This is a genomic window from Brevibacillus sp. GCM10020057, from assembly GCF_042683565.1.
Classification (GTDB): Bacteria; Bacillota; Bacilli; order Brevibacillales; family Brevibacillaceae; genus Brevibacillus.
Genome location: NZ_JBHUJW010000044.1, coordinates 1 through 55,897 on the forward strand (window position 1 = coordinate 1; position 55,897 = coordinate 55,897).

56 protein-coding genes, 1 pseudogene, 3 riboswitches and 1 other annotated feature (1 of these 61 cut by a window edge) are annotated in these 55,897 nt (G+C 55.3%); of the genes and pseudogenes, 43 read left to right on the forward strand and 14 right to left on the reverse strand.

The features are described 5' to 3' along the window. Positions 1–326: 326 nt before the first annotated feature. The 5 genes from ACFSO0_RS19355 (at position 327) to ACFSO0_RS19375 (ending at position 3,238) form a co-directional block, all read left to right on the forward strand. Positions 327–503, forward strand: a complete 177-nt coding sequence (locus tag ACFSO0_RS19355) for a hypothetical protein (RefSeq protein WP_376883279.1) — start codon at positions 327–329, stop codon at positions 501–503. An 89-nt stretch (positions 504–592) separates the two neighbouring features. Then, complete coding sequence (locus tag ACFSO0_RS19360) at positions 593–853, forward strand: hypothetical protein (RefSeq protein WP_376883281.1); 261 nt, start codon at positions 593–595, stop codon at positions 851–853. A gap of 59 nt (positions 854–912) precedes the next feature. Further along, the gene (locus ACFSO0_RS19365; protein ID WP_376883283.1) at positions 913–1,689 is read left to right on the forward strand and encodes an amino acid ABC transporter substrate-binding protein; all 777 of its coding nucleotides are present in this window, start codon (positions 913–915) and stop codon (positions 1,687–1,689) included. 127 nt (positions 1,690–1,816) lie between these two features. Beyond that, positions 1,817–2,476, forward strand: a complete 660-nt coding sequence (locus ACFSO0_RS19370; RefSeq protein WP_376883285.1) for an amino acid ABC transporter permease — start codon at positions 1,817–1,819, stop codon at positions 2,474–2,476. A gap of 15 nt (positions 2,477–2,491) precedes the next feature. Then, positions 2,492–3,238, forward strand: coding sequence for an amino acid ABC transporter ATP-binding protein (locus ACFSO0_RS19375; protein WP_376883287.1), 747 nt, complete (start codon positions 2,492–2,494; stop codon positions 3,236–3,238). Positions 3,239–3,368: 130 nt separating this feature from the next. On the opposite strand, the gene ACFSO0_RS19380 is transcribed toward ACFSO0_RS19375, so the two are convergent. After that, on the reverse strand, positions 3,369–4,253 hold the full coding sequence (locus ACFSO0_RS19380; RefSeq protein ID WP_376883289.1) for a TetR/AcrR family transcriptional regulator: 885 nt from the start codon (positions 4,251–4,253) through the stop codon (positions 3,369–3,371). Between the two features lie 126 nt (positions 4,254–4,379). On the opposite strand from ACFSO0_RS19380, the gene ACFSO0_RS19385 reads away from it, so the two are divergent. From ACFSO0_RS19385 to ACFSO0_RS19410, 6 genes are all read left to right on the forward strand, one after another. Beyond that, positions 4,380–5,123 carry an MBL fold metallo-hydrolase gene (locus tag ACFSO0_RS19385; RefSeq protein ID WP_376883291.1) on the forward strand — a complete coding sequence of 248 codons (744 nt, stop codon included), beginning with the start codon at positions 4,380–4,382 and terminating at the stop codon, positions 5,121–5,123. A gap of 1 nt (position 5,124) precedes the next feature. Next, complete coding sequence (locus tag ACFSO0_RS19390) at positions 5,125–6,222, forward strand: AbrB family transcriptional regulator (RefSeq protein ID WP_376883293.1); 1,098 nt, start codon at positions 5,125–5,127, stop codon at positions 6,220–6,222. 141 nt (positions 6,223–6,363) lie between these two features. Then, positions 6,364–6,465, forward strand: a riboswitch (purine riboswitch). Positions 6,466–6,691: 226 nt separating this feature from the next. Then, positions 6,692–7,783 (forward strand): MDR family MFS transporter, encoded by a 1,092-nt coding sequence (locus tag ACFSO0_RS19395; RefSeq protein ID WP_376883295.1) that lies wholly within the window; start codon positions 6,692–6,694, stop codon positions 7,781–7,783. Positions 7,784–7,977: 194 nt separating this feature from the next. Beyond that, positions 7,978–10,095, forward strand: coding sequence for a bifunctional diguanylate cyclase/phosphodiesterase (locus tag ACFSO0_RS19400; protein ID WP_376883297.1), 2,118 nt, complete (start codon positions 7,978–7,980; stop codon positions 10,093–10,095). Between the two features lie 164 nt (positions 10,096–10,259). After that, a complete protein-coding gene (locus tag ACFSO0_RS19405) occupies positions 10,260–10,685 on the forward strand; it encodes a BlaI/MecI/CopY family transcriptional regulator (protein ID WP_376883299.1) in 426 nt (141 codons plus the stop codon). Positions 10,686–10,688: 3 nt separating this feature from the next. Further along, positions 10,689–11,540, forward strand: coding sequence for a M56 family metallopeptidase (locus tag ACFSO0_RS19410; RefSeq protein ID WP_376883301.1), 852 nt, complete (start codon positions 10,689–10,691; stop codon positions 11,538–11,540). A gap of 52 nt (positions 11,541–11,592) precedes the next feature. On the opposite strand, the gene ACFSO0_RS19415 is transcribed toward ACFSO0_RS19410, so the two are convergent. After that, complete coding sequence (locus tag ACFSO0_RS19415; protein WP_376883303.1) at positions 11,593–12,501, reverse strand: cysteine hydrolase family protein; 909 nt, start codon at positions 12,499–12,501, stop codon at positions 11,593–11,595. Positions 12,502–12,675: 174 nt separating this feature from the next. Then, positions 12,676–12,914, forward strand: a binding site (T-box leader). A gap of 89 nt (positions 12,915–13,003) precedes the next feature. Here ACFSO0_RS19415 and ACFSO0_RS19420 point away from each other — a divergent pair. From ACFSO0_RS19420 to ACFSO0_RS19430, 3 genes are all read left to right on the forward strand, one after another. Continuing rightward, positions 13,004–13,504 carry an Lrp/AsnC family transcriptional regulator gene (locus tag ACFSO0_RS19420; protein WP_376883305.1) on the forward strand — a complete coding sequence of 167 codons (501 nt, stop codon included), beginning with the start codon at positions 13,004–13,006 and terminating at the stop codon, positions 13,502–13,504. Beyond that, positions 13,501–14,679, forward strand: a complete 1,179-nt coding sequence (locus ACFSO0_RS19425) for an aminotransferase (protein ID WP_376883306.1) — start codon at positions 13,501–13,503, stop codon at positions 14,677–14,679. The genes ACFSO0_RS19420 and ACFSO0_RS19425 overlap by 4 nt, the downstream gene beginning before the upstream one ends. Positions 14,680–14,816: 137 nt before the next feature. Further along, a riboswitch (cyclic di-AMP (ydaO/yuaA leader) is annotated at positions 14,817–14,967 on the forward strand. A gap of 186 nt (positions 14,968–15,153) precedes the next feature. Then, entirely contained in the window at positions 15,154–16,971 is a 1,818-nt protein-coding gene (locus ACFSO0_RS19430) for an APC family permease (protein WP_376883307.1), read from the forward strand. A 95-nt stretch (positions 16,972–17,066) separates the two neighbouring features. Here ACFSO0_RS19430 and ACFSO0_RS19435 read toward each other — a convergent pair whose 3' ends face one another. Then, positions 17,067–18,515 (reverse strand): amino acid permease, encoded by a 1,449-nt coding sequence (locus ACFSO0_RS19435; RefSeq protein WP_376883308.1) that lies wholly within the window; start codon positions 18,513–18,515, stop codon positions 17,067–17,069. 119 nt (positions 18,516–18,634) lie between these two features. Beyond that, positions 18,635–18,821, reverse strand: a riboswitch (Lysine riboswitch). Between the two features lie 183 nt (positions 18,822–19,004). Beyond that, positions 19,005–19,487: a DinB family protein gene (locus ACFSO0_RS19440; RefSeq protein WP_376883310.1), complete on the reverse strand. Its 483-nt coding sequence runs from the start codon at positions 19,485–19,487 to the stop codon at positions 19,005–19,007. A gap of 173 nt (positions 19,488–19,660) precedes the next feature. Here ACFSO0_RS19440 and ACFSO0_RS19445 point away from each other — a divergent pair, with 173 nt between their 5' ends. Both ACFSO0_RS19445 and ACFSO0_RS19450 read left to right on the forward strand, forming a co-directional pair. Continuing rightward, complete coding sequence (locus ACFSO0_RS19445) at positions 19,661–20,233, forward strand: CGNR zinc finger domain-containing protein (protein ID WP_376883311.1); 573 nt, start codon at positions 19,661–19,663, stop codon at positions 20,231–20,233. A 95-nt stretch (positions 20,234–20,328) separates the two neighbouring features. Then, positions 20,329–21,093: an alpha/beta fold hydrolase gene (locus tag ACFSO0_RS19450; protein WP_376883313.1), complete on the forward strand. Its 765-nt coding sequence runs from the start codon at positions 20,329–20,331 to the stop codon at positions 21,091–21,093. Between the two features lie 211 nt (positions 21,094–21,304). Here the strand turns inward: ACFSO0_RS19450 and ACFSO0_RS19455 are convergent, their stop codons facing one another. Then, positions 21,305–21,700: a helix-turn-helix domain-containing protein gene (locus tag ACFSO0_RS19455; RefSeq protein WP_376883315.1), complete on the reverse strand. Its 396-nt coding sequence runs from the start codon at positions 21,698–21,700 to the stop codon at positions 21,305–21,307. A gap of 191 nt (positions 21,701–21,891) precedes the next feature. On the opposite strand from ACFSO0_RS19455, the gene ACFSO0_RS19460 reads away from it, so the two are divergent. From ACFSO0_RS19460 to mobA, 3 genes are all read left to right on the forward strand, one after another. Beyond that, entirely contained in the window at positions 21,892–22,353 is a 462-nt protein-coding gene (locus ACFSO0_RS19460; protein ID WP_376883317.1) for a hypothetical protein, read from the forward strand. A 201-nt stretch (positions 22,354–22,554) separates the two neighbouring features. Next, positions 22,555–22,995, forward strand: a complete 441-nt coding sequence (locus ACFSO0_RS19465; RefSeq protein WP_376883319.1) for a hypothetical protein — start codon at positions 22,555–22,557, stop codon at positions 22,993–22,995. A 297-nt stretch (positions 22,996–23,292) separates the two neighbouring features. Further along, a complete protein-coding gene (mobA, locus tag ACFSO0_RS19470) occupies positions 23,293–23,916 on the forward strand; it encodes a molybdenum cofactor guanylyltransferase (protein ID WP_376883321.1) in 624 nt (207 codons plus the stop codon). Positions 23,917–24,127: 211 nt separating this feature from the next. Here mobA and ACFSO0_RS19475 read toward each other — a convergent pair. Next, positions 24,128–24,313: pseudogene (locus ACFSO0_RS19475) on the reverse strand (IS256 family transposase); the annotation flags it as partial. 323 nt (positions 24,314–24,636) lie between these two features. On the opposite strand from ACFSO0_RS19475, the gene ACFSO0_RS19480 reads away from it, so the two are divergent. Continuing rightward, a complete protein-coding gene (locus ACFSO0_RS19480; protein ID WP_376883323.1) occupies positions 24,637–24,840 on the forward strand; it encodes a hypothetical protein in 204 nt (67 codons plus the stop codon). 163 nt (positions 24,841–25,003) lie between these two features. On the opposite strand, the gene fdhD is transcribed toward ACFSO0_RS19480, so the two are convergent. After that, entirely contained in the window at positions 25,004–25,801 is a 798-nt protein-coding gene (gene fdhD, locus ACFSO0_RS19485; protein ID WP_376883325.1) for a formate dehydrogenase accessory sulfurtransferase FdhD, read from the reverse strand. A 528-nt stretch (positions 25,802–26,329) separates the two neighbouring features. On the opposite strand from fdhD, the gene ACFSO0_RS19490 reads away from it, so the two are divergent. From ACFSO0_RS19490 to mobB, 3 genes are read left to right on the forward strand one after another with little or no spacing between them, the layout of a single operon-like run. Further along, positions 26,330–28,678 (forward strand): FdhF/YdeP family oxidoreductase, encoded by a 2,349-nt coding sequence (locus ACFSO0_RS19490; RefSeq protein ID WP_376883327.1) that lies wholly within the window; start codon positions 26,330–26,332, stop codon positions 28,676–28,678. A 49-nt stretch (positions 28,679–28,727) separates the two neighbouring features. Next, on the forward strand, positions 28,728–29,981 hold the full coding sequence (locus ACFSO0_RS19495) for a molybdopterin molybdotransferase MoeA (protein WP_376883329.1): 1,254 nt from the start codon (positions 28,728–28,730) through the stop codon (positions 29,979–29,981). A gap of 4 nt (positions 29,982–29,985) precedes the next feature. Further along, positions 29,986–30,495: a molybdopterin-guanine dinucleotide biosynthesis protein B gene (mobB, locus tag ACFSO0_RS19500; RefSeq protein ID WP_376883331.1), complete on the forward strand. Its 510-nt coding sequence runs from the start codon at positions 29,986–29,988 to the stop codon at positions 30,493–30,495. A gap of 28 nt (positions 30,496–30,523) precedes the next feature. Here mobB and ACFSO0_RS19505 read toward each other — a convergent pair whose 3' ends face one another. After that, positions 30,524–30,706, reverse strand: a complete 183-nt coding sequence (locus tag ACFSO0_RS19505) for a hypothetical protein (RefSeq protein ID WP_376883333.1) — start codon at positions 30,704–30,706, stop codon at positions 30,524–30,526. 90 nt (positions 30,707–30,796) lie between these two features. Further along, positions 30,797–31,237 (reverse strand): LysE family translocator, encoded by a 441-nt coding sequence (locus tag ACFSO0_RS19510; protein WP_376883335.1) that lies wholly within the window; start codon positions 31,235–31,237, stop codon positions 30,797–30,799. Positions 31,238–31,511: 274 nt separating this feature from the next. Between ACFSO0_RS19510 and hmpA the strand changes: the two genes are divergently transcribed. Continuing rightward, positions 31,512–32,720: an NO-inducible flavohemoprotein gene (hmpA, locus tag ACFSO0_RS19515; protein WP_376883337.1), complete on the forward strand. Its 1,209-nt coding sequence runs from the start codon at positions 31,512–31,514 to the stop codon at positions 32,718–32,720. A gap of 36 nt (positions 32,721–32,756) precedes the next feature. Here the strand turns inward: hmpA and ACFSO0_RS19520 are convergent, their stop codons facing one another. Next, positions 32,757–33,269, reverse strand: a complete 513-nt coding sequence (locus ACFSO0_RS19520; RefSeq protein ID WP_376883339.1) for a Crp/Fnr family transcriptional regulator — start codon at positions 33,267–33,269, stop codon at positions 32,757–32,759. Between the two features lie 302 nt (positions 33,270–33,571). Between ACFSO0_RS19520 and ACFSO0_RS19525 the strand changes: the two genes are divergently transcribed. The 3 genes from ACFSO0_RS19525 to ACFSO0_RS19535 all read left to right on the forward strand — a co-directional run bounded on the left by ACFSO0_RS19525 (position 33,572) and on the right by ACFSO0_RS19535 (position 37,649). Then, the gene (locus tag ACFSO0_RS19525) at positions 33,572–34,513 is read left to right on the forward strand and encodes an MBL fold metallo-hydrolase (RefSeq protein WP_376883340.1); all 942 of its coding nucleotides are present in this window, start codon (positions 33,572–33,574) and stop codon (positions 34,511–34,513) included. A gap of 291 nt (positions 34,514–34,804) precedes the next feature. Further along, complete coding sequence (locus tag ACFSO0_RS19530; protein ID WP_376883342.1) at positions 34,805–36,595, forward strand: M3 family oligoendopeptidase; 1,791 nt, start codon at positions 34,805–34,807, stop codon at positions 36,593–36,595. 142 nt (positions 36,596–36,737) lie between these two features. After that, the gene (locus tag ACFSO0_RS19535; protein ID WP_376883344.1) at positions 36,738–37,649 is read left to right on the forward strand and encodes an ADP-ribosylglycohydrolase family protein; all 912 of its coding nucleotides are present in this window, start codon (positions 36,738–36,740) and stop codon (positions 37,647–37,649) included. 157 nt (positions 37,650–37,806) lie between these two features. Here ACFSO0_RS19535 and dapA read toward each other — a convergent pair whose 3' ends face one another. Continuing rightward, positions 37,807–38,697 (reverse strand): 4-hydroxy-tetrahydrodipicolinate synthase, encoded by an 891-nt coding sequence (gene dapA / locus ACFSO0_RS19540; RefSeq protein WP_376883346.1) that lies wholly within the window; start codon positions 38,695–38,697, stop codon positions 37,807–37,809. Between the two features lie 115 nt (positions 38,698–38,812). Between dapA and ACFSO0_RS19545 the strand changes: the two genes are divergently transcribed. The 4 genes from ACFSO0_RS19545 to ACFSO0_RS19560 all read left to right on the forward strand — a co-directional run bounded on the left by ACFSO0_RS19545 (position 38,813) and on the right by ACFSO0_RS19560 (position 43,847). Next, positions 38,813–39,682, forward strand: coding sequence for a LysR family transcriptional regulator (locus ACFSO0_RS19545; protein WP_376883348.1), 870 nt, complete (start codon positions 38,813–38,815; stop codon positions 39,680–39,682). Positions 39,683–39,896: 214 nt separating this feature from the next. Continuing rightward, on the forward strand, positions 39,897–40,811 hold the full coding sequence (locus tag ACFSO0_RS19550) for an ArsR/SmtB family transcription factor (RefSeq protein ID WP_376883350.1): 915 nt from the start codon (positions 39,897–39,899) through the stop codon (positions 40,809–40,811). Positions 40,812–40,947: 136 nt separating this feature from the next. Continuing rightward, the gene (locus ACFSO0_RS19555; protein WP_376883352.1) at positions 40,948–42,168 is read left to right on the forward strand and encodes an MDR family MFS transporter; all 1,221 of its coding nucleotides are present in this window, start codon (positions 40,948–40,950) and stop codon (positions 42,166–42,168) included. Positions 42,169–42,392: 224 nt separating this feature from the next. Continuing rightward, on the forward strand, positions 42,393–43,847 hold the full coding sequence (locus tag ACFSO0_RS19560; protein WP_376883354.1) for a hypothetical protein: 1,455 nt from the start codon (positions 42,393–42,395) through the stop codon (positions 43,845–43,847). Here the strand turns inward: ACFSO0_RS19560 and yyaC are convergent. Continuing rightward, positions 43,837–44,433 (reverse strand): spore protease YyaC, encoded by a 597-nt coding sequence (gene yyaC, locus ACFSO0_RS19565; RefSeq protein WP_376883416.1) that lies wholly within the window; start codon positions 44,431–44,433, stop codon positions 43,837–43,839. The genes ACFSO0_RS19560 and yyaC overlap by 11 nt on opposite strands. A 140-nt stretch (positions 44,434–44,573) precedes the next feature. Between yyaC and ACFSO0_RS19570 the strand changes: the two genes are divergently transcribed. The 10 genes from ACFSO0_RS19570 (at position 44,574) to ACFSO0_RS19615 (ending at position 52,263) form a co-directional block, all read left to right on the forward strand. Further along, the gene (locus ACFSO0_RS19570) at positions 44,574–45,326 is read left to right on the forward strand and encodes a creatininase family protein (RefSeq protein ID WP_376883356.1); all 753 of its coding nucleotides are present in this window, start codon (positions 44,574–44,576) and stop codon (positions 45,324–45,326) included. Beyond that, on the forward strand, positions 45,304–46,719 hold the full coding sequence (locus ACFSO0_RS19575) for a hypothetical protein (protein ID WP_376883358.1): 1,416 nt from the start codon (positions 45,304–45,306) through the stop codon (positions 46,717–46,719). Before ACFSO0_RS19570 ends, ACFSO0_RS19575 begins: the two co-directional genes overlap by 23 nt. 112 nt (positions 46,720–46,831) lie before the next feature. Further along, positions 46,832–47,542: an iron-containing redox enzyme family protein gene (locus ACFSO0_RS19580; RefSeq protein WP_376883360.1), complete on the forward strand. Its 711-nt coding sequence runs from the start codon at positions 46,832–46,834 to the stop codon at positions 47,540–47,542. A 130-nt stretch (positions 47,543–47,672) separates the two neighbouring features. Continuing rightward, positions 47,673–49,139, forward strand: a complete 1,467-nt coding sequence (locus tag ACFSO0_RS19585; RefSeq protein WP_376883362.1) for an aldehyde dehydrogenase family protein — start codon at positions 47,673–47,675, stop codon at positions 49,137–49,139. 33 nt (positions 49,140–49,172) lie between these two features. Beyond that, the gene (locus ACFSO0_RS19590; RefSeq protein WP_376883418.1) at positions 49,173–49,646 is read left to right on the forward strand and encodes a GlcG/HbpS family heme-binding protein; all 474 of its coding nucleotides are present in this window, start codon (positions 49,173–49,175) and stop codon (positions 49,644–49,646) included. Positions 49,647–49,700: 54 nt separating this feature from the next. Next, complete coding sequence (locus ACFSO0_RS19595; RefSeq protein WP_376883364.1) at positions 49,701–50,291, forward strand: chromate transporter; 591 nt, start codon at positions 49,701–49,703, stop codon at positions 50,289–50,291. After that, on the forward strand, positions 50,288–50,818 hold the full coding sequence (locus tag ACFSO0_RS19600; protein WP_376883366.1) for a chromate transporter: 531 nt from the start codon (positions 50,288–50,290) through the stop codon (positions 50,816–50,818). Before ACFSO0_RS19595 ends, ACFSO0_RS19600 begins: the two co-directional genes overlap by 4 nt. 88 nt (positions 50,819–50,906) lie before the next feature. Continuing rightward, the gene (locus ACFSO0_RS19605) at positions 50,907–51,584 is read left to right on the forward strand and encodes a GntR family transcriptional regulator (protein WP_376883368.1); all 678 of its coding nucleotides are present in this window, start codon (positions 50,907–50,909) and stop codon (positions 51,582–51,584) included. A 45-nt stretch (positions 51,585–51,629) separates the two neighbouring features. After that, on the forward strand, positions 51,630–51,914 hold the full coding sequence (locus tag ACFSO0_RS19610; protein WP_376883370.1) for a 2Fe-2S iron-sulfur cluster-binding protein: 285 nt from the start codon (positions 51,630–51,632) through the stop codon (positions 51,912–51,914). 49 nt (positions 51,915–51,963) lie between these two features. Next, on the forward strand, positions 51,964–52,263 hold the full coding sequence (locus tag ACFSO0_RS19615; RefSeq protein WP_376883372.1) for a hypothetical protein: 300 nt from the start codon (positions 51,964–51,966) through the stop codon (positions 52,261–52,263). A gap of 224 nt (positions 52,264–52,487) precedes the next feature. Here the strand turns inward: ACFSO0_RS19615 and ACFSO0_RS19620 are convergent, their stop codons facing one another. Further along, positions 52,488–52,823, reverse strand: coding sequence for a 2Fe-2S iron-sulfur cluster-binding protein (locus ACFSO0_RS19620; protein ID WP_376883374.1), 336 nt, complete (start codon positions 52,821–52,823; stop codon positions 52,488–52,490). A 135-nt stretch (positions 52,824–52,958) separates the two neighbouring features. Between ACFSO0_RS19620 and nadX the strand changes: the two genes are divergently transcribed. Then, a complete protein-coding gene (gene nadX / locus ACFSO0_RS19625) occupies positions 52,959–53,765 on the forward strand; it encodes an aspartate dehydrogenase (RefSeq protein WP_376883376.1) in 807 nt (268 codons plus the stop codon). A gap of 51 nt (positions 53,766–53,816) precedes the next feature. After that, positions 53,817–54,188, forward strand: coding sequence for a DoxX family protein (locus ACFSO0_RS19630; RefSeq protein WP_376883378.1), 372 nt, complete (start codon positions 53,817–53,819; stop codon positions 54,186–54,188). Between the two features lie 41 nt (positions 54,189–54,229). On the opposite strand, the gene helD is transcribed toward ACFSO0_RS19630, so the two are convergent. Further along, positions 54,230–55,897 carry the 3' portion of an RNA polymerase recycling motor HelD gene (gene helD / locus ACFSO0_RS19635; RefSeq protein WP_376883380.1) on the reverse strand. It continues 687 nt past the right edge of the window, so 1,668 of the gene's 2,355 nt are visible here — the last part of the coding sequence; its start codon lies off the right edge, out of view — the gene reads right to left on this strand; the stop codon is at positions 54,230–54,232.

Below are 55,897 nucleotides of genomic sequence, written 5' to 3' on the forward strand. Positions count from 1 at the left end.
GTGCTAAAATCAAGGCACAACGCAGATTTCCTCCTTTTCAGTGGTTGTCTCGACAACTCCCACGATAGAGGAACATCTGCGTTTTTTCAATGTCTAGCACGGGTTATGGTGATGAATCTATATTTTGTTAATTATGAAGGAACTGGATTTACATTTATCGAAAATAAGAAAAAATAAGAAAAGGTAAGCCAATATGTTGATAGTCTGTTAATTCCAAGCGGAGGTTTCACTTTTATGAAAGATGGTCAGCCCTCCCTGTTAGCTGCTTTCTACGCTTTGGAATGCTTGAATCAAATGTGTGCAAAAAACTATAAGGAGGAGTCTTCATGATTCGTTTCGATACTGGATTATCAAGTTACTTTTTTTTGTTAGCCCCTCTCATTTTCTATATTTTCGTTGTTTATGTAGGGGTTAAAGTTCTTGCATTTATTAAACATAAAGAGCGGATTGATCAGGAAATAAAAAATCAACTTCAAGAACTTAAATCTGCTCTCAAAAAATAGTTGAACACTGGGCTATCAACGTTAGCTTGCAAACGAAATCAACCGAACCAGGCAAAGGTTTCATTCTTTTTGAAGGATGGAACCTTTTTGTGAATATTCATCTAATTATTGACCACCTGACCACCTCTTTCCTGTATTTCGTAATGCGGGTGGACATGGGGCAGGCGGCGTGCAAGGTGCCGCGTGCTGCGGATTACATTCGCAAAGTGGCGGAACGCGGGCGGAATCGGCCAGAAGAGAAAAACATGCATTCGCTGATACACCAGACGAATGCTCCACGGTTGGAACAGATTGCAATGTTTAAATTTGCTAAACTTCCTCGACAATTCATCGATGATGTGCTATTATGAGACTTTGTTAACGTGTTACCACTTTACTAGAGTAAACAACAGGTCTTAGGGGGATCATCATGAAAAGTTTTGCAGCCATTTCTATCATGCTTGCCGCTGTGCTGTCGCTGGTCGTGGGCTGCTCCAGCGGCAAAACCGGTGGAAACGGCAACCAACTGATCATCGGGATCGATGACAAATTTGCGCCGATGGGCTTCCGCGATGACAAGAACGAACTTGTCGGCTTTGATATTGACTATGCCCGCGCTGCGGCGGAGAAAATGGGCAAAGAGGCCATCTTTCAAACGATCGACTGGAGCGCCAAAGAATCCGAGTTGAACAGCGGCCGGATCGACCTGATCTGGAATGGATATACCATTACCGACGAGCGCAAACAAAAAGTATTGTTCACCAAGCCGTATTTGAAAAACGCGCAGGTCATCGTGACCTTGGCGAAGTCCGAGATAGCCAAGCTGGACGATTTGGCCGGCAAAAACGTCGGGCTGCAGAAGCTGTCCTCGGCAGCAGACGCCTTCGACGCCAGCGAAGTGAAAAGCAAGGTCAAAGCCGTTACGGAGTACCCGGACAACGTGCTTGCCTTGAGCGACCTGAAAATCGGGCGCGTAGATGCCGTCGTCATCGACCAGATCGTAGCCGACTATTACATGGCAAAAGACAAAGGCACGTTCAAGGTGCTGGATGAGTCGCTCGCACCGGAAGAGTACGGGGTCGGCGTGAAAAAAGGCAACGAAGCCTTGCTGAATGAATTGCAAAAAGCGCTGGATGCCATGAATGAAGATGGAACGGCAGCGAAAATCTCGGAGAAATGGTTCGGAGAAAATCGGGTATTGAAGTAAGCAATCGGGCAGTCCAGGCCAGGCTTCGCCGCACTTCGGCGAAGCCGCGTTTTTGTCCGCAAACGGCGGGAGCCAAAGGGCCGTTTTCCAAGTTTCTTCCAAGTTTCTATAGTAGGAGCATGCCAGTATGAGCGTAGAATACATTCTCAACATTACCAAGCCGATGGTGGAAGGCGCACAGATGACGATTTTACTGTTTCTCATCGCGATTGTGCTCTCCATTCCGCTCGGCTTCGTCATCACCTTGATGGCGAAGAGCAGCTTCAAGGCAGTCGCGTGGCTTGCCCAGACGTACATTTACGTCATGCGCGGAACGCCGCTATTGCTGCAGCTGCTGTTTATCTGCTTCGGCCTGCCGCTTTTGCCCGGTGTCGGTGATTATTTGGTGTTCGATAGGTTCGTGGCGGCGTGCATCGGGTTCGTTTTGAACTATGCGGCGTATTTTGCGGAGATTTTCCGCGGCGGTCTTTTGGCGATCGACAAGGGTCAGTACGAGGCGGCGCAGGTGCTGGGCTTCAGCAAATGGCAGACGACGTCCAGAATCATCTTGCCGCAAATGTTTCGCGTGGCGCTGCCGGCGGTCTCGAACGAGTCGATCACGCTGGTGAAGGATACGGCGCTGCTCTATGCCGTCGCTGTGCCGGAGCTTTTGCACTATGCGGAGACAGCGGTGAATCGCGATTTTACGATCGTCCCGTTTTTTATTGCCGGCATCATCTATTTGCTGATGACGCTGCTGTTGACCGTGCTGTTCAAATGGCTGGAAAGACGCTTTAAATTTGAGTAAAAGGATTGGCGAGAAATGGCGATCATACAAGTCTCCCGGATGAGAAAGTCGTTTGGGGCGTTGGAAGTCTTGAAGGATGTCAGCTTTGAAGTGAACAAAAACGACGTGGTGGCCGTCATCGGGCCCTCCGGCTCCGGCAAGAGCACGATGCTGCGCAGCCTGGTCTACCTGGAGCAGGTGAACGGGGGAACGATCCGCGTGCAGGGGGAGGACCTCGTGCGCGACGGCGTCTATGCAAGTCCGCAGCAGATCAGGCGGATCACCTCCCGGATGGGCATGGTCTTCCAGCATTTCAATCTGTTCCCTCACCTGACCGTTCGGGACAATCTGGAGCTTGCCCCGCGCATCGTAAAAGGGGTGCCGGCAGATGCGGTTCGCAGAAAAAGCATCGAGCTGCTGGAGAAAGTAGGGCTGGCGGACAAAGCCGACCATTTCCCGGCCAAGCTCTCCGGTGGGCAGAAGCAGCGGGTTGCGATTGCCCGGGCCTTGATGATGGAGCCGGACATCCTGCTGTTCGATGAGCCGACGTCTGCCCTCGACCCGGAGCTGACGGGAGAAGTGCTGCAAGTCATCAAGCAGCTCGCCCGGGAGCATATGACGATGATAGTCGTGACGCATGAGATGGGGTTTGCGCGGGAAGTGGCAAGCAAGGTGATGTTCATGGACAACGGCGAGTTCATCGAGGCAGGGGAACCCCGGCAGTTGTTTGAGAATCCGCAGTCTGAGCGGACGAAATCTTTTTTGCATAAAGCATTGAAATAAACTCCAGCGGCATTGTTCGCTGGAGTTTTTTTATGCTGTCGCGCGCCTTTTTTTAGAAGAGGAAGCAGGGGGAGCCGGAGAGCCTGGCCAAAAAACGACGATACGGATTGTCGGCAGTACGCTGGAAGCCTCAAGAGAGCATCAAGCGCAGTTGGCGGACGAGCGGGCGCAGCTCGGCGACGGTTTCCAGATAGGTCGTGTACACCTGGACGAGCGTGCGGTTCGGCGAATCCTGATCGAGCTCCCGCTGCAAAAGACCGAGCACCTCCAGCAGTTCCTGACGAACAGATTCGTTACGCGAAAGCCCCCGGATCGCGGCCTCGACGGCGAGCAAAAATTCGCGGATGTTCTCCTGGCGGCTCGACTCGTCTATCGGATTCAGGTCGTTAAAGTGGATGTGGCTCTTCTTCAAGATCGGAGCCGAGTCGGTCTCGAGCATATCGCGAATGACCGCATCCATGCGTGCGACGACAAACGCAGCCAACTCGGACATGGGCAGCGCGATCACCTTTTGGACTGAGTGAAACAAATACTCGCGCAAAATCCCCCGGAAGATGGCGACGATGTCCCAGACGTGCCGTTCGATGCGCTCCCCGTACGCTTCCATAAAGCAGTTCTTGTGCCAGGTGAGCAAGGTGACGCGCTTTTTCTTCCAGGCCTGAATAAACCTCTCGTTTTCCGTGACGGGAAGCTCCTTGAATTCAAACATGAAAAAGTAGTTTTCCAGCATGTACTGCAGTTGGAACTGTATCTGCTGCTGCAAGCGTTCTTTGGGCTGCATGCTGCTCGCCTGGGCCGCCATGTCCAGTTCCCGCGCCTGGTCGAACATCGTTTGGTGGCAGGCGACGAACACTTCGGTGAACAAATCTTCTTTGGAAGGAAAATATTTGTAGATGCTGGCTTTTGCCATCCCGCACGCTTCCGCGATCTCCTGCATGGAAGCGGCTGTGTAGCCTTTTTCCTTGAAGACCTGCATGGCTGTGCGGAGAATCTGCTGTTTTTTTCCGTCATCCATTGCACTCACCCCTCCGTATTCTGACATGCGCGGTTCGCAAGGTCAATATATGGAATTGACAGAAAAAACTCATGGGTCATATAATGAACTCGTAAGTTTTGGGGCGGAAATCAGGAGGGGAAACCGATGAAAATTGCCGAAGGACTGGAAATGCTGGAGCTGACGTTTGACCTCGGGACGAGGAAGATGGTCATCTATCCGGTAGTTGTATACGATGCAAACGAAAGCGTGCTTGTGGATACGGCCATGCCTGGCTGCTACGCGACGATCATGGAGCAGATCGGGCAGGCAGGGATTCCTGCGGCTGGACTGCGCTCTGTTATTTTGACTCATCAGGATATCGACCATGTAGGGAGCCTGCCGCATTTTCTGGCAGAAGCGGACGGACCGCTCGCCGTGTACGCGCATGCGGACGACAAGCCGGCTATTGACGGCAAGGCCCCTTTTCTCAAATTGAATTCCCAGATGCGTGACGGCATTCTCCAGGCGCTGCCGGAAAAACAACGGAACGAATTCGAGAAGACGTTCTCCGGGGAAAACGGAGAGAATGTGACGCACGTCATCGCGGATGGAGAGCGGCTGCCTTTCGGGGGTGGACTGCGGGTGATTCATACACCGGGACATACGCCGGGGCATATTTGCCTGTTCCACGAGCCCAGCCGGACGCTGATCGCAGGCGATGCGATGGTCGTCGAGGACGGTCAGCTGCAAGGGCCGCGAGCGCAAGCCACGCCCGATATGGAGACGGCGGTACAATCCTTGAAAAAGCTCTTGGAGCTGCCGATTGAGACGGTCGTTTGCTACCACGGCGGCATTTTCAAAGGCGATGTAAAGCAGCGGCTCGAGGAAATTACGGCGTCGGTGAAGTAAGATGGCGAAGAAACGCTTTGTCTCGTTTCTGCTCACCCTGTTCATCGGGCTGCTGGGGGGCTTTTCCTTTCAAGTGATGCACCTGCCGATTCCGTGGCTGCTAGGACCCATGCTGTTTTCGCTCGCGGGAAGCAGGCTTTGGAAGTCGTTTACCCCTTACTGGCCGGGAGCGCTCCGCGACTCGGCGATCATCATGGTCGGCTATACCATCGGTCTGTCCTTTACCATGGCCGCGCTGCAGCAGATCGGCCAGCAGCTGCTTTCCATGATCTTGCTCACAGCCATGGTGCTGCTTGGTGCGATGGGGATCGGCTTTCTGGTGTCCAAGGCGGCGTCGATCCCGTTTCCGACCGTTCTGCTGGGGAGCATCCCCGGTGGGCTAAGTCAGATGCTCCCGCTCGCGGAGGAGATCGAAGGAGTGGATCTGACCGTCGTCACGTTTCTGCAGGTGTCTCGTCTGCTGATGGTTATTTTTTTCGTGCCGCTGCTGATTTTCAGTCCGTTCTTCGGTCTGGAAGGGATGCAGCATGCAGCCGATTTGCAGAAAGCGGCGGGAAGCTGGAACGGCCTGTTCCCGAACATTCTGGTGTACGCCGTCGTCTGTCCGGCCTGCGCCATTCTGGGAAAAAAGGTACGCTTTCCGTCTGCCTTTTTTCTCGGCCCGATGATATCTACCATCCTCATCAATTTGTCCGGTTTCGCCGGGCCGCAGCTTCCATCCGTCCTGCTGAACGCGTCGCAGTTGATGATCGGCTGCTACATCGGACTGCTGCTCAAGCCGGAACAGTTGAAGAACAAGCTGTCTATCACGGTCCTGGCCTTCCTGAGCGGGATCGTCCTGATCGGCTGCTCGCTGGGGATCAGCTACTTGCTGACCCGATTGCACGACGTGTCCCTTCTCACTGCCTTTTTGGGGCTTTCTCCCGGCGGGATGGACCAGATGGGCATTATCGCCAAGGAAGTCCACGCCGACATGTCGGTAGTGATCTGCTACCAGCTGTTCCGTACGTTGTTCATTTTTCTGGTCGTGCCTTCGCTCATCAAGTTCATATTCCGTTCGCGGCTGCGGGGAAAGACAGCGGAGAAGGCCGCCGGTTGAGAGGAAGCGAATCGACAGCAGGTGCCTGTGCATCTGCTGTTTTTTTGTACATAGCCATGCAAAGGCGGGGCGAGGGATGGTCCCAGGCGTGATGGATCGCCAAATAAAACATTTACATCATTGCCATTTTGTGTATAATACGGCTATAAATATCAAAAGCCTCATATAATCTCAGGGATATGGCCTGAAAGTTTCTACCAGACTGCCGTAAATTGTCTGACTATGGGGATTCGATCAATAAATTTCGCAGCCAATTTCTGCTTTGCAGCGGGCTTTTTTTGCCATGCGCCGCTTTCATCCGGCGTTGGCTTCTGGTCCCGTTGTATGAATGGAAATTGTTGCCGGATTGTTGGGCGGGATTCCTGTAGGGAATCCCGCTTGGTGTCTTTCAGCGGCTGTCTATAGAAACACACAAGGTGATGGAGGGATTCATAGAGATTATCCAGCAAAATGGAGGGCGATATGAAACTTGTATGAAAAATTGGATGGATCGATTTTGTTGCCATTTTTCGTCGTCGGTCTGCAACCATTAGCAGGCATCGCGATGAGCTTGGCGGGAGGAGGATTAGCTGATCGTTTCGGACGAAAGCCTGTGATGATCATTTCATTACTGGTTCAGACGGTTTCGATGACTGGATTTATCTTTGCTGATTCGATTTGGGAGTTCGCGCTGCTGAGTTTCTTGAATGGTTTTGGTGTACCGCTGTTCGTTCCAGCTGCGAATGCCCAGATCACCGATATCGTACCACCAAGCAAAAGAGACGAAATATTCGCGCTTTTACACACCGCGTTTAACGTTGGTCCAGCGATTGGCCCATTAATCGGTTTGGCGGTTTTTCACTGGAATCAAGCTGTTGTGTTTGCGTCAGCGGCTATCGCCTTTGGGTTATATGCTCTGGTCGTTTGGTGGAAAGTACCTGAGACTTTGCCAAAGGAAGCGCGAAAGGAATTATCTGTTGCCGAGAAGTTACCGTTTGTTGAGAATCAACATCTATACCTCTTCACTTTACTGGCGGTACCAGTCGGATTGCTGTACGCCCAAGTGGAGACTACGTTCCCCCTTCATTTGAAGTCGAACTTTGGGAATCATATGACGATTTTATCAACCATGTTGACGGTCAATGCAGTCATGGTCATTACTTTAATGGTGTGGATCTCAAAGAAAACGGAGAAACATTCCTCCGTCAATCTGATCTTCCTCGCCTATATGTTTTTTGGGCTTGTTGCCATTGGGTATGGCTTTGGTTCAACTTTCTGGTTTCTGATTCTGACAGAAGCAGTATTCTCATTAGCTGAGATGATTGGGATAAGTCATCTCCAGAAATTTGTCTCCCTTCTGGCACCGGCAGATCAGCGAGGGAGTTACTTTTCCATATTTGGCATGTATATGCAGATACCTAGATTCATAGGGCCATTTGCATCTGGAGTCGTATTTGTCAACTTTGGCGGAGAAACAATGTACCTAGTCTTAGGCGTCCTTCTGCTGGCAGGAGGCTTCTTGCAACTATGGTTAATGAGATGGATTTTGAAAAAGAAACAAGCCATGCAAAATACAGCATGAGCATGCATGCCGAAGCTGTGGGAAAAGAATAGAGCGGGAAAATGTCGCAAAACCGCCCATGTGCCGACATTGAACTTGGCATGATTCATGCTACAATGAAGCCATCTTGGGCAGGGGAAACTTTTTGAAGTGGATTTATCGCGTGCATCTTCCTGCATCCATTTCTGAAAATCATGGGATCTGGGGATAGAAAGATGAAAAATGAGGCAGTAATGCAACTCTCACCGCAAGATTGGGGAGATCTGTTGCAAGAAAAAGACGAACGGCTGAAGCTGGCCTTGCTCGAGCTGGCGGACATCCGGAGGGCGCTGGACAAGTCCTCGATTGTCGCCATCACGGATCATCGGGGCATCATCCTGAGCGCGAACGACCAGTTTTGCCGAATCTCGAAGTACAGCCGCTCCGAGCTGATCGGACAGGATCACAGCCTGCTGAATTCCGGCCATCATCCGAAAAGCTTCTTCACGGAGATGTGGAAGACAATCACCTCGGGAAAAATATGGCGCGGGGAAATTCGCAATCGTGCCAAGGACGGCTCGCTGTACTGGGTCGACACGACGATTGTGCCTTTTATCGATTATGAGGGGCGCATCTATCAATACATCTCCATCCGCAACGACATCACGGCGCGCAAGCAGATGGAGGAGGAATTGCTGAAGAGCGAAGAAAAGTATCGCATCATCGCGGAGAATACGTCGGACATCATTTCCATCATCAATGGCGACGGGGATTTCCTGTACACCTCTCCTTCCCACCGGACGATCTGGGAGGGCGATGTACCGGAAGACCGGTTTCACAACCTGCTGGAGTGGATCGTAGAGGAAGACAGGGAGATCATGACCTACGCGATCCACTATGCCTATTCCACAGGAAAAGGCTACATGGCAGAATGCCGGCTCAAGACTGAACGGACGACCCCGGTCTGGACGGAGACGAAGCTCAATCCGATCCTCGACAAGTCCGGGAATGTTGCCAATCTGCTTCTCGTGACACGCGATATTACGGAACGCAAGCTGTCGGAGGAGAAGATCCATCACCTGGCGTACCACGATTCGCTGACCGATTTGCCGAATCGCAGGATGTACATTCAGCACATGACCAAGGAAATCGTTCTCGCCAAACGCTTTCAGTCGAAGCTGGCCGTTCTGTTCCTGGACATGGACCGCTTCAAGGACATCAACGACTCGTACGGACACGATGTCGGCGACCTGCTGCTGATCGAGGTGGCAAGACGGCTTTCGGCATGCGTGCAGCCCACAGACATGGTGGCGCGGCTGGGAGGAGACGAGTTTACGCTCCTGGTCAGCGTCAATGATACCGAGCAGGTACAGCAGCTCGCCATGCAGATCATCAGCCAGTTCCAGCAGCCGTTCGAGTTGCACGGCCATCTCATAACGATTTCCTGCAGCATCGGGATATCTTTGTTCCCGCAGGATGGAGACAATGCAGAAGATTTGCTGAAACGGGCAGATACGGCCTTGTATGCGATCAAAGCGCAGGGCCGCAACCGCTTTTCCCTGTTCGATCCGGCGATGGAGGCCAGGTCGCTGGAGCGCATCCTGATGGAAAACGAGCTGCGCAAAGCGATCGAGAAGAAGCAGTTCCAGATTTATTACCAGCCGAGAATGGAAATTGCCACGCAGGAGCTGACGGGCATGGAGGCGCTCGTGCGCTGGGTCCATCCGGAACTGGGCATCATTTCTCCAGGGAAGTTCATCCCGATCGCCGAGGAGACAGGGCTGATCGTCGAGCTGGGCGAATGGATTTTGCGCGAGGCGTGCGCACAGAACAAGAAGTGGCTGGACGAGGGACATCGGCTCAAGGTGTCGGTCAATCTGTCGGCGAGGCAAATTTACCAGAAGGATCTGGTGGAGAGAATCAAGGCGATCCTGCAGGAGGTGCAATTGCCGGCGGAATGGCTCGAGCTGGAGATCACGGAGAGCATTTTTGTGAAAATGGAGGAAGCGACCGCCGTCCTCCAGCAGCTGCGCGAGGCAGGCATTCACATCTCCATCGACGATTTCGGGACAGGTTACAGCTCGTTCAGTTACATCAAGAGTCTCCCGGTCGATACGATCAAGATCGACGCTTCGTTTATTCGGGATATTCACCACAATCAGGAGAGTCAGGCGATCGTCAAGGCGATCGTCACCATTGCAGAAAGCCTGCAGATGAACGTCATTGCGGAAGGCATCGAGCTGGACGACCAGGCAGAGTCTTTGCAGCAAAACGGCTGTCTGCACGGCCAGGGCTATTTTTTCAGCCGACCGCTTGCGGCGGCGGACTTTGAACGTTTTTTGCACAGGCAGTAGGTGCGCTGGGGATAGGAAAACGCGGCAGCCAGTTTTTCTGGAGGGCCGCGTTTTCGCATGCGTGCGCAAGGGAGTTGTTTCCATAGGCCCGGAGCGCGAAAAGTCTTGGGCCTGTTGACTTGACCGAAAGTGAACACTACTATTGGTAGTGTGAGGTGAGTGCAATGAAACTGCAGCACTTTAAGATGAAAGAGAGCGGCCTGAATCGCTTTTTTGGTCCGCTCGAAGCGAAAATTATGGAAATTTTGTGGGACGGACGCCAGCAGCAAAACGAGCTGAGCATCAAAGACGTGCAGCAGAAGCTGGAAGTGGACAGGCAGGTCAATTTCAATACGGTCATGACCGTGATGAACAGGCTTGTGGAAAAAGGCTTTTTGCAAAAGCGGGCGGCAGGGCGCACATCGCTGTTCCAGCCGGTGCAATCCAGGGAGGACTTTATCAACAATCAGTCCAGGGAACTGACGCACGAGTTGATGGAGGAGTTCGGCTCGCTCGCGGTCAGCCATATGCTCGACGAACTGGAAGAAGTCGATCCCGAGCTGCTGGAGAAGCTGGAAGAGAAAATCAATCACTTGAAAAAGGGAAAATAGACCATGTGGGAAAATCGATCGCGAATGCTCTTTTTGTCGGGTCTGTTGCTGGCTGCACTCGTCTATATTCAAATGGGCATGTATTTGTTTTGCACGTTGATGGGATGGGACTTGCATTTTAACTTCCTGCAACTGTGCAAAACGACGATCCACTCGCTTGGCTTTACCTGGGGGGGCTATGCGCTCGATACGCTGGTGCTGTACAGCTTTGCCTGGGCGTGGTGGAAGACTGTCAGGCAGATTCGGCTGTGCCGCCGTTTTGACGCGCAGCTTTTGCAATGCCTGGACGAGCGGCAGACTGCCCGCGTGAACCGTCTTTACCGCAGCGGCAAGGGCGATGTATACGTGGTGAGCAGTCGGGAGCCGCTCGCGTTTACCGTGGGGCTGCGCCGCCGCCGGATTGTCCTGTCGACCGGGCTGCTGGAGTTGCTGGATGAAAAAGAACTGGCAGCGGTCATCCACCACGAGTCGTTCCATGCGGCGCATGCAGATCCGCTGAAGGTGTTTCTGCTCTCCTTGCTGTCGGCGGTATTCTGGTATTTGCCGGTGCTAAAACATATTCACGCGCACTATAAAGTGGTGCGGGAGGTGCTGGCAGACCGCCATGCGATGGAGCAGACGGGGGGCATGGCCGATCTGGGCAGGGCGCTGTTGAAGCTGCTCAAGCAAAGGCAGCCGGCGGCCGTCATGCAGGCCGCACACGTCTCCTTCGCGGATACTGCGATCAACTACCGGATTCAGCGGCTGCTCGACCCGAAGATCGAGGCTCCGATCCAGCTGCCGACGACGTCTGTGTTTATTTCGTTTACGGTCATCGTTTTGCTAACTCAGCTTTTTTGGGCCTTTATGGCCTGATTTTTTTTTGCCATGAATGGCATGGACGGGCTGGCGGCGTCCCCGACTGCTTTTACAGCTGGCATTTTGCCGATGTCGTGACCGTGATGCCATACAGCTCCTGCCATTTGGCAAACGCTTCTTCCGTGCTCGCCTCAAAGCCGGGGATGGGGCTCATGCAGTCGGACAACACCGTGATGCGCGAGGTCAGGTCTCGGTCGGAGGCGTAATGCGCAAGAATCTGCCGCAGCGATTCCAGCACGCAGTGCGATTTGGCTTCGCCTGCCACGAAGATGCGGTCGTACTGTTTCAGCTCGCGCAATAGCTCGAGGTTGCCTTCCGTGCCTTCGGGAGCGACCTCCGGCTGGATGATGCCGTACATTTCGCTCGTCGGCTCCTTGCCTTTGACGATGCGCAGCGGCGTCGACTGGCGGGCGACCGCATGAAAGAACACGACATTGGCAAACTGGCTTTCCAGGGCGGCGCCGTACGTCCCTTCGAGGCAGTGGTACGGCCAGATGCACAGTGCTTTTTTGCTTCCCTCTGCGAGCTTTTTCACGTAGTCCGCGCTTTCTTCGGGATGCCAGACAGCGCGCCATGCCCCGCTCTCCACGGCTTCCGGCGTGATGATCGTAAACGGGGCGGGATGGTTGCCGGATTCATCAACCCACCAGAGCGGGTGGAAAATTTGCCGGGGCTGATGGGTGTCCAGCGAGACGGCGATACGGGTAATTTTGTCCATGTGGTTGTAGAGAAAGCGGGCGGCATTGGCGACGTCGCGATGCGAGCCCGGGACCGCCAGCTCGCCCCCTTCCATGAAGTCGTTCTGCATGTCGATAGCGAGAAAAAGAATACGTTCGGTGTCGCTGGATGCCGGGGGCAGCTGCTCACTGGCGGCTTTCGCCAGCAGCTCGTTCATGGGGACAGCAGAGGGGTGGCCGATGCGATGTTCATCGAAAATGTCGGAAAGCGGCGTTTTCATCACGAAGTCTCTCCTTATCCTGAAGCGTTATTTTCTCCATTAAAGCCAAAAAAAGCGATGGTGACAACCGGCAGCGGAGAGAAAGGAGCGCCCCCTCCCAGGAAGTTGTCGGTTGACAATAGGCAAAAACCTTTCTATAATCTGTTACATTAAAACGAGCACAACCCATACGGAAGAAACGCCGTGAAAAGGAAAGTAGAAAAGGGATTTGACGTCCAGAGAGCCGCCTGATTGCTGGGAGGGCGGCCGCGAACTCTTTTTGAAAGCCACCTTGGAGCCCTGCTTTTGAAACGCGAGTAGAAAGCAGCGAGTAGCCTTCGTTACCAGGCGCATGTCAGTTGTGACTGCACGAGTTTTCCTTTTGTGAGAAAGGAAAAGAAGCTGAGTGGTACCGCGATACCTTCGCCTCAGCAATCGATTTCATGGAAACATGGTTCGATTGCTGGGGCTTTTTGATTTTTTGACAAGAAATTCAGACGAGAGAGGAATGGAGTGGTGGGTTATGGATTCCAAAAAACAACGGGAGCTTTTGCACCTGCTGGAAGAGGACAGCCGCATTTCTGCCGAGCAGATCGGCAAAATGCTGGCGGAGCCGACCGAGGTGATCGAGCAGGCAATCGCCGCACTGGAAGCGGAGAAGGTCATCGTCAAATATCCGGCCTTGATCAACTGGGAGCGGGTGGAGGATCATCCGTACGTCAATGCGATGATCGACGTGAAGGTGACACCGAAGCGGGACGTTGGGTTTAACGAGGTCGCGGAGCGCATCTGCCGTTTCCCGGAAGTGAAGGCAGTATACCTGATGTCCGGGGCGAGCTACGATCTGTCCGTGGTACTGGAAGGCAAGACGATGCGCGAGGTCGCAACGTTCGTCTCGCAAAAGCTGGCGACGCTCGATTCCGTCGTCTCGACAGCCACTCACTTTATTTTGAAACGTTACAAGCATGATGGAATCGAACTTGAAGATCGCGATGAAGATCGCAGAATGGTGGTAACTCCATGAGTACGCAATTGTCCGTGAAAAGCCGTTTGTCGTCTACAGTCGCATCGCTGAAGCCATCCGGGATACGCCGCTTTTTTGACCTGGCTGCCTCGATGGAAGGCGTCATTTCCCTTGGCGTCGGGGAGCCGGACTTCGTCACTCCGTGGCGCATGCGGGAGGCGTCGATCTCGTCCCTGGAGCGCGGCCACACCGCTTACACCTCCAACGCAGGCATGCTGGAGCTGCGGGTGGAGATCCAGAAGTATCTGGAGGAACGCTTTTCCGTCAGCTACCATCCGGAAAACGAGATTCTGGTGACGGTCGGGGCGAGCGAAGCGATCGACATCGCCCTGCGCGCCATCCTCGATCCGGGCGACGAGGTGCTGGTTGTGGAGCCTTGTTACGTGTCCTATGAGCCGGTCATTCGTCTGGCGGGCGGCGTGCCGGTGTTTCTTACGACCAAGATGGAAAACAACTTCAAGCTGACGCCGGACGAACTGGAAAAGCGCATTACCGAGCGCACCAAGGCGATCATCTTCTGCTACCCGAACAATCCGACCGGCGGCACGATGACGGCAGACGAGTGGAAGACTTTGCTGCCGATCATCGAGAAGCACGATCTTTTGGTCATCTCCGACGAAATCTACGCGGAGCTGACGTACGGCCGCATGCACGACAGCATCGCGGCGTTGCCAGGCATGAAGGAGCGGACCATTCTCATCTCCGGCTTTTCCAAAGCCTTCGCCATGACTGGCTGGCGGCTCGGCTACGTTTGCGCCACCCCTGACCTTTTGGAGGGGATGCTGAAAATACACCAGTACACGATGCTGTGCGCGCCGACGATGGCCCAGATGGCTGCCCTGGAGGCGCTGCGGCACGGACGAAGCGACATGGAGCGGATGATCGAGAGCTACCGTCAGCGCCGCAATTTCGTCGTCGACGGCTTCCGCCAGATCGGTCTCAGCTGCCACGAGCCGGACGGCGCTTTCTACGCCTTTCCATCCATCGCGTCGACCGGACTTAGCTCGGCGGCGTTTGCCGAAAAGCTGCTGCTGGAGGAAAAGGTCGCAGTCGTCCCTGGCGACGTGTTCGGCGAAAGCGGAAACGGCCACATCCGCTGCTCGTACGCGACTTCTATGGAGCAGCTGAAAAAGGCGCTGGAGCGGATGGAACGGTTGCTGGCAAAGTTGGCGTAGGCCGCCCGGCGCGTGGGTGAGGCCGTAAGAGTACCGCGCCACTTGTTTCGAGCAGCCTGTGCAAAAAAATAAGCGGGGCTTGCTCTTTACAATCGGTGGCTTCGGGAGTAATATTTGTTTCGTGATGAACAACTACAAGATCCGAATCGCTGAGTCCCGATCAGGGAACGGGGGAACCAACAGCGGCTGCAAGTCCGAGTCGCATGGGGTGAATCTCGAGCAATCGAGTAGGGTGACTCTTCCACCCGAATCCGTCAGCTAACTCCGTAAGCGTATGAGAGAAGCAACCTTACCTTTTGCGATAACGACATAGTTTTTTTGCTATGCCTGGAAGCCAAGTGAGTTCTTCTCGCTCGGCTTCTTTTTTGTTCCATTTTTTCAGGAGGGAAGGGATTACTGGAGCGTACTGTCAGTGAATTGTCCGGAAAACAGGGGAAACTAACAGAAACAAATATGCTGGTGAGGGGAATAGACATGATCTCGGCATTCAAACGATTTTTAATCGGCAGACCGATGAAATCAAACGAGCTGGGGGAAGAAAAACTGTCGAAAGTAAAAGCGTTAGCGGTGCTCTCATCCGATGCCTTGTCATCGGTAGCTTACGGAACCGAACAAATTTTGCTGGTGCTCGTTACGCTGGGAGCGGTTGCGCTGTGGTATTCGATCCCCATTTCGATAGCGGTTGTGGGACTTTTAACAATACTGATCCTGTCCTACAGGCAGACGATCTTTGCTTACACGACGGGCGGCGGGGCGTACATCGTAGCCAAGGACAACTTCGGCACCTCTGCGGGATTGGTGGCGGGCGGCTCTTTGCTTGTGGATTACATTTTGACTGTGGCGGTGAGCACATCAGCTTCTACGGACGCCATCACATCGGCCTTTCCGAGTCTGCATGACCATCGCATCCTGATCGCGCTGCTCATGATTACCGCAGTGACGATCCTCAATTTGCGGGGGATCACGGAGTCGGCGACGATCCTGATGTATCCCGTGTACCTGTTCGTCATTGCCATTTTCATCCTGATCGCGGGCGGGACTTACCAATGGCTGACCGGCCACGTACAGGCACATGCGCCGGTGTACGGAGCGGCTGTCCCGGGCATCACGATGTTTTTGCTGCTGCGTGCGTTCAGTTCCGGCTGCTCGGCGTTGACCGGGGTCGAAGCGGTCTCGAACGCGATCCCGAACTTCCGTCATCCCGCGCCGAAAAATGCGGCGGCCACCTTGATCATGATGGGGCTGATTCTCGGTGTCATGTTCATGGGCATCAGCCTATTGGCCTACATCTACGGCATCGCGCCCCATGCCAGGGAAACAGTCGTCTCGCAAATTGCCTCTGCGGTTTTCGGGAGAGGGATCATTTACTACTTCATCCAGGCGGTCACAGCGCTCATTTTGTTTCTGGCGGCCAATACGGCGTTTGCGGCCTTTCCGTTGCTCGCGTTTATGCTGGCAAAGGACCGGTTCATGCCAAACATGTTCATGGTGCGCGGGGACAGACTGGGCTTCTCCAACGGGATTATTTTTCTGGGCATCCTGTCTGCCATCCTGATCATTGCCTTCGGGGGAAGGACGGAAAATCTCATTCCGCTGTACGCACTCGGCGTCTTTATCCCGTTTACGCTCTCACAGGCGGGGATGATGAAGCGCTGGGTGACGAACAAGCCGAGGGGCTGGTTCACGCCGTTTCTCATCAATACGATCGGGATGCTGACGACCTTGACGATTTGCCTGATCTTCCTCATTACGAAATTTACCCAGGTGTGGGCGATCTTTGTTTTTCTGCCGATTGTTATTTTTATTTTTCGGAAAATCAACGAGCACTATACAGATTTGGCGGATGAACTGCGGCTTGATATTCACACCGACAAGCCGGAGCCCAAAGGCAGCGTCATCGTCATTCCGGTGGCGGGCATCTCGCAGGTCGTGAAAAATACGATCAGCTATGCACAGTCTTTGTCAGACGACATCGTGGCGGTCTACGTCGGGTTCACGGACGAAGACATGAAGAAGATGGAGGAGAAGTGGAACCAGTGGAATCCAGGCGTACGTCTGATCGTGCTGCGCTCCCACTACCGCAGCATCATCAAGCCGCTGTTCAGGTTCATCGACACGGTAGAGTGGAAAAAGGCGGAAACAGATCACGTGACGGTGATGATTCCGCAGTTTATTACCAAGCGCTGGTGGCATAATTTGCTGCACAACCAGACCAGCCTGTTTTTGCGGGCGTATTTGTTCGCACGACAAGATGTGAAGATCGCGACGGTTCCGTACCGGCTGAAAAAATAAGCGGAAAGGCAATCAGCTGGACGCGGAGCGCTTCCGGCAAAATAAAGAAGCTCCTTGCCACCCGTCAGTGTCACGGATGGGCCAGGAGCTTTTTTTTAATGCGTGTTTTCATCCATGCTGAAATCTACCTTGTCGAGGGGGACCAGCCTGGTTTTCTTTGTGTATTTGTAGGCCAGCCATACGATCAGGAACAGGGGCAGGCCGATGTAGGACACGAGTGCGCCGTACCAGTCGATCGTCTCGCCGGTAAAGGCCGTGTAGTTTTGCCCGACGATGACTACGCAGCAAATGATGAAGGCGAAAATCGGCCCGATCGGGAACCATTTCGCGCGGTACGGCAGCTCGGTCAGATCGCGGCCTTGGGCAAGCAGCGCCCGGCGGAAGCGGTAATGGCTGACGGCAATCCCCAGCCAGGCGATGAAGCCGGACATCCCGGAAGCGTTCAACAGCCAGATGTAGATGGCACCGTCCCCGAAAAGCGAGGACAGGAAAGCCAATGCTCCGACGAGAGCCGTCACGATCAGGGAGTTGATCGGCACGCCGTTGCGGGTGACTTTGGCGAACCACTTCGGCGCCTTGCCTTCCTTGGCGAGCACCCACAGCATGCGAGTGGAAGCGTACATGCCGGAGTTGCCGGCGGACAGGACGGACGTGAGAATGACCGCATTCATGACGGAGGCTGCGAACGCGAAGCCTGCCTTTTCAAACACGATGGTAAACGGGCTGATGGCGATGTCGGTGATGTCGCCGCTGATCAGGTTCGGGTTGTCGTACGGGACGAGCAGGCCGATGATCAGAATCGCCAGGATGTAGAACAGCAGGATGCGCCAAAAGATTTGCCGGATCGCTTTGGGGATGTTGCGCGCAGGATTTTCGCTCTCTCCCGCCGCTACCCCGACGAGCTCTGTCCCCTGGAAGGAGAACCCGGCGATCATGAAGACCCCAAGGATCGCCATGAAGCCGCCGTTGAACGGCGCGTCCCCTTTGGTGAAGTTCGCAAAGCCGACAGCCTCGCCGCCCATGATGCCGAAGATCATCAGTACACCGATGGCGATAAAGACGATTACAGTAATGACTTTGATGAGAGCAAACCAGTATTCCGATTCGCCGTACGATTTCACCGACAGGGCGTTCAACAGGAACATCAGGAAGAGGAACAGGGCGCTCCAGACGATCGAAGGCACATCCGGGAGCCAGTATTTCATGATGAGGGCTGCAGCCGACAGTTCGACGGCGATGGTAATGGCCCAGTTGTACCAGTAGTTCCAGCCGAGCGCAAAGCCCAGGGACGGATCGACGAAGCGGGTGGCATAAGTGCTGAAGGAGCCGGAGACAGGCATGAAGGCAGCCATCTCGCCCAGGCTGGTCATCAAAAAGTAGACCATGATGCTGATGGCGATGTAGGCAGCCAAAGCACCCCCGGGTCCGGCAGTATGAATGGAGCCGCCGCTCGCGAGGAACAATCCCGTACCGATGGAGCCGCCGATGGCGATCATCGTCAGGTGGCGAGCTTTGAGCCCACGTTGCAGTTTGTTTTCTGACATTGCGTGTTGCACGACCTTTCTCAAGATTGTTTTGTACGGAAGGAAGGTCGGAAACGAAAAAACCGCCACAAGCCAAAAAACGGCCAAGGGCGGTATGATCCAATCCCCACCAAGCCTTCACTGAAGATAGCGCACCACGTTTGCCCGGCAAGCAAACGTGACAGTTCTGTCCCTTTCGAGAACAGCCCCAGCCCATGTGCACAGCGATACACGATGGACTTCGGCGGCTTTTCCCTCTCCTGCAGTCTTAGATTTCGTCTGAATCTCGTGCAGGATACTATAAAAGCCGCGACCTCTATCCTCACCGTGAAAGATGAGGATAACATCTATGAAATTGAGTTACTGTTAAACTATATATGATTGTTTGGCATTACGCAATAAGGAAAACAGGATAGGGAAAAAATTCAGTTTACTGATTTTGCGGGACGAACAGGCCGCCGAGGAATACCCCCGACGGCCTGCTTCATGGGCGGATGCTTTTTCCAGTTATTATTGAAAAGTGCGTCTGGCAGGCCAGGAGCCTTGCAGCTTGCGAATCTGGATGATCTGTCCGGTGTGACAGGCGTCGTGCAGGATGAGGTTCATGAAGCTTTGGGCGGTATCTTTTTGGTCCAGCTCTTCCTCGGACAGGGCGGACAGCTGTTCCCGAAGCTGGCGGTGCACCGTAGCCATGCGCTCCTGCGTCGCTTGCCAGGCATCTTCATCCTCGGGGCCGCCGGACGGGACGAACGTATCTTCGTTGGTTTCCGCTGTGAGCGGAAAAGGGGTGCCTGCGAGCCGGTGCATCAGCCGCTCCTTGAAAAACAGCAGATGACTGACGGTTTCCCAGATCGTATTGGCGGCTTCACCGGCGGGGCGCCAGCTCGCCTGGGCGGCGGTCAAGCCAGAGAGGGCATCGCGCAAAGGCGGGTACCAGCCCTCCTGTTCATACGTGTACTCCCAGTTTTGCAGCAGCAAAGCTTTACGGCTCATGTTCATCCTCCTCGTCTGTGAAACAGATGGGCGAAACGTTATAATGATGCAAAAGGTAATGATTTGTAACCATCTAAAATGAAAACGATGGTTACAAGATGTAGGATAACATATCCTGTAACTGGAAACAAGTCGGAAATGTTCGGTTTGGCAAATGGATGGGGGTAGCAGAGGTGGAATGGCTGTGCATTGATTTTTTGAACAGCGATTGGCGCGACTGGAGGGGGTCGGGACGCAGGGAAAACCGGCTGGAAAAGGCAGAGTGGCTGGATTCCTTTTTGCAGCATTGGGATTTGCAGGCGCCGCTTCCCGCTGGTAGCAAGACCTGCGCCGAGCTGCTGGCGCTGCGGGAGAGCATGAGAAGGATGACGGAGTCTGTCGTTCGCAGGGAGGCTTTGTTGTCTGACGATTTGGCGGCTCTGAATCAGGCGCTGGCACTGGCGCCTTCGCATCCGCAGCTGCTGGAGGACGCGAAGGGCGGATACCGACTGGAGGAGAGGTGCCCCGTAGGCGGATGGGAGCTGGTCATGGCCCGGATCGCCCGCTCTTTCGCCGATCTGCTCGTGTACGAAGAAGTCAGCCGCCTGAAAATATGTGACAATCCGGATTGCCAATGGGTTTATTTTGACGAGAGCCGCAACCGCGCACGCCGCTGGTGCGATGACAAGATGTGCGGCAATCTCATGAAGGTGCGCCGTTTTCGCGAGCGGCAAAAGGAAAAAGAAAGCCGCAAGTCCGGAAAATGAACCAAGATCTGCGGAATTCGGGCACATGATGGGGGAGTTTGAGACATAATAAGAAGCAAGCGCAACGGGAACGCATGCAGGAGAGGAGTGAGTGGATGGGGCGCTATCGCAAGAGGTGGGTGCAGGGGCTGATTTTGGTGGTGTTGCTGGCGGCATGCGCGGCGATCTGGTCTCTGCGGCCCTATCCGCCCGATCAGGCAGCGTGGGCCGCGATGCAGGGAGGAGAAGGCATCACCGTGATCGATACGAGGGACTGGCTTGCCTTTGAGGGAGGAGAGACGCGCAGGCCCAATGTGATCTTGTATCCCGGAGCCTTGATCAAAGCCGAGAGCTACGCGCCGGTTGCCCGCCTGCTGGCAAGCTCCGGCTATCGGGTGTTCGTAGCCAGAATGCCGCTCAATCTGGCGGTAATTGACGTGGAGCGGGCCCGCCAGGTGCTGCAGGCGTATCCGCATCAACCGTTCGTCATCGGCGGACATTCGCTGGGCGGCGCGATGGCAGCCCGTTTCGCCGCCAGCCATCTGGACCGGATCGTCGGTGTCTTTTTGCTCGGAGCGTACCCCGATCGCAAAGGGGACCTGAAGGATTCGGGTCTTCCCGTCCTTTCCCTGTTGGGCTCGCGGGATGGCGTCGTGAAGCGGGAGAAGTACGAGAGCGGCAAGCAGTATTTGCCAAAGAATACCCGTTACATGAGCATCGAGGGGGGCAATCACGCCCAGTTTGGCAGCTATGGTCCGCAGGAGGGAGATCATCCCGCCGCGATCACGCCACAGGAGCAATGGCAGCAGACCGTGGCAGCGATCAAGGAGTGGCTGCAGACGGAAGTCAATCCTCTGTTGGAGGAAGAATACCAAAGATGACTCCGACGATGCGGACGAGTACGAGTCGGTAGATGATCGGCTCCAGCTTCCCAGCCCCCTCTAGCCCGCGATCCTGAGAATAGCGGCGAACATCTCGTTCCCTCCCAAAGGAATCGGAACATATGTTCTTTTTTGCTGGAAAAGAAAACCCCGTTCAGGGGTTATTTTTCTTTCATACCGTCTGTGATGTCAAACAGGGAAGGGGACACGATTATTTGACCTGCCGCGCTTTCCATTGCATGTTCAGGTCGGACCAGTAGCGACGGATTTCCTTTTTTTCTTCTTCGGATGCTTCCAGATAGCCAACGAGAAAGGAGTAGTCGTCGGGGTTCTCGATCCTCTCCTGCAACAGCTCGTCCAGCGAACGGTTATCGGGTGCGGAGGACGCCGCTGCTGTGTAAGGAGTCGCCGTATCTGTCCGTCCCAGCAGCCAGTCAGTCGTGACGTTCAAAATGTCCGCCAGCTGCCGCAGCATATCATTGGGAGGTGTGCTGTGATTGTTTTCGTAGTTGCTGATCGTCCCTTTGGTCGTGCAGATACGCTCTGCCAGTTCTTCCTGCGTGAGACCGTTTGCCTTGCGGGCTGTGCGTAAGCGCTGGGGTAACATGTGGCGCGCCAGTCCTTTCTGTGAAGATACAAGAATATTGTACTCGTTTGCACGGGAAAAGCAAAGCTTTTGCGCATTTGGCTGTAGGGATTTGCGGACAAATTCCTCGTTTTCAAGTTGTCGCGATTATATTATTATTGTGTGTAATCCACCATTTCTACATTAATGCGCAAAGGGGAAAAAATTACGCGATGTTTAATGAGCGGAAAGCATTGCAGATGACCTTGCAGTCCTTGCTGGAACAACGTCTGGCGCTGCGTCGGCAGTATGTGGACCAGGACAAACAGCTGGGAATGGACATCAAGCAGATTTTGAACCGAATCAGGGAGATGGATAGCCAGGAAGGAATAGTGGAGAGCCAGCAAGCTGAAGAATCGGCTGCTGCAGCGGAAGAGGTCCCTGCGGAATTAATGAGACGGATGAAAATAAGGAAGGCTCATATCCGCCATGACTACATACAGATCGCGAGGCATATCGAGGAGCTGCTGCGCGATAACATGAAACCGATGTCATTGGCGGAGCTTTGTGATGAGCTGAAGAATCGGCACAATGTGGAATTTGCCAGCCCGTATATCGGGGTGCAAAAGTCGCTGAAGTTTTTGCCGCAGGTGAAAGTCCAAAAGGATGGAAGAAAGCTGGTTTTTTCTCTATGAACATATATCAAGAGGGGGTGTCGCAAAAGTCGATTTTTTGACTTGGAGACGCCCCTTTTTCCGTAACTGCCTGCGGACCTTCGCCCAATGAATGGGAACGGACGAAAAATAGGGCGATTGTTAACGGACAAACATACAGACAACGCGAGCAGCTATGTCGTATGAATAGTATTGATTACAAGGCAGGAGGAGGTTGAATCCATGTTGATGTTCGATGACCGCGATGAGGAAGAGTACGAAGAAAACGACGAGGAAGAAGTAGAAGAAGACGAAGAAGAAGACGGCGACGAAGAAGAAGACGGCGACGAAGAAGAAGAAGGCGACGAAGAAGAAGAAGGCGACGAAGAAGAAGACGGCGACGAAGAAGAAGACGGCGACGAAGAAGAAGAAGGCGACGAAGAAGAAGACGGCGACGAAGAAGAAGAAGGCGACGAAGAAGAAGACAGCGACGAAGAAGAAGACAGCGACGAAGAAGAAGACAGCGACGAAGAAGAAGACAGCGACGAAGAAGAAGACAGCGACGAAGAAGAAGACAGCGACGAAGAAGAAGACAGCGACGAAGAAGAAGACGGCGACGAAGAAGAAGACGGCGACGAAGAAGAAGACGGCGACGAAGAAGACGACGATGACGACGACAATTAATTCGGTAAGTCTGGGCCCTAACGGGTGGCAGAAACATCTGAATAGAATCGACTGCACAAAGCCTGGGTTTCGACCCTGGCTTTTGTTGCTTTCACGCTGCATGGACTCCTTTACCATCATGCGCCCTCAGTTTATGCAGATGCCCGAGCAGTGGAATATAATATGTACTTGGATGGATGAAACGGTTTTGTGGAACTGTACGCTACATAAAGCAAAAGGGACCACTTGTCAAATGAGCGAAGCAACGAAGAAGTGTAAGGGAGATTGGAGTTTGCACGGTCGAGGAGGGAGGGAGCTATGCAAGAGCTAACGAGAAGAGCTGTCATTCTCGCAGGAGGCAGCAGCAGCAGGATGGGATCGCCAAAGGAGCTGTTGAAGTGGAGAGAGGGGACATTCCTCAGTGAGCTGGTCCGCGAAGCGGCTGCGGCGGGACTGGGCTGCCTGGTCGTTTCCAATGTGCCCGATCGGCTGTCAGAGATGAGGGAGGCGTGGCAGCTGGACGTCGAGGTGACCCCGGACCTTGTGCCGTCTGTCGGCCCTGTCAGCGGGATCGTGACGGCGTTTCGGGCGACGATCGAGGAGATATTGCTGGTCTTGTCCTGCGATCTTCCTTTTATGGACCGTGAGCAGATTGGCAAGCTGTGCCGTTTTGCGGAAGGCGTGACCGGCTGGGATGTCGTGGCAGCCAAGGTGCAGGGCAGACTCCAGCCGCTGTGCGCCCTCTATCATCGGCGGACGCAGCCGGTATGGGAAAAGGCTTTGCGGGAAGGGGAGTACCGGCTCATGCGCACACTGGACGAACTGCACGTACTGACCACGCCGGAAGGGCTGCTGGACGAGTGGGCGGTCTTCAATGCCAACACGCCGGAGCAGTACGAGCAGGCGCTCGCGAGGGAGAAAAGCGTGGGCGGGGGGAAGTGACGGATCATTAGTAAAAGCGGCAGATCAGTAGGAAAAGACGGGGCAACCTGCCAACTTCCTCTAAAGATTATGACTGGTCCCTGTCTGGTGGTTGTAGCCTATGTGGATGATCCCGGAATCAGTCCTCGTGTCGGCAGGCAAATGAGTCAGGCTATCAGTGTACGAGAGGGGTCTGTCCAGTATTTTGTGTAAACCCTTTTGGAATAAAAAACTAGCGTAAGTATTGACCGATCCGATCCGGGAAGAAAACGGAGAGCTGGAGGAGCATTTGCCCCCAGTTCTGCACTCGTCCCGTCCACTTCCTGGTGACGTCCATGGTAGCCAAATAGAGCATTTTGAGCAGGGCTTCATCGGTGGGGAAAATGCTCTTGCCCTTCGTCACCTTCCGGAGTTGCCTAACTCAAATTGGCAGTTCTGGTGTGGTGAACAGTGATCCCATATCGTTTTCACTCAACCATAATGAAATGAACCCCGATGGTACGAGTTTCGTCGTATATGCATTCGAACATGGCTGGGGACTGTTTCAGAAAGGGAAACGACTAGGTGAAACGGAGTATATATATACACGAAGAATCGCAGATAGATTTGTTATTTCCATTCATTTTCTCACGGACCAATCCTTAGTGGAGGATGATCTTGAACAGTTTGATGCCGTTCTATATAATCAAAACAAGGACATTTTTGATTCGTTTCATATGTTCTTGGAAGGAGAGGTTATAGATGGCGAATAGACGAGTTTTTGTTACCACTCGCGGTTCCCTAACTCACGGAACGATAAAGTGGGTGCCAAAACGCAGTGAATCAGTGATGAAAAAGAGTGTAAAATTTGTTGGGCCATCTGTCCTCTTGTCTGATGATGATATTATTCTGATTGCGTCTGGAAACGGAGAAGTGAAGTACGGGGTTCCGAGCTTTATAAAATAATGCATGGGAAGCGGATAAGATCCGCTTCCTTTTCGTTATACAATGAAGGATTCTGCTCAACGCAATACACGTTTCGTTCGAGCACTTGAAGATCTTTCTGATGATGAAGAATACATCCAATGCCGGATCAGAACTCCTGTCATCTACCCCGGCTGCCAGACGATCACCCGAGCGCAATCCGCTGTGCATGCGTATAGACGTTCATCCTGTCATTGCGGATAAAGCCGACTGCCGTGATGTTCAGCTCCTCGGCCAACTGCAGGGCGAGGTCGGTCGGCGCGGATTTGGAGAGGATGACGGAAGCGCCGATTTTGGCGGCCTTGAGCAGCACCTCCGAGGAGATGCGCCCGCTGAACACCAGCACCTTGTCTGCTGTGGCGATGCCCTCCAGCAGGCATTTTCCGTAAATTTTGTCGAGTGCGTTGTGCCGCCCGATGTCCGAATACTGGAGCAGGATCTGGTCCTGCGAGCAGAGCGCGGCGTTGTGCACGCCACCGGTCAGGCGGTGAATATCCGACGAAGCCTGCAGCTGCCGCATCAGGCGCATGCACTGCTTGGGCGTAATGGCAATCGTTCCTTTTGCGGGCTTTGCCGTACGGGCGTCGCTGAAAAAGTAAAACGACTGGCGGCTCTTCCCGCAGCAGGACGTGATCCGGCGTTTGGAATAAAAGCTTTGCGAGAGGACCGTTTTCTTGTGCAGGTCCACGTAGGCAAAGCCTTGCGCTTCGTCGATCGAGAGCTGTTTGACTTCTTCGCAGCTTTTGATGGCCCCTTCGGCTGCGAGAAAGCCGATGACCATCTCCTCAAGGTCGGCTGGCGTGCAGACGATTGTGGCGAATTCTTCGTCGCCTAGAAAGATCGTGAGCGGATACTCCGTGACGACTTCATCGTCTTCCCAGGCGTGCCGGTCGGCCGATATTTTCAGCACTGGCCTGCGAAGCGTCTTTGCGAGCTTGGACACGATGGCCTCCTTTCCCCTGGAACTCATACTGGCGGTCTTATGGTCAGGGAGCATGATGATTCAAGACAGCGTCCTGTCACCGTCTTTTCGCTTCCTCTTGCTGCTTAAAGCAGCGTTCCTTTTATCCCTCATCGTAAAGGAGGGGGGGAGCATGGAGCAACATGAAAAAACGCTAACCATCAAAAAACTGCAAGAAGAGGCGAAATGAAAAGAAAACTCTGTTGATTCGGCTGGTTGAACAATGGTAAAGTTTTAGTAGAGATACAAAATGAAATAAATGCGATTTTCCCGGATGAACAAGCTTGAAGCAGAAGTCAGCAAATAAACGAGCCGTGAGTCTAATCAGGGCAGCGATCCTGTTCACCAATCCGGACGCACGGGCTTCGCAATCACACACGCAGTTGAGACTCAGGTAGCGAACCTGCCTTTGACAACCACCGTGAACACGCTCTTATCCTCAGGACAAGGGACGGTTTATGGTGGTTTTTTCATAACAGGCAGAAGCGAAATGGGAGAGGAGCGATCGAGATGGGCAAGACCAAGCATAACGGACCGATCAAGCTGGATACGTCGTGGCAGCCTTCCATGTGGGCTTCCCTGATGCCGATGGGGCTGGGCAAAATCAAGCCGCACCACATCCGCGACACGCTCAAGGTCATGTACGACAACCGGGACAACCTGGGCTACGCTTACCGGATATTGACGCAAGGAGTATGCGACGGCTGTGCGCTGGGCGTATCCGGCCTGCACGACCAGACGCTGACGGGGCCGCACTTGTGCACGACACGCCTGAACGTGCTGCGCCTGAATACGATGCCTGCCATGGACCCGAAATGGCTGGAGGACGTGAGCGCCCTGCAAAAGCTGTCCAGCGTCGAGTTGCGCAAGCTGGGGCGAATTCCGTTCCCGATGTCCCGCAAGCCGGGAGAAAACAAGTTTACTCGCCTCACCTGGAATGAAGCGCTGAACCGCATCGCGAACAAGATCAAGGGCATCAGCCCGAAGCAGCTGGCCTTTTTCCTGACGGCCCGCGGCATTACGAACGAGGTGTACTACACAGCGGCGAAAATGGCCCGCTTTCTCGGCACGAACAATATTGATAACGCTTCCCGCATCTGCCACTCGCCGAGCAAGACCGCGCTGAAACGGACGCTCGGGATCGGCGCGTCCAGCTGCAACTACCAGGACTGGATCGGCACGGACGTCCTCGTATTCTGGGGCTCGGTCCCGGCCAACAACCAGCCCGTTTCGACGAAGTACATGTACGCGGCCAAGAAAGCAGGGACGAAAATCATCCTGATCAACCCGTACAAGGAACCGTCGATGGAAAAGTACTGGATTCCCTCGATCCCGGACAGCGCCCTGTTCGGCACCAGGATCGTGGACGACTTTTACCAGGTGAACATCGGCGGGGATATCGCCTTCATGAACGGCGTGATGAAGATCTGGTTCGAGATGGAGCAGGAAAACCCCGGCTCCGCCATCAATCACGTGTTTGTCAAGGAGCACGCCAACGGCTGCGAGAAGCTGAAAGAGCACGTCATGAGCCTGACGTGGGAGGAGATCGAAACATCTTCGGGGCTGGGCCGGGAGCGCATTCGGGAGTTCGCCGTGCTGCTCGCAGGCTCCAGCTCGGGCGTGTTTGTCTGGAGCATGGGCTTGACGCAGCACCGCTTCGGGACGGACAACATCTCGCAGGTCGCCAATCTGGCCGTTCTGCGCGGCTTCATCGGGCGCAAGCACTGCGGCGTGATGCCGATTCGCGGCCATTCCGGCGTACAAGGCTCCAGTGAGATGGGAGCGGACCCGTTCAGCCTGCCTGGCGGCGATTTTGAAGAAAAGACGTGGACGCGCATCGAAAAACTGTGGGGCTTCCCCATTCCGAAATGGCAGGGCGACATCGTCGGCGTGACGCTGGAAAATGCTCTGTTGCCGGACGGGCACGAGCGCAAGACACGGCTGTTTTATACAAGCGGCGGCAATTTTCTGGAGACGATGCCGGACCCCGACTTCATGCGCAAATGTCTGGAGAGCGTCGAGCTGCGCGTGCATCAGGACATCATTTTCAATACGTCCACGCTCGTAGATGCCAAGGAAGAAGTGATCGTGCTGCCGGCGATGACCCGCTACGAGCAGCCGGGCGGCGGGACGTCAACGAGCACGGAGCGGATGGTCTACTTCAGTGCCGAGATCGAGGGGCCGCGCATCGAGGAAGCGCGTGCGGAATGGCAGATTTACGTCGATCTCGCCGCCCGCGTCTATCCGGAGAAAAAGCATCTGATGCACTTTACCAGCGCTGAGGAGATTCGGGCGGAGATCGCAAAGGCCAATCCAAACTACGACGGCATCCAGCATCTGAAAAAGCGCGGGGACGTCTTCCAGTGGGGCGGAGCGTGGCTTTGCGAGGACGGTCATTTCCCAACGGAAGACGGCAGAGCCAATCTCATACCGATCGAGATTCCGAAACTGAACAAGCCCGAGGGCAACTTCTACGTGACGACCCGCCGAGGCAAGCAGTTCAACTCGATGATCTACAGCAGCAAGGACCCGTTTAACGATGCGGACCGCTACGACGTCCTGATCCACCCGGAGGATGCCCGCGAGCTGCGGATTGCAGAAGGAGAGGGCGTTGTCGTGTATAATAAGTACGGAACCTTCCAGGGGCGTGCCAAATTTGCGGAAACGAAGCGGGGCAACGTCCAGGTGTACTGGCCGGAAGGAAACGTCCTCATTCCCAAGGGCGTGTACGAAAAATACGCGGGGATTCCGGAGTACAATACGGCGGTCAAGATCGAAAAGGCCGACACGTTCAACGCGAATAAAGATATTAAGTATAAGGAAAAACATATTGAGGATTTGGAAGTAAACGTCGGTTAATCGGCACAAGTCAGCAGGAATGGTTGCCATGCCGGGGAGGAAACAGGAGATGCGCTTTTCGCGACAAATCATCACGGTGGAAGAAGCCTTGCACAGATTGCTGGAGCGTCTGGGCGCGCAAGGAGTGGAAGAGGTGCACATCGGGGAGGCGTACGGCCGCATATTGGCCGAGGACGTCCATGCGACAGAGGATTTGCCGCACTTCGACCGGTCGCCGTTGGACGGGTTTGCCGTGAGAGCCGTCGATACTGTTGCGGCGACGCCGGAGCAGCCGGTGCGGCTGCGAGTGGTCGAGACGATCGCCGCCGGGAATGTCCCGCAGGTCGCGCTGACAGCAGGCTGCGCGAGCCGGATCATGACGGGCGCGATGCTGCCGCCCGGGGCCGACGCCGTCATCATGTTCGAGCAAACAGAGAACCCTGCTGCCCTCTCAGATGAGGTAGGGATCAAGCGGGCGCTCCGCCCTGGGGAAAACGTCGCGCGCCGCGGAGAAGAAATCAGGCGGGGGGCAGTCATTGCGCAGGCGGGCGAGAAGATCAACGCGGGCACGCTGGCGGTCCTGGCGACGTTCGGCTGCACCCGCGTCTCTGTCGTCCGCAAACCGCGAGTGGGGCTGCTCTCAACCGGGATGGAGCTGCTGGACATGGAGCAGCCGCTGTCTCCCGGGAAAATTCGCAACAGCAACACGTTGATGCTGTCCGCTTTGATCGCCGAAGCGGGCGGCATTCCGCTTTTGTTCCCCTCATTGACGGACGAGCTGTCTTGCGCAAAAAAGAGGCTGACGGAGCATTTGCAGCAGGTGGATCTGCTGGTCACGAGCGGTGGCGTGTCGGTAGGGGACTTCGACGTGATGGCTGCGCTGACGGATGAGCCGGAAGCCGAACTGCTGTTCAACCGGATCGCGATGCGCCCCGGCAGCCCTACGACGAGCCTGCTTTTGTACGGCAAGCCGATCATCGCCTTGTCCGGCAACCCGGGGGCGTGCTTTCTCGGACACGAACTGTTCGTCCGGCCGGCGGTGGAAAAGCTGTCCGGCGTGCGCGAGCTGCAGCAGCGCAGGGTCATGGCCAAACTGGCGGTCAGCTATACGAAGCCTTGTCCGCATCCGCGTTACTTGCGCGGCCGGTTGGGGGAAGAAGGCGGCGTTCTGTACGCCTGGCCCGATTTCAATGAGAAAGCGGGCAATTTGGGAACGATCAAAGACAGCGAATGCTTTATCGTCATTCCCGCGGGCGGCAGCGGCAAGCAGGCTGGCGAGCTGGTGGAGGTGCTGACGCACGCGGCGCCGAGCTGGAGGAGGTAGTCAGATGAAGAAGCAACCATTTGTGATTCAATTCGTGGGCTATTCCGACAGCGGCAAAACGACGCTTTTGACCAAGCTGATTCCGCTCCTGGAGCAGTCCGGGCTGCGTGTCGGGGTGGTCAAGCACGACGGCAGCCACGATTTTGCAATCGACCAGCCAGGCAAAGACACGTGGCGATACCGGGAGGCGGGGGCTTCCTTCGTGGCGATTACCTCGCGGACGAAGACGGCCGTCATCGAGCAGCGCCCGACCCCGCTCCCGCAGTTGGTCGAGCGGCTGGCACAGGCAGGAGCGGACCTCGTTCTCGTGGAAGGATTCAAGCAGGAAGGCTACCCGAAGCTCGTCCTGCTGCGCCGCCCGCAAGATGCCGAACTGCTGGACAGCGTGACGAACATCATCGGGACGGTCGCATGTGAGCCGATCGCGCGGGACGAATGGCCCCGTTTTTCCGTCGACGACGCAGAGGCGATCGCGCAGTTCGTAAAACAACGGCTGTCGGAATCATCCGGATAAAGAAACAGATGACGGCAAGGAAAGAGCGCTACTCTTTGTGAACAGATCCGCTGCACAGCGGGTCTGTTTTTTTCGTCAGTACGTGCAGGACAAGCGGCTGTACGAAAAATCCGGGTCTGTGCAGCTTGTCAATTCCCTGACAAATGACAGCACCTATTTTGGCATGAGGAAATAACGACCAAAAGTCCTCTTCGATAATCAATTTCGGCATACTCTTTCTCTCCTTTTTCTTGCGTTTTACCTCGGCTCTGCCGTTTCGCTGTGTGTGTCACGACACAATCGTGTGCATCCCGCTCACGCTTTACGGCTTGGAGGGGCTGGCAAAGGCGGAAAATACCCCGAGAACAATATAAAAATAGCCTGTTATTCGATTCAGTACCTTTGCACGCGCGCTTCTGCCTGCAAGCCGCTCGCGGATGACGGCAGCCAGCAAGGCGTACAGACCGTCACTCATGAGAGCCATGACCAGAAAGAGCGCTCCAAGCAGCAAAAATTGCACGCTGACCGATGCGGCGGCAGGCGAGATGAATTGTGGAAAGAAGGCCAGAAAAAAGAGGGCGGTCTTTGGATTCATCACTTCGACGAGCGCCGATTCGCAGAAAATGGTTCCCAGCTTCTTGCGAGGAGGTTCCGGGACGTCGGCAGCCGTTCCGCCCTTTGCTGAAAACAAAGTCTTGCACCCCAGGTAGATCAGATAGGCAGCACCCACCATGACAAACAGCCAGATGGTCGTAAACTCCATCCACTCTCACTCCTTGTTATCGTTTTGCTTTTCTGGCAGATAGCCGTTTTCACGGTATGATATACGCTCCGGCTGGCATGGAAAAAGGGGCAGTTTTGAAAAAATGCAGAGGTCAGAGGGGGACGGTAGGCTTCGCGGAAGAAGCGCTGCAGAGCGAAACGTGCGTCACAAATCGTTTCGTTTTCCTGTGATTGAAATCACTGTGGCTGACATAAGTCTCCACTAAAATCTAGGTGTAGCCAATACCTGATTGATGTTGAGGGAGGATCTGCAAATGCTTAGTGCAAAGACTATTGAATTGATCAAATCGACCGTTCCTGTGCTGGAAGTGCACGGGGTTTCGATAACAAAACGATTCTATGAAAGAATGTTTTCCCAGCATCCCGAGCTGCTCCATATTTTTAACCATGCGAATCAAAAGCAGGGCAGACAGCAGACTGCTTTGGCCAATGCCGTATATGCGGCTGCCAAGTACATCGACAACCTGGGCGCGATTTTGCCGGTTGTCAAGCAAATCGCACACAAGCACCGCAGCCTTGGCGTCAAGCCGGAGCACTATCCGATCGTCGGCGAAAACCTGCTCGCTGCGATCAAGGACGTGCTGGGCGATGCGGCGACAGATGAAATTGTGGGAGCGTGGGCAGAAGCGTACGGCGTGATTGCGGATGTGTTTATCAGCGTGGAGGCGGAGATGTACGAGCAAGCTCGCGAGCAGGTCGGCGGCTGGGAAGACTTCCGTCCGTTCGTGGTGGAGAAAAAAGTGCAGGAGAGCGACGTCATTACTTCCTTTTATCTGGTGCCGCAGGACGGTCAACCGCTCTCAGCCTTTGAGCCAGGGCAATACATCAGCGTGAAAATAGACCTTCCGGGCGAGCGCTTTACCCATATCCGTCAGTACAGCCTGTCGGACGCGCCGGGCAAACCGTACTACCGCATTTCGGTGAAACGGGAAGACGCGCTGGCAGATAAACCGGCAGGGAAAGTATCAGTCTACTTGCACGAGCACGTAAAAGAAGGGGATGTGCTGCAGCTGTCCGCGCCAGCCGGTGACTTTACGCTGGATCAGTCGGATCGCCCCGTGGTTCTCATCAGCGGCGGGGTCGGCCTGACGCCGATGGTCAGCATGCTGCACACGCTGGCGGAGAAAACGAATCGCCAGGTGACCTTCATCCATGGCGCACAGGACGGGAACAGACACGCGTTGCGGAAAGAAGTGGAAAAAGTGGTCAGCGAGCATCCGAACGTATCCGCCCACTGGTGCTACTCGCAGCCAACCGAGCAGGATCGGGAAGCGGGAGCGTTTGACAAGGAAGGCTTTATCGATCTGGCGTGGCTGCAGAGCATCGTGCCTGTGAAAGAAGCCAGCTACTACTTCTGCGGCCCGGTGCCGTTCATGAGCGCGATCAAGCAGGCACTCACGAAATGGGGCATCCCTGCGGAAGACATTCACTATGAGTTTTTCGGCCCTGCCGGAAGCCTGTAAGAATACCAGGAAGAGAAAATGGATTGAGCCCGTTTTTTACTCGCGGGCTCTTTTTGTTTGTGCGCGCAGCAGCCGGTTGACGGTCTCCCTGCGCAGGCCGATGAGTTGTCCGATCTCGTCCTGGGTGAGCACCTCCGACAGCGAAGACACAGGGACAAATGACTGAAACCAGAGCTGGAGCTTGCGCAGCCGCTCTGCCGGCGACACCTCGGACAGCTGGTCGATCCGCTGCTGCATCATCCGCAGCTTGGACTGCAGCAGGAGGGCGACTTCCCGGCACTTGGCGTGATTGCTCTCCAGCTCCTGATACCAGCTGGCGGCGTCGATCACGTCGATCTCACAGGTGACGAGGGCGACGGCTGTGCCGTAGTAGTGATTCGGGCTGATGAGAGAGTGATGGGGAATGATTTCTCCAGGCACGATAATATTGACCAACGTAATGGCCCCGTCCGCATGCAACCGAATGATTTTCAACATGCCGCTTTTCAGATGGTAAAGAGGGCCGGATTCGCCTTGGCGAAACAGCGTCTCTCCTTTATGCAAGATCATGCGGGTCACCTCGTTGGAAAAAGGATAAAAGTAGGCCGTTCAGCGGCTGGCGGTCGCCGTCGCTGGTCAAGACACTTGTTCCTTCTATCATAAACAATATTGCGCAAGGAAGGAATTGCTGCCGCTTTTCTTCCCATGCAGCAGGGCGGCAGACCTTTGTGATCGAGCGGCTGGCTGAACCTCTGCAGGAAAATTCTCCCCAGTGCGAGACGACAGTTTTGCGGCAGCTTGGCGCTTGCGTCCCCCTGCTTGGCCTTTGCTATAATGATGGCATCAAATTGGACTGGAAAAAGGAGCCTTTTATGCTGATCACTTTCCTTACATGGATCGGGATTTTCGTCATCCTGCTGGTGGTGCTCCTGTTCAGCTACTTCGCGTACCGCTACCGGCAGCACATGGGCAATCTCCCCAAGCCGCCGTACCGCCACCTGGAGCACAAGCCGATCCCCGGCGAATGGTCCGATCATCAGGTGACGTTTACCTGGATCGGACATTCCACGATTCTGCTCAATGTGTTCGGGACGAAGATCATCACCGACCCCGTCCTTGTGGAAAAACTGGGAATCCGCATCGCGGGGATGCACTTCGGTCCTTCACGCTTTACGCCGCCCGCGCTCACCGCGGAGGAAGTCGGCGAGATCGACCTCGTCCTGCTCTCTCACGCGCATATGGATCACGTCGATTTGCCCACTCTGCGCAAGCTGGCGAAACGCTCCACGCATGTCATCACCGCAAAAAACACGAGTCGGCTGATTGCGGGCATGCCGTTCGGCTCGTACGAGGAATTGCAGCCCCATCAGCAGACGACGACAGCCGATGGCGTGAAAATTACCGCGATTCCGGTAAGGCACTGGGGGAACCGTTTCCCGTGGAATCACGACTACGGCTACAACGGCTACGTGATCGAGAAAAATGGCGTGCGCATTCTCTATCCCGGAGACACGGCCTACCTCTCGATGGAAAACATCAAGCAGGAGTTTGGCCCGATTGATCTGGTGTTTATGCCGATCGGAGCCTACAAGCCTGATTCTTATCAGCGCGCGCACTGTACGCCGGAGCAAGCCTGGCAAATGTTCAAGCAGACGGGCGGCAAGTGGCTGGTGCCCATTCACTGGAATACGTTCGTGCTGTCCCAGGAGCCGGTCGAGGAGCCGATGAAGCGGCTGTTGGCTGCGGCTGGAGCTGAACGCGACAGGATCGTGATGGATAAGCAAGGAATGACGTTCTCGCTGCCGCTGGCGTAACGAGTTTTTTGGAATCCAGCGATTGAGGCAGAGGATATATGCATAGAGAAAATGAAGGGAACGACAACCTCGTGTTTGGCGTGAGCGACTAGCTTTTGCGATGCCGGTGATCCACGCCGGCATTTTCGCGCGGACTGCCGGTGCCGCCAGCCTGCCATTTACACACAGAGGAGCAGGAGTTTTGGTGCGGTAATAGAAATTTATTGATCGATAGACTTATTGCCAAAAAAGCGCAAGCTACAGGAAGATCGGCAAAACAGGGCAAGGTAAAATGGTCAGGAGGGATTTGGGATGGAAAAGACATTGCCGCAGCGTTGGGACCTGGAAGTGCTGTTTCCGGGGGGAAGCGAATCGGCAGCGTTTCGCTCGTTTCTCGACGAACTGGAGCGCGACATCGCCGAACTGCAGGCGCAAGTAGGAAAAGCGGAGCTCGACTTGCAGGAGAAGCAGACGTTCGTGGAGGTAGTTTCCCGCGTGCAGGATATTGCTGTGCGGACGAAACAGGCCGGTGCGTTTATTTCGTGCCTGACCGCGCAAAACATGAAGGATGAAGCAGCCAAAAAGCTGGGAGGACGGGTAAAAAGCATTTCTGCAGCATTCGGCTCGGCGCTGACGCGTTGGGAAGAGCAACTGCTCAAGATCGATGCCGCACAGTGGGAGAAGCTGCTCGCAGATCCAGAGCTGTCGCCGATCGCCTTTCCTCTGAATGAGCGCCGCCGCCGCGCGCAGGAGAAGCTGCCGCCGGAGCAGGAAGTGCTCGCGAATGACCTGGCCGTCGATGGCTATCACGCCTGGCAAGACTTGTACAACGCCGTCGTTGGCCGCATGACGATCGAGGTGGAGCTGGATGGGGAGAAAAAGCTGCTGTCCGTTGGGCAGGCTTCCAATCTGCTGAGCCATCCGGACCGCGCCGTCCGCAAGCAGGTGTTTGAGAAGTGGCTGGAAGCGTGGGGGAACGAGACGGAGCTGTGCGCCCAGGCCCTCAACCACCTGGGCGGCTTCCGTCTGGCGCTGTACCGCCACCGCGGCTGGGATTCGGTGCTGCGCGAGCCGCTCGACATTGGCCGCATGCAGGAAAAAACGCTGGACGCCATGTGGCAGGCGATCAACAACCGCCGTGATCGGCTCGTCGCCTACCTGCAGCGCAAGGCGAAGCTGCTCGGCGTCGAGAAGCTGAGCTGGTACGACATTTCCGCGCCGGTGGGCAGCTCGCACAAAAAGGTACCGTACGACGAGGCGGCGGCCCTGATCGTAGACAACTTCAACCGCTTTAACCCGAAGATGGCGCAGTTCGCCCAGCAGGCTTTTGATCATGCGTGGATCGAGGCGGAGGACCGCCCCGGCAAACGTCCAGGCGGCTTCTGCACCAGCTTCCCGGTGAGCAAACAGTCCCGCGTCTTCATGACCTATGCGGGCAACGCGAGCAATGTGTCTACGCTCGCGCACGAGTTGGGCCACGCCTACCACCAGCAGGTCATGTGGGATCTGCCGCCGCTCGCGCAAAACTACGCCATGAACGTGGCGGAGACGGCATCCACTTTTGCCGAGATGATATTGGCGGATGCGGCCGTGAAAAACGCGGCGAGCGACGAGGAGCGACTGGTGCTGCTCGAAGACAAGCTGCAGTCGGTCGTTGCGTTCTTCATGAATATCCAGGCGCGTTTTTTGTTCGAGAAAAACTTCTACGAGCAGCGTAAAAACGGCCTGGTCAGCGCCGACGAGCTCGATCGCCTGATGACCGAGGCGCAGAAGGAAGCGTACGATGATGCCCTCGCCGAATACGAACCGCACTTTTGGGCGTCCAAGCTTCACTTCTACATCACGACGTATCCGTTCTACAATTTCCCGTACACGTTCGGCTACTTGTTCAGCCTGAGCGTCTACGCACGCGCCCTCGCGGAAGGCGAGAGCTTCGCCGCGAAGTACGACGCCCTTCTGCGCGATACCGGTCGCATGATGGTGGAAGACCTGGCCCAAACACATCTCGGCGAAGACATGACCACCGTCGAATTCTGGCAAGCCGCTGTAGACCTGGCCGTTGCAGACATTGATGAATTCCTGCGGCTGACCGAGGAAGCGTAAAGGTCTGGCGGGGGAAAACCTGGGAGCGTCAATAATCTGGCCGCTCGGGGAAAGACGAAAGCCTGTCACGGTTGTGTGACAGGCTTATCTATTCCCTACTGTTCTCGTAAACAAAATGGTCAGCAGGGAAAGGGGAAGGAAAATGATTAATCGATTTCAAGGAAGTCTGATTGGATTAGCCATTGGTGATGCAATTGGCACGACTGTTGAGTTTAAGAAGCCCGGCACATTTCCTAAGGTTACGGATATGGTTGGAGGTGGTGTATTCGACCTGCCAAAAGGTTGCTGGACGGATGATACTTCTATGGCGTTATGCTTGGCGGAAAGCCTCATTACAATGAAGGGATTTGACCCTGTCGATCAGATGGAACGGTATGTGAAATGGTATCGCAGCGGACATTTGAGTTCCATTGGCGAATGCTTTGACATTGGAAATGCAACTGCAGAAGCTCTTCAAAGGTTTGAAAAGACTGGTGAGCCTTTCTGTGGATCGGAAAATCCATTCTCTGCTGGAAATGGCTCAATCATGAGACTTGCCCCCGTCCCTCTCTATTTTTCGCACGACCTGTCAGAAGCCGCTAAATGGTCGGCAAGCAGTTCACGCACCACACATGCTGCCAGGGAGTGTGTGGACGCATGCAGGCTATTTGGCGTGATGATTGCAGCTGCGGCAAATGGGTTGGGCAAAGAGGAACTTTTACATCCGAACACATTTGATTTTTTGTGGGAAGAGGACCCGCTTACACCATCCATTGAAGCAATCTATAAGGGGACATATAAACGACTGCAACCGCCAGAAATACAAGGCAGCGGATATGTCGTTAAATCTTTGGAGGCAGCCTTATGGGCTTTTTATCATGGAAAAACGTTCGAAGAGGGGGTCTTGCTTGCGGTAAACCTTGGAGATGATGCGGATACAACAGGTGCAGTATATGGTCAATTAGCTGGAGCTCATTACGGCCTTGAATCTATTCCCTCGGACTGGGTGGAACTATTGGCGATGAAGGAACTGATTTTCGATTATGCCAAGCGGCTCCAACAATCGAAAAGCTGAAGCAGCATGAAAATGCCTGCAGTTTCGGTTTTGCGGGTGAGTGGAAAGAATCGAAATTCACTGTACCTAGTTCAGGTTTTGGAGAATCTGGCCAAAGGTTTCTCGGCAATCTGAAAGCCTGTCACGGATGTTTGACAGGCTTTTTTCGATTGTATGACTAGCGTGCAGCGTTGGCAAACAGCTCTTTCAGTTCCTGCTGCAGCCCTTCGCTGATCGGGCTCATCGGCAGGCGCAGCGTGTCGGAAGCCAGAATGCCTTGCTGTGTGAGCACCCATTTGATCGGCGCCGGATTCGATTCCTGGAACAGCTTCTGGATCAGCGGTACGAGAGTTGCGAACAGCTTTTCTGCCTCGTCAAACTGCCCTTGCGCCGCCAGTTCGTAAACTTGCACGAAGGTGCCGGTCCGGATCATCGAAGAAGCGAGAATGCCGCCTGTCGCGCCGTGCTTCAGCATGGACAGGAACAGGATGTCGTCACCGCACAGGACAGGCTTCGTGCCGCTTTGAACAAGCTCGTGCAAAAGATCGAGGCTGCCGGTGCTGTCCTTGATGCCGATCACGCGGTCCAAATCCAGGATGCGCTTGATCGTGTCAGCAGCCAGGCGAAGGCCGGTGCGATGGGGAATTTCGTACGCAATGACCGGCACGCCCACTTCGGAAACGCGGCGGTAATGCTCGATGACCCCTGCTAGCGGCGGACGGTTGTAGTACGGCGTAACGATGAGAACGCCGTCTGCGCCCAGCTCTCCAGCCAGCTCAGTCCGCTTCACGGTGGATGCCGTGCTGTTGGTGCCTGTGCCGATGATGACCGGAAGCTGTTTGCCGCTCTTTGCCACGACGTCCTTCGTCACCTGAAAGAGCTGTGCGACCTCATCCCAGGTTACGGTCGGAGATTCTCCTGTCGTTCCGTTGACGATCAGGCCGTGAATGTTGTGGCGCAAAAGCTCTTCGACATGTTTTTCGTACGATGCCAGATCGAGCTCTTCATTTGGCTGAAACGGGGTGATAACAGGCGCGTAAATTCCGCGCAGATCGCTTGCTTGCAGCATGGTGCAATTCCTCCCACTATTCTCGATATTTGTACTTTATCATGGCAGGCGCTATCAGTGTTATCTATAATAAGTGATGAGTAATATCAATAATTTTGAAGTGGTGAAAAATAAAATGGATCTCACCTATTTCCAGACGTTTCGGGAGGTTGCGTACCATCAGAGCTTTACCAAAGCGGCGAGCGAGCTGGGGTATGCGCAGTCCAGCGTGACGATGCAGATCCAGAAGCTGGAGCAGTCCTACGGCGTCAAGCTGTTTGAGCGCTCCGGCAAGAGCCTGCGCCTCACCTCTGCGGGAGAAGAGCTGCTGAAGATCGCAGTGCAGATGCTGAATCTGTACCAGCAGTCAAAGGAGACGCTGACGCTCCAGGGCGGAGGGACGCTGACGATCGGCACCATCGATTCCCTGGCTTCCTATTTTCTCCCGGCACACATCCAGCATCTGCGCCAAAAGTATCCGACCTTGACGATCAGGCTGCAACCGGACCGGGAGACAGCGATTGTCGAGAAGGTCAAGGAAGGGGAATACGACATCGGTCTTCTCCTGGAAAGCAAGCCGTCCGATCTGTCTCTCGAATGGGTCAATATACGCGAAGAGCCTTTAGTCGTGCTGGCGAGCCCCAGCCATCCTCTCTCCCGGCTGGAGACGATCACTCTCGACGACCTGAGCGATCAGGAGTGGATCATGACGGAGGCGAGCTGCAACTATCGGATCATGCTGGAGCGGGTGTTGCAGGAGCGTAAAATCCCGTACCGGGTCGGCCTGGAGCTGGGCAATCCCGAGGCAATCAAACGCTGCCTGATCGCAGGCTCCGGCATTGCGCTGCTGCCGCGCATGGCGGCGCAAGAGGAAATCGGGCGCGGGGAGCTGTCCGCGCTGCCTTTTACCCATCCCGACATCCGGCTCGATCTGCAGATGGTCATTCGCCCGAAAAAATGGATGTCCCATTCCCTGCAAGATTTTATCCAGCTGCTGCACGAATAAGGCGGCACACGAGCGCAGGCCAGTCAGACATATCGCGTGTCTGGCTGGCATTTTTCTGTCCAGCTTCGATTGTGCGTCTCGAACCCTGCAAGCAACAGCAACGTCCGCGCTTTTTCAGAAGGAAAGGAAGCAAATGGCGATTCGGCACTGTACGAAAGCAAGCGGGCGTGGTAAGATGATAAAAAACTTGTTCGATGGTGATCGAATGGATAAAATGTATTCAATAAAAATAGAATGGTATGCCACTTATGAATGTGTGATCAGCCTGTATGCGTATCTTCACGAGAAGGAGCAGAAATACGCCCGGCTCGGGACCGCGTGGAAAAAGGAGACGGCGCTGATGCTGCCGGCGGCGTTCGCCAAGGAGCTGGAGGACGAACGGTGGGAAGTGCTGCATCGCCTGGTACTATTGATCGCCCAGTCTCCGGCGAAAGAATCGGTAGAGGGCTTTCTCGCCTGGCTGGAGCAGATTCCGGCCGGCGAAATTTACGAGCGTCTGGCTCCGTGGGTCGATACCATCCCGTTGAATCTGGGGGAGCTCCGCGACCACAGCCTGTCTTTGCTGGCGCGCTGGAACGAGCATTACTTTGCGAAGCTGGACCCCGCTTTACTGGAGCGGCTGCAAAAAAGCGCGGATGAGCTGGCGGGGAAAGCCGCCGACGTTTCGCCGCCGGAGCTGGTGGATGAGGCGACACAGGGCATCTGGATCGAGCCGATGGCGGATTTGCAGCAGGTCGTGCTCATCCCCCAATACCACTGCGCCCCGGCGTCCGTGCTCGATTTCCATCGCGGGCTGGCGACCTGCCTGTACCCGGTAGCAGATGCGGATCGCAGGCAGGCCGATCCGTTGCTGGCACTGCTGCCCGTCACCCAGTGCCTTGCGGATGAGAAGCGCCTGCTGCTGCTGCAGTATTTGGCGCAAAAGCCTGGCACGTTGACCGAGCTGCAGCAGCATGTCGGCCTGGCGAAAAGCACCGTGCATCACCACATCACGGCGCTGCGCCGGGCGGGCCTGATCCGTGCCCATTACGCGGGAAGCACGGCGATTTCCGCATACAGCCTGCGCGAATCGGGGATCGAGCGGCTGCCGACGCTGCTGCGGGAGTTCTTGCACGAATCCCGGAAGTGAACTCTGCGGCAGGCGCTGCGTGTACGAAAGAAGATTCGACCCTGGAGCGTGGGCCTTTTTCGGCACACGTGACGGCGCTGCATGGTGGTGGATGGACCACATGCCGCGGCGACAAGAGGAACGGAGGACACAAACAGTGAATCATTTGAGGCAATATTGGCAATCGTACCACCCGATCGTCCACCTGCTGCTGGCGGGGACGATGTTTGTCATGCTCACGCAGATGATGAGCATGCCGTTTTTGGCGATCTATTTGAGCGAGACGACGACGCTCGGTCACGCAGCCATCGGGGTGATCGTCGGGGCAGGGCCGCTGGCTGGCACAGTCGGCGGATTTTTCGGCGGGGTGCTCTCCGATCTGTTCGGCAGGCGCAATCTGCTGTTTTTGTCGATGCTGGTCATGGGCGCTTGCTTTGTCATCTTTGTCCTGGTCAGCCATCCGCTCGCCCTGCTCGCGATCAGTCTCGTCAAAGGTCTGGCCGGTTCCGTCTTCGGCACGGTCTCCAAAGCGATGATGGGCGACCTGACCCCCGAAGAGAAACGGTTTCGCGTCTTCTCCAACCGCTACCTTGCGATCAATTTCGGCGTAGCGATCGGGCCGGTGCTCGGAGCATTTCTCGGCATTGCCGGGAGCAGGACGGCATTCCTCCTGACTGGTGGCTCCTACGTGCTGTTCGTCGCGGTTCTTGCTGCAGCATGTTATAAGTACATGGCCGGAGACGACCGGTCGCAGCCGGGAGCGGAAAAGCCGAACCTCAGGCAAATGTGGGAGGTTCTCCGCCGGGATACGGCCCTGCTGTCGTTCGTGGTAGGGGGAATCATGCTCGTCACGGTACACGGACAAATGTCTGTCCCCCTGTCCCAGTATTTGCGGGAGCATGTGGCGGATGGAGTGGCGCTGTTCGGCGTGATGATGAGCACAAACGGCTTTATTGTCCTGCTGATGCAAATTCCGCTGACCCGCCTGGCCGAGCGCTATTCCCTGTTTGCGCGGATCGCAGCAGGGGCCTTGCTGATGGCAGCGGGCGAGATCGGGTTTGCCCTGATGACAGGGTGGAGCTGGCTGGTGGCCGCCATGATCGTCTTCACGATGGGAGAGATCCTGATTATCCCGGCGGAATACGCGCAGATCGACCAAATCAGTCCGGCCCACATGCGGGGGACGTATTACGGAGCACAGAGCGTCAGCGAGCTGGGCAGCTTTCTCGGACCTTGGATGGGGGGCATGCTCCTGTCGGCTTACGGCGGGACGGTGATGTTCCTCGTGATGGCAACCATTGCAATCGGGAGTCTGGTGTTCTATGGAGCGGGACAGGTGATCGTCAGAAAACGGAGTATGTATACCGTATACAAATGAACCCTTTTTTTACCAGAAAAAAAGAAAGGAAGCGGCAAGCGAAAGCGAGGGGAAATCAGGAAAATAGCGGACTTCAGCGATGATGGGACAATGGGATCTGACGAACAAAAAAATATTTTCTGAAAATTTTTGTATACAAAAAGCCAAAACCCTGTTTTTTGCGTAAATAGTGTGCTACAATTTTTTTGGGACGGACCCAAATTGATGGAGCAGGGGGGAAGCTAATGATCACTTTGTCTCACGTGGTGTACGCAATTGTAACAGTCTCAATCATTATTGTCATGTTGCTTCGGCGCGGTGTTGTCATTCCTTCATTAATCGGCACCTTTTTGGTTGGCTGGATTTTCAAAGGGAGTGTGATCAGCGGGTTTCAGGCCGTCTACAACGCAAACCTGACGGCAGCCAAGGAGCTGTTCACGATCTTTCTGATCATTACTTTCATGGTGGCGCTGCTGGCGTCCTTGCGCGATATTGGCGCGGATCGCCGGATGATTCGTCCCATCCAGAAGCTGATGATCAACGGACACGTGGCTTTCTTTGTATTGGCCGTCGTGACGTATGTGATCTCCCTGTTTTTCTGGCCGACTCCTGCCGTTCCGCTCATCGGGGCCTTGCTGTTTCCGGCAGCGATCCGGGTCGGACTCCCACCGATGGCGGCAGCCATGGCCGTCGCGCTGGCAGGCCAAGGTATGGCGCTGTCGTCCGACTACATCATGCAAGTAGCGCCGATGCTCAGCGCAAAGGGCGCCGGAGTATCGACCGCAAGCGTCGCAGACAAGGCGATGGTGCTTTCGCTCATCACCGGCGTAGTTTCGATTGCAACTGCGTACCTGATGCATCGCAAGGCTATTCGCAAGGAGTCCGTGACACCCCTTGTCCAGCATGATTTCGGGAATGCTCGTCCTGTAGAAGAATCGCCAGAGTATGCGCAAGCGGCGGCGGCTGTAGAGACGCTTCCGGCGAATATTCTGAAATGGTCGAAGATTTTTTCTGTTCTGGTGCCACTGTCGATGCTGGCTGTCATGGTTGTCATGGCTGCGAGCAAATTCGGCGGGACGAGCATGGGGGGCTTCGAGGGAGGAGACGGTGCAGCGTTCATCGGGGGTGTGGCCGTGATCTTGCTCATCCTGTCCTGTACAGTATTCTCCAAGATTGGCGCCTTGGACAAGATCAGTGACCATCTGACGGAAGGCTTTGTGTTTGCTTTCAAAGCAATGGGGCCGGTCATTCCGATTGCAGGGTTCTTCTTCCTGGGGAACGCGGATTTCTCGAAAAGCATTTTGTCGCTGGGCGAAAACATTCCTGCTCCCGCCATTTTGTACGATTTGGTCATGTCTGTGCAGTACGCGATTCCGGCCAACGGTTTCCTGACATCGTTCGGCATCCTGGCGATCGGAATCATCGCGGGCCTGGAAGGGTCCGGTTTCTCGGGACTGCCGCTGACAGGCTCGCTGTCCGGAGCGCTGGGGCCAACCGTAGGAATCGATCCGTCGACGCTGGCGGCCATCGGGCAAATGGGCTCCGTATGGTCCGGCGGCGGCACGCTGATCGCATGGTCCTCTCTGGTAGCAGTAGCCGGCTTTGCCGGTGTCCCGGTCATTGAGTTGGCCCGCAAAAACTTTATTCCTGTCGTCCTGGGGCTGGTGATCGCCACAGTCGCAGCACTCTTTATCTGGTAGCCTGCGAACTGTTGTCCCCGGGCAGTTCTGCCGCCTGAAGCTGCGAGGAAATTTGCTGAACGGCTCGCGTCAGAATTCGGCTGACGACGCCGGACATTTCCTGCACAAAGGTGAGGCTGGTATGTTCCAGCACTTTGTGGTTGAGCGCACCGTAGTTGTTAATGATTCCTTTGATGTGAATGTGGCCGATGGGGGGCAGCTTTTTGTCCAGGCTGACTCCCGGCTGCAACGGTTCTTCCACGACCTGGAGCGTGCCTATTTTGTAAAACTGCCCGAGACAAGCATCGACGGCGATTACATAGGCACGCCCATGTTTTTGGGAGATATGGGCGATCGTCTTGTGTATGTTCAGGGCGTGGACGGGATTGTCCAGCGTGCCGTATACATGGATGTGACGCTGCCCTTTCATTCCCGCGAGCAACTGGCTGCCGACCATCGGCCCCAAAGAATCACCGGAGTAGCGGTTCGTGCCGATGCAGACTACTACGATTTCGGTATACACGGGATTGCTTGCGTAATGCTGGATAATTGCATCCGACAAATATGCCACCGAATTTTTGTCCAGGTAGTGGCTGTAATGCAACATGCATCTCACCTGCTTTCTTCCTGTTTATTTATTGTAAACCAAGGTGGCTGAATCGATAAATACGCAAAGGTTACAAGTATATGGCAATTTTATTACGTATTTATGGCATACAATATACAAAAAGAGAGGTGCGCTGAGAAATGTCTACTGCTAATGCTTATCTATTGACACAAATGACCTGGCCCGAAGTAAAAGAGGCGCTGCCTTCTGTGAAAATTGCCATCATACCGCTGGGCGCGCATGAGCAGCACGGCCCCCATATGGTGGAGAGCTGCGATGCCGTTCTGGCGGAAGAGATGGGCAAGCGGCTGGCGGAAAAGCTGTATCCGCAAGCGATCATGACGCCTGTGATCAACATGGGCGTGTCGCCGCACCATATGCATTTTCCCGGGACGATCTCGCTGGAGCCGACCACGCTGATCGCGATCCTGCGGGACATGATCAAGTCGCTGAAACAGCACGGCATCGAGCAGTTTCTCATCCTGAATTCCCACGGAGGCAACCAGGCGACGCTGGGTTTGGCGACAGAAATGCTCACCCGCGAGCTGGACGTCCGCATCTACTACGCCAAGACGACGGCATCTGCCAAAGACGTCATGGACCGCAGGCTGGAATCGAAGCTGTACGGACACAGCTGCGACCGCGAAGTGTCGGAAGCGCTGTACCTTGCTCCTCATCTCGTGCGCGAGGATCGGCTGGAGGCCGCCGATTACCAGGAGGGGCGGTGGCGGAGGCTCCGTCCGGGCAATCCGCTCCAAGGCTTCTATTATTATGAAGAAATGACTCGCAACGGCTGCATTGGGGACGCGACAAAGGCAAGCTATGAAATCGGACAGGAAATCGTGGAGACCGCTCTGGAGCGACTGGCTCATGCTGTCAAAGAACTTTGGTAGCGCACAGCCGTGCGTCTTTTTGGCTGCGATTGCCGCTTACCTGCTCTTTGCCTTTTATCCGTCCGAACTGCTGCACTGGGTCATTTCGCTCCTGAGCATCGTGATTGTGATCGTCGTGTTTCGCACCGTTCCCCGCTTCGTCCAGGGACTTAGCGCCCTGTTTTTGCTCGTCGGCATCAGCCTGCTGCTCGCAAGCGGCGCTGCGTGGCCGATGTTTGTGACGGGCTTTGGCAACATGCTTAATATTCTCAGCCTGTTCGCGCTGATCCCTTTGATCGCTTTGCCGATTGAGCTGGGGAACTACGCAGTCAGAATCCAGCAGATGATTTCGCGCCGCATCAAGGGTTCGGGCTGGCTCTACACCATGACGGCGGGACTGTCGTACATTTTGAGCTCATTCATGAATATCGCGACGCTGCCGATGGTGTATCAGACGATCCGCCCTTCGCTGGAGCTGTTTCCCATCGAGCAAAAGGAGCGCTTCATCAGCCGGGCGATTACACACGGCTACAGCATGCCGATCGTCTGGACGCCAGTCGCCCCGATCGTAGGCATCATCGTGGAGATGACAGGGGTGCAGTGGAGCGCCATTTTGCCGATCATGGTTCCCTTTAGCATCCTTGGGCTCGTCCTGGACGCCGTGATGGGGCAGTGGATCGCGAGGCGGCGGCTGAAGCAGCTGGACCCGGCAGCCGTGGATGAACTGGCGGCAGCAAGGCAAGGCGATGAGCGCCCTGTCCAGGACCGCCCAGCCAGCCATCCCGTGCATATTTTGGCGGCAATTCTCGTGTTTACGTGCCTGATCGCGCTGCTCGAGACGTATACGCATTACAGCTTTCTGCTGCTCGTCTCGGTTGCCGTTGTGCCGTTCGCCCTCGCCTGGTCGCTTTTGATCGGCGCGGGACGCCAGTTTGTGCGGCGGGGCGTGGCGATGTTGCCTGTGCAGCTTTTGAAGATGAAGGAGCAATTCATCGTGTTTTTGAGCGCCGGTTTCATGATTTCCGCGATCCAGACTTCCGGGGCAGGGCATGTCATCAATGCATGGATCATGGCGGGAAAACAGGTGATCGGGGCTGATCTGTTTCTGATTTTGATCCCGCTGATCCCGCTGGGGCTTGCCTTCATCGGACTGCATCCGGCGGTCGGCCTGGCGCTGACGGCGGAATCGCTCAATCCGCAAGCTATGGGGATCTCTCCGGAGCTGACGGCGATTGCGATGCTGACGGGAGCAGCCACCGCGTTTTTGATGGGGCCCTACAATGCCACGGCGGGGATGATGGCCCATTTGACCAGGCAGAGCCCCATCCGCATTTCCAACTGGAATGCGCCTTTTACGCTGGCCTATCTGATGATGGCAATGATCTTGCTAATTATTCTGAAAAAAGTGTATTGACAGACGAGCCTATGTGAGCAATAATGAGTTCATACGATTTTGGTATACAATATACAAAGTACAAGAGAACGTGCTTACCCAAACCTTTAACAATTGAGAGGAGTGCTTTACGATGGCAGAAACATTGACAAAACCAGCTTTGATGAACAAAGAGGAATTCCGTCGCGCGTTGGAACAGGCAATCGAAGGAAACGCAGTTGCGAAGGCGCCGTTCACAACCATGTGGGCCAACGGGGAATTGAAAAAAGAGCACTTCGCCGCTTGGGTAGAACAACATTACGCATACGTCGGTCCATTTGCCGAATACCTTGGTTACATTTACGCCAATTGTCCGCATGAAGACGCAAGAGACTTCCTGCTGCAAAACATGTGGGAGGAAGAGCTGGGCGGCGACCGCCACACAGACCTTTTGATCCGCTTCGGTGAAGCCTGCGGAACGACCCGCGAACGCATCGAGTCCATGGAGAATCTGCTGCCAGAGACGATCGGGCTGCAATCGTGGTGCTACCGGATGGCTTTCCGGGAAAACTTCCTGTACGCAACCGCAGCGCTGGTAGTCGGCCTCGAATCGCAAGTGCCGGCCATCTACCGCAGACAGACTCCGACGCTGCGTGAGAAATACGGCTTCACCGATGAAGAAGTGGAATTCTTCGACCTGCACATCGTCTCCGATGAAATTCACGGCGAGCGCGGCTATCAAATCGTGCTGGAATACGCAAAAACGCCGGAAGAGCAACAACGCTGCATCGAGATCGTAGAAGAAGCGACGAAAATGCGCAGAATGTATCTCGCAGCCATCTCTCGTGAGTTCTGTGCGCAATAATCAGAGGATTGGGTCAGCCAGAGCAGTTGGATAACCAGCAACATACCCGAGAAGCAAGCCATTCTCGGGTATTGCTTTACAAACAGATGAATCACATCAGCCCCATGCACAAGAAGGAAAGGGGATAGTCATGGCAATCGAAACGACCGTACAAACCTTCCAGAACCTGATCAACGGGGAATGGATCAACTCGACAGGCAATGCCACCTTTGAGAGCATCAATCCGGCCAATCGCTCCGACATCGTGGGAAGATTTCAGTCTTCCGTGGAAGAGGACGTAGTTCTGGCGATCGAATCCGCAGAGCGTGCGTTTCAGACGTGGCGGAACGTGGCGCCGAGCAAGCGCGCGGAAATCTTGTACAAAGCAGCAGATCTGCTGGAGGCGGGTCTGGAGCAATACGCGCTGGAGCTGACGAGGGAAGAAGGCAAGACGCTGGCCAGCAGCCGGATGGAGGTCAAACGTTCCGCCCAGACGCTGCGCTACTACGCCTTTGAAGGATTGAACATTTCCGGGGAAACGCTCCCCTCCGACGATCCGACCACCTCGATCTACACGAAAAAGGAGCCGCTCGGTGTCGTGACTGTCATCACCCCGTGGAACTTCCCGATCTCCATTCCGGCGCGCAAAATTGCCCCGGCGCTGGTGACGGGCAACACAGTCGTGTTCAAGCCCGCCTCGGATACGCCGCTGATCGCACTGCGGCTCGTTCAGGCGCTGCACGAAGCGGGACTTCCGGCAGGTGTGCTCAACTTCGTGACCGGCTCCGCTTCCCGAACCGGTCACACGCTCGTTACCCACCCTGCTGTCAAAGCGGTGACGTTTACAGGCTCTACCGGCGCAGGCGAGACGATCCAGCGCTCCGTGCGGCTGTCCACGCGCATCCAGCTCGAGCTCGGAGGGAAAAATCCGCTGCTCGTCATGGAAGATGCGAATGTGGAGCAGGCGGCAGAGCTGGCGATCAAGGGCGGTTTCGAGCTGACTGGTCAGGCGTGCACAGGTACGAGCAGGGTCATCGTCATGGATGAGGTGCACGACCGCTTCGTCCGCGCGCTGGTCGAGAAGACCGGTAAGCTTTCCGTCGGCGACGGCTGCTGTCAGGGAGTCGAGATCGGGCCGCTGGCGAACGCCAGTCAGCTGAAAAATGTGCTCGAGTATATCGAGATCGGCAAGGCAGAAGGTGCCGAGCTGGTGTATGGCGGCGAACAGCTGACGAACGGCGATTACGCGCACGGCTACTTCGTCCGCCCGGCGATTTTTACGAACGTGAAGCCAACGATGCGCATCGCGCAGGAGGAGATTTTCGGGCCGGTTATTTCTGTCATCCGGGTGAGCTCTTTCCAGGAGGCAATTGAGATCGCAAATAATGTGGAATACGGCTTGTCGGCCGCCATCTGCACCACAGACCCTGCCCGGATTCAGCATTTTGTAAACAACGTTCAGGCGGGAGTCGTCAAGGTGAACCGCCCGACGACCGGCAATGCGCCGCAGGTGCCGTTCGGCGGAGTAAAAATGTCCAGCACGGCAACGTACCGCGAGTCCGGCCGGGGAGCATTGGAGTTTTATACGCAAATCAAAAGCGTTTATCACGGAGTGTAATTATGAAAGCACGGAAGGAAGGCGGGAGCAATGATGAAGTCAGTCTTGAAGCTGGAGCTGGAGGAAGCAAAAGTGATGATAGAGGCAGCCAAAAAGGCTGCGGAGGAAGTCCATGCGCTGGAGTCGATCTGCATTGTGGACGACGGGGGCCATGTCATCGCGCTGGAGCGGATGAACGGGGGCAGAATCACGGGACCGGAAATTGCGATGGCCAAAGCGTTCACGGCGAGCGGACATAAACGTTCCACCCATTTGTTCAACCAGCCGGGCGGACCGGCGACGACAACCGGTGAAGCATTCGGTATCCATGTGATGCTGCCAGGCAAGTTTGCGATCTTCGTGGGGGGCTATCCGATCGTCGTCAATGGCGAGGTCGTCGGCGGCGTCGGGGTCAGCGGAGGCAACGGAGAACAGGATACGGCTGTAGGGACGGCAGCGCTGCGCGCACTGCAGGAATATTTGGGACCCGACTACGAAGTGCTGACGCAGGCGGACATCAAGAAGTAGGAGGCGGGTTGACCGGCCTCGCAATGTCAGGGAAAAGGCAGGTGGAGTGAAGCGATGGTGCTGCGGGATCTGTTCCTCGGATTTTTTCGGATCGGCATTCTCGGGTACGGCGGCGGGCCGACGATGATCCCCCTCGTTCACGCGGAAGCGGTGCAGAAGTACAAGTGGATGACGGACGAAGAGTTTACGGATGTGCTGGCGATGGGAAACGCTTTGCCGGGACCAATCGCCACCAAAATGGCAGGATATATCGGCTACAAGGTAAGGGGAGCAGCCGGTGCGACAGTAGCGATCGTAGCGATGGTGCTGCCTGTGCTGTTCGCGATGATTCTCCTCCTTGGCCTCATCTACAAGCTGAAAGACTCGGGCATCGTCGGCGGAATGACGCACGGCGTACAGCCGATCATCGGCGTGATGATGGCGGTGATGGCCTACGAGTTTTTCCTGAAGTCGTGGAAGAGCTGGATCAAAAGCAGGACGATCGCCTGGACGGTCGTGTCTATAGCTGCGCTGGTCCTTCTGGACGTCAATCCGGGTCTGCTTATCGGGATCGCGCTCGCTTATGCCTTCACCGAGTCGACCTGCGTGGTCAAAAGGCAAAAGAAACAACAGGCGGCCTCGCCGGATAGGGGTATATCGGCATGATTCTGCTGCACTTATTTTGGGCCTTTTTCATCCCGAACATATTGGGATACGGCGGCGGGCCTCCGATCATTCCCCTGCTGCAGGCAGAGGTAGTCGACCACTACGGCTGGATGACGCTGGAGCAGTTCGGAGACGTGCTTGCCCTGGGCAATGCGCTGCCAAGTCCGATTGCGACCAAGCTGGCCGGGTACATCGGCTATCAGGTGGCCGGCATCCCGGGAGCGATCGTCGCCCTGATTGCCACTATTGCCCCGACTGCAATTGCCATGGTGATTTTGTACAAATTTCTGCACCTGTTCAAAAATTCGCCGCAGGTGTCGGCGATGACGCAAATTGTGCGTCCCATCGTCGCCGTCCTGCTGGGAACGCTGGCCTTTCAGTTCTTTGCGAGCGCCTACGAAGCTACGGGAATTTGGCAAACGGCCGCGCTTTCTGCCGTCAGCCTCATCACCTTGGAAAAGCTGAAAATTCATCCGGGTATCGTCGTGGCGGGCGGGCTTTTGTACGGAGGCGTATTTTTGCAATAGGGCAATGGGCATATCTTTGAAAAGGGTTGTTGTCAGTCGCTAATCAGATCGATTACACTAAAGAAAACAACTCTCGGAGGTATACCAGATGCCAAATACGTCTGTTATTTGGAAAGATGAGGACTTAAGCCCGATTCGGGACAAGGTTTACCAATATATCAAGCAAGCAATCGTTCAAGGGATTTACAAGTCAGGGGAGCGGATCATCGAACGCGAACTGGCGGATCAGTTGAATGTCAGCCGGACCCCGATCCGTGAAGCGCTGTTTCGCCTCGAATCTCAAGGCTTTGTCAAAACATTGCCGCGCAAAGGCGTAGTCGTCTCCCAGCTCTCTCCCGAAGAAGTCGTGGAAATCTTCACAATACTCGGCTCATTGGAGAGCCTGGCGATGAAGTTGGCAGCGCAGAGGGCCACCCCTGAAGCGCGCGAGGAGCTGAGGCGGATCATTGACGAGATCGACGCAGAGCTGTCCAAGCCCGATATGAACCAGGAGTATAAAAGTGTCCATTTCGATATCAACGAGGTCATTTGCCGCGCCGCGAAAAGCCCCAGACTGACGCAGATGCTCGATGGCCTGTCCGATTACATCCGGGCGTTCGTCTACGTCGGCTATGAGCTTCCGGGCAGGCAACGCAAAGCAATGGAAGAGCATCGGGCAATCGCCATGGCGGTGTACAACGGTGAAGCCGAGTTGGTCGAGAGTTTGACCAAGATTCATCTGGAAAATTCCAAGCGCGCGTATTTGGAAGCTCTTGAAAAGCAATAACGCAACTGGCTGTCCCGGATTCTTGCTGCAGATGGAGGTATGTTCATGCCGAACGTGAAGTTACATCAGAACGGTCAAATCATTCAGCAAGAGGTTGGGCCCAACAGCAACCTGGTCGTATTGGCCGGAATCAAAAAATTCCCCCATCTGAAGTACGGATGTGGCATGGGCAAATGTACGAGATGCACGGTAAAAGTGCTGTCAGGCGGAGAGTCGCTTCCTGAGCCAAACTGGAAGGAGCAAAAGATGCTCGGTGACAAACTCTCGCAGGGCTACCGTCTGGCATGCCAGCTTTACATTCAGGATGATATCGAGCTTTGTCAGGAGTAGTCGCCAGCAGAGCGAAGGAAAACATTCTTACACATTGGAGGGTTTAAGGATGAGCCAATACATTATGGTATCTACGACAGAGCGGTACAAAACAGTTACGGACAATCCGGATCTTGAAGTAATCGCAGCGTACGAATACTTTTTCTTCGGCAAGAAAAAGACGACCTTCTCCATTTGCAAGATCAAAAACCCGATCACGAGAATTGTCATTCAGGGAGTTTCCGAAGTATTCCCGGACAACAGCATCCCGATCAAAGTTTTCCCGAAATTCGAGTCGACGGCAGAGATCGAAAAAGAAATTTACGAGCTTGATCTCGATGAAGACAGCAAGATCGTCAAGGTTCATTGACGATGATCGCAGATAAGAGGGGCAGGTGAAGAAACCAGCTCCTCTTTTTTGATGGATGCAGCGTCGAACAGCCGCCGCGTTCCCGTTTCCGCCCGTGGCAAAGCCGGACAGACGACAAAAAAATGCATCCCCCAAACCCCGCGCTGGAATAGTGAATCCAGTTGCTTGCGTGTTCGGTGAATGCATCTCGGTGTTGCTCTTCATCTATAAGCTCCCAATCTTCCTTACTGGGCGGCGTTGATCCGTCTTTGGGCGATCTTGTTCAGCCTCTCCACGTCTTCCTCGCCCCAGGAAATGGTGACATCTCCGGTCACGAAGGTTTGGCAGGCGAGACGGAAACCTTGCTCGATTTTTTCGCTCCCGAGCCGGTCGATTTCCTTTTTCATGACCTTGCTGAGGTTTTCCTGTCCATCCACAATTTGTACCCGACAGGTACCGCAAAGTCCGCCGCCGCATTTGAACGGAACGGCTCCCTCGTACCGGATGGAAGTGCGGAGGAGATTCGCGTCTTTCTCCACTTCGATGGTTTTTCCTGACGTATGAAAAGTAATAGATGGCACAAGCTTCCCTCCCTTGATTGTATGAGCCTAGTATATCATAGAGCTTTGGTTTATGGTATACCAAATACGATAATTTTGTTATGATTAAGAAAGATCGTACAATTCAAATACAATCAGAGGAAAACGGGAGGGCTTATGATTACTATCGGAGTGATTGGCTACGGAACGATCGGCGAGGATGTCGTACAAGCAATTATGCAGGGGTGTGAGGAAGGCGTGCAGGTAGCGTCCATTCTGGTGCGAGACCGCTCCCGATACCAGGTGCAGCCCGAGATTGCGGAGCTGATGACAGAACAGGAAGAGGTTTTTTTCTCCTATGATTTCGATATCGTGGTGGAGAGTGCGGGGCACGAGGCGATCAAGCGGTACGGGGAAAAAGTGCTGGAGCATGGCGCGGATCTCCTCGTCGTCAGCGTAGGGGCCTTTGCTGACAAAGAGCTGCAGGAGAGGCTGATGAAGAAGGCCGCGGAAAAACGGCGGAAAATTATCATCCCGTCAGCGGCGATCGGGGGACTGGACCGGATCGCGGCAGGCAGCCTCGGCCCGATGGAGGAAGTGACGCTCATCACGAGAAAGCCGCCCAAAGCGTGGTACGGCACCTTGATCGAACAGCAGGTAAATCTGGCGGAGCTGGACGAGCCGTATTGCGCATTCGAGGGAGTGGCGCGCGATTCGGCGCGGCTGTTTCCGGAGAGCGTGAACGTCTCAGCTGCGCTGAGTCTGGCAGGCGTGGGTTTCGACCGGACCAAAGTGAAGGTATTCGTCGATCCGCACATTACGCACAACACGCATGAGATCGAAGCGAAGGGCAAGTTCGGGCAGATCAAGCTGCAAATCCAGAATACGCCGTCCGCCCGCAACCCGAAAACAGGCTATATCGTCGCCATGAGCGTTCGGAAGACGCTGCGCGACCGGGCGTCCCACTTCGTCATCGGGGTGTAAAAGAATTGATTGTCCCTCCCCGCGCATAAGGTAGTAAGGGAGGGGGACAGGATGGCAGAGGAAAAAGCGTTTGCCGCCATGCGGATCGTGATGGGCATCATCTTTCTCGTGCACGGGTTTGCCAAGCTGCAAAAGGGTATGGCTGCGGTCGCGGCGATCTTTGCGGCTCTCGGTCTGCCGGGATGGCTGGCTTATCCGGTGACGGCAGTGGAGATCGCAGGAGGTCTCGCCTTGATCCTTGGCATCTGGGCGCGCCCTGCGGCCTGGGCGCTTGCAGCCGTCATGGCGGGAGCGATCGCGACGGTCAAATGGGAGCACGGCTTCATGGGGCAGGGCGGAAAAACCGGGTACGAGTTCGATCTCATCCTGCTCGCCGTCGCGGTCTGCGTCGGCGTGAAACAAAGCGAAAAGAGGTCCGGCTGACGACATACTGCGTGCAGCCGGGCCTCTTTATTATCGGAAAGCTATCCTTGTATCCGCTCGTAGCTGTCTGCTGCAACTGCGTTGAGGAAGGGGCTTGCCTCGCCGACGCTGTACAGGTGCAGCTCGTGCATGGCGCGGGTGCATGCCGTGTAGAACAGCTTGCGTTCGCTCTCCCGGTGATAGCGGGAAGCGGAGGCGTCGTAGAGGAGCACCGCGTCGAACTCCATGCCTTTTGCCAAATAAGAAGGGATGATCAATGCCCCGTTCTCGTAGGAGATCGCCCGCGTGCTGACCAGTTGGATGTCCAGTTTGTCTCGCAGACGCAGGTAGGCTTCCTGCGCCTCCGCAGCCGTCTTGGTAACGATTGCGATGGTCTGGTGGCCGCCTGCTTGCAGCTGCCGTATCCGGCCTGCGATTTTTTCTGCGAGCGCTTCCTGATCGAAGACGATGGTCACACTCGGCTTGGGGCCGGACCGCTGGAACGGCTCGATCCCTTCGCCGCCTTCCACCAGCTGGCGGGTGAAAGTGACGATCGGCTCCGTCGAGCGGTAGCTTTTCGTCAGGACGAATGTCTCTGTCTGCTCCGGCTCGTACAGCGAAGCGACTGCGTCAAAGCCCGCACTGTCGCAGGCATGGGCGTAGATGGCCTGATTCCAGTCGCCCAGCACCGTCATTTTGGCCCGGGGAAAGAGCCGCTTTAGCAAGGCGAACTGAAACGGTGAATAGTCCTGCGCTTCGTCGATGAACACGTGGCGGACGGAGTTGTTGGTCTGAAAGCCTTCCAGCTTTTCCAGCAGGTACAAAAACGGCGGCGTGTCCTCGCAGGTCAGTTCGCCTCGGTCCAATCGCTCCACCGTCTGCCTGCAGATCGCGTCCCAGCGAGGCGGACGTTCGGCTGCCAAAATGGCGGGCGACGCGAGCGCGGAATCGGCAAAAAGCTGGCGGTACGTCGCTGCCGCATCGATGAATTGCAGCTCGCGGACGAATGCGCGCAGCGGGGAAAACGCCTGCTTCACGACCCGGGCCGAGAGCAACTCCTGTTCGCGCTCGAAATCGTCAAAGGTGTCTTCTTCGTACTGATTTTTCCGGCGCAGCTGCTGATAGACGGCTGCATGCACGTCTTTGTCCAACAGCTGCAGCTCATCCTCGACCCACGGCTTGGTGCTCTCCCTTTTCTCCAGCCTTTTCAGCTCGCCGAGCAGCCATCTGGCGACGAGAGCCATCCGGTTCGGGATTGATATGGTGGAGCCGAGGGAGTAGAACTGCTCGCGAATGCGCCCGGCGCTGATGAGGACACGGTCCCTAAAGACGATAGGGCGAAACTGGATGCCGTTTTCCTTGAGCAGCTCGGCGTATTCGTCGAGCGCCTGCATAAATCGCGGCGATGTTTTGAAGCCGATGCCCGCAAGCCGTTCGGCATAGCCCGGCTCCTCCATGGCGGTCAGCACGTACTCCATCTGCTCAAGCGGGTGCTCCAGCGTAAAGAGGGAGCCGAGCCGGTGCTGGGCGTAGTCCTGAAACGTCGTCTGCTGCATGTTTTCCTCGCCCAGCTCGGGGAGAACCGTGGAGACGTAGCTGTTGAACAGGGAGTTCGGCGAGAACAGCACGATCTGCTCGGCGCGCAACGTTTTGCGGTAGCGGTAGAGCAAATAGGCGATCCGCTGCAGCGCTGCCGACGTCTTTCCGCTGCCCGCCGCACCGGAGACGAT

Coding starts and splice junctions, on each gene's coding strand:
- ACFSO0_RS19355 (WP_376883279.1), top strand. CDS start 327: ATGATTCGTTTCGATACTGGATTATCAAGTTACTTTTTTTTGTTAGCC.
- ACFSO0_RS19365 (WP_376883283.1), top strand. CDS start 913: ATGAAAAGTTTTGCAGCCATTTCTATCATGCTTGCCGCTGTGCTGTCG.
- ACFSO0_RS19370 (WP_376883285.1), top strand. CDS start 1,817: ATGAGCGTAGAATACATTCTCAACATTACCAAGCCGATGGTGGAAGGC.
- ACFSO0_RS19375 (WP_376883287.1), top strand. CDS start 2,492: ATGGCGATCATACAAGTCTCCCGGATGAGAAAGTCGTTTGGGGCGTTG.
- ACFSO0_RS19380 (WP_376883289.1), bottom strand. CDS start 4,253: ATGGATGACGGAAAAAAACAGCAGATTCTCCGCACAGCCATGCAGGTC.
- ACFSO0_RS19385 (WP_376883291.1), top strand. CDS start 4,380: ATGAAAATTGCCGAAGGACTGGAAATGCTGGAGCTGACGTTTGACCTC.
- ACFSO0_RS19390 (WP_376883293.1), top strand. CDS start 5,125: ATGGCGAAGAAACGCTTTGTCTCGTTTCTGCTCACCCTGTTCATCGGG.
- ACFSO0_RS19400 (WP_376883297.1), top strand. CDS start 7,978: ATGAAAAATGAGGCAGTAATGCAACTCTCACCGCAAGATTGGGGAGAT.
- ACFSO0_RS19405 (WP_376883299.1), top strand. CDS start 10,260: ATGAAACTGCAGCACTTTAAGATGAAAGAGAGCGGCCTGAATCGCTTT.
- ACFSO0_RS19410 (WP_376883301.1), top strand. CDS start 10,689: ATGTGGGAAAATCGATCGCGAATGCTCTTTTTGTCGGGTCTGTTGCTG.
- ACFSO0_RS19415 (WP_376883303.1), bottom strand. CDS start 12,501: ATGAAAACGCCGCTTTCCGACATTTTCGATGAACATCGCATCGGCCAC.
- ACFSO0_RS19420 (WP_376883305.1), top strand. CDS start 13,004: ATGGATTCCAAAAAACAACGGGAGCTTTTGCACCTGCTGGAAGAGGAC.
- ACFSO0_RS19425 (WP_376883306.1), top strand. CDS start 13,501: ATGAGTACGCAATTGTCCGTGAAAAGCCGTTTGTCGTCTACAGTCGCA.
- ACFSO0_RS19430 (WP_376883307.1), top strand. CDS start 15,154: ATGATCTCGGCATTCAAACGATTTTTAATCGGCAGACCGATGAAATCA.
- ACFSO0_RS19435 (WP_376883308.1), bottom strand. CDS start 18,515: ATGTCAGAAAACAAACTGCAACGTGGGCTCAAAGCTCGCCACCTGACG.
- ACFSO0_RS19440 (WP_376883310.1), bottom strand. CDS start 19,487: ATGAGCCGTAAAGCTTTGCTGCTGCAAAACTGGGAGTACACGTATGAA.
- ACFSO0_RS19450 (WP_376883313.1), top strand. CDS start 20,329: ATGGGGCGCTATCGCAAGAGGTGGGTGCAGGGGCTGATTTTGGTGGTG.
- ACFSO0_RS19455 (WP_376883315.1), bottom strand. CDS start 21,700: ATGTTACCCCAGCGCTTACGCACAGCCCGCAAGGCAAACGGTCTCACG.
- ACFSO0_RS19460 (WP_376883317.1), top strand. CDS start 21,892: ATGTTTAATGAGCGGAAAGCATTGCAGATGACCTTGCAGTCCTTGCTG.
- ACFSO0_RS19465 (WP_376883319.1), top strand. CDS start 22,555: ATGTTGATGTTCGATGACCGCGATGAGGAAGAGTACGAAGAAAACGAC.
- mobA (WP_376883321.1), top strand. CDS start 23,293: ATGCAAGAGCTAACGAGAAGAGCTGTCATTCTCGCAGGAGGCAGCAGC.
- ACFSO0_RS19480 (WP_376883323.1), top strand. CDS start 24,637: ATGGCGAATAGACGAGTTTTTGTTACCACTCGCGGTTCCCTAACTCAC.
- ACFSO0_RS19490 (WP_376883327.1), top strand. CDS start 26,330: ATGGGCAAGACCAAGCATAACGGACCGATCAAGCTGGATACGTCGTGG.
- ACFSO0_RS19495 (WP_376883329.1), top strand. CDS start 28,728: ATGCGCTTTTCGCGACAAATCATCACGGTGGAAGAAGCCTTGCACAGA.
- mobB (WP_376883331.1), top strand. CDS start 29,986: ATGAAGAAGCAACCATTTGTGATTCAATTCGTGGGCTATTCCGACAGC.
- ACFSO0_RS19505 (WP_376883333.1), bottom strand. CDS start 30,706: ATGCCGAAATTGATTATCGAAGAGGACTTTTGGTCGTTATTTCCTCAT.
- ACFSO0_RS19510 (WP_376883335.1), bottom strand. CDS start 31,237: ATGGAGTTTACGACCATCTGGCTGTTTGTCATGGTGGGTGCTGCCTAT.
- hmpA (WP_376883337.1), top strand. CDS start 31,512: ATGCTTAGTGCAAAGACTATTGAATTGATCAAATCGACCGTTCCTGTG.
- ACFSO0_RS19520 (WP_376883339.1), bottom strand. CDS start 33,269: ATGATCTTGCATAAAGGAGAGACGCTGTTTCGCCAAGGCGAATCCGGC.
- ACFSO0_RS19525 (WP_376883340.1), top strand. CDS start 33,572: ATGCTGATCACTTTCCTTACATGGATCGGGATTTTCGTCATCCTGCTG.
- ACFSO0_RS19530 (WP_376883342.1), top strand. CDS start 34,805: ATGGAAAAGACATTGCCGCAGCGTTGGGACCTGGAAGTGCTGTTTCCG.
- ACFSO0_RS19535 (WP_376883344.1), top strand. CDS start 36,738: ATGATTAATCGATTTCAAGGAAGTCTGATTGGATTAGCCATTGGTGAT.
- dapA (WP_376883346.1), bottom strand. CDS start 38,697: ATGCTGCAAGCAAGCGATCTGCGCGGAATTTACGCGCCTGTTATCACC.
- ACFSO0_RS19545 (WP_376883348.1), top strand. CDS start 38,813: ATGGATCTCACCTATTTCCAGACGTTTCGGGAGGTTGCGTACCATCAG.
- ACFSO0_RS19550 (WP_376883350.1), top strand. CDS start 39,897: ATGTATTCAATAAAAATAGAATGGTATGCCACTTATGAATGTGTGATC.
- ACFSO0_RS19560 (WP_376883354.1), top strand. CDS start 42,393: ATGATCACTTTGTCTCACGTGGTGTACGCAATTGTAACAGTCTCAATC.
- yyaC (WP_376883416.1), bottom strand. CDS start 44,433: ATGTTGCATTACAGCCACTACCTGGACAAAAATTCGGTGGCATATTTG.
- ACFSO0_RS19570 (WP_376883356.1), top strand. CDS start 44,574: ATGTCTACTGCTAATGCTTATCTATTGACACAAATGACCTGGCCCGAA.
- ACFSO0_RS19575 (WP_376883358.1), top strand. CDS start 45,304: ATGCTGTCAAAGAACTTTGGTAGCGCACAGCCGTGCGTCTTTTTGGCT.
- ACFSO0_RS19580 (WP_376883360.1), top strand. CDS start 46,832: ATGGCAGAAACATTGACAAAACCAGCTTTGATGAACAAAGAGGAATTC.
- ACFSO0_RS19585 (WP_376883362.1), top strand. CDS start 47,673: ATGGCAATCGAAACGACCGTACAAACCTTCCAGAACCTGATCAACGGG.
- ACFSO0_RS19590 (WP_376883418.1), top strand. CDS start 49,173: ATGAAGTCAGTCTTGAAGCTGGAGCTGGAGGAAGCAAAAGTGATGATA.
- ACFSO0_RS19595 (WP_376883364.1), top strand. CDS start 49,701: ATGGTGCTGCGGGATCTGTTCCTCGGATTTTTTCGGATCGGCATTCTC.
- ACFSO0_RS19600 (WP_376883366.1), top strand. CDS start 50,288: ATGATTCTGCTGCACTTATTTTGGGCCTTTTTCATCCCGAACATATTG.
- ACFSO0_RS19605 (WP_376883368.1), top strand. CDS start 50,907: ATGCCAAATACGTCTGTTATTTGGAAAGATGAGGACTTAAGCCCGATT.
- ACFSO0_RS19610 (WP_376883370.1), top strand. CDS start 51,630: ATGCCGAACGTGAAGTTACATCAGAACGGTCAAATCATTCAGCAAGAG.
- ACFSO0_RS19615 (WP_376883372.1), top strand. CDS start 51,964: ATGAGCCAATACATTATGGTATCTACGACAGAGCGGTACAAAACAGTT.
- nadX (WP_376883376.1), top strand. CDS start 52,959: ATGATTACTATCGGAGTGATTGGCTACGGAACGATCGGCGAGGATGTC.
- ACFSO0_RS19630 (WP_376883378.1), top strand. CDS start 53,817: ATGGCAGAGGAAAAAGCGTTTGCCGCCATGCGGATCGTGATGGGCATC.